The organism is Parabacteroides sp. AM17-47, from assembly GCF_003434625.1.
In the GTDB taxonomy this organism is placed as follows: domain Bacteria; phylum Bacteroidota; class Bacteroidia; order Bacteroidales; family Tannerellaceae; genus Parabacteroides; species Parabacteroides distasonis.
Genome location: NZ_QTLI01000005.1, coordinates 173,015 through 230,685, shown reverse-complemented (window position 1 = coordinate 230,685; position 57,671 = coordinate 173,015). Strand labels below are relative to the sequence as shown.

Here is a 57,671-nt window from a genome sequence, read left to right as displayed (position 1 = left end):
AGACATGCCAGATAATTGCTCCAGATATTTTTGGGTAGCTTCCGTCAATTCCGCCATCTTGGAAATTTGCTCGGCCGCTCCGCTTAATTTCTTGATGCTCTCGGATAAGTTCTTGGTATCTTCTTCCGTCACGTCCAGATTACCTGCGATATTCAAGGAACCACCTCTTTGCGCGTTCGCCTTAGACGCTGCCGAACCGATATTTATTCCCCCGGCTATCTCATCGTCTTCTACATTATCCGTAGAATTGATCATGGTTGAGATCGGCGTACCGGTGAAATCCGGACGATCCATCGGGTTCTTTGATTTCAATACGGGGAAAACATCTTCCCAATGATATTCCTTGTTCGGATGCTCGAACGCCGAGATAAAGAATACGATAGACTCGGTGATCATCGCCACGAACAAGATTTGGTTAGCGTATGGTATATGTAATAACTTAAATAACGCACCGAGGATTACGATGGACGCACCCCAACTATACAGGAAGTTCAATACTCGTTTTCCTCTTTCGCTGGAGAGGAACATCTCCAGTCTGTTTTTATATCTTCTATATTTTCCCATCGTCGTATTATTGTCTTAAATGATTCAAAACTTTAAATTTATAATTCCCGCTTATTTCTTTCCCTTGGAGCGAGAGAATCCTATTTGGGTACGTGCGCAACGGAAACCGATGTAAGAACGGCTCTCGTTCTGGAACTCGAAAGTACGCATGTCCGAACGGATAAATTGTGAGACATCTTTCCAAGAACCTCCTCGCACTACTTTCTTTTTCATGGCGTAGGGATCGTTCTTGGCGGCGTTGTAACGCAGATCCGGGTTCATGTCGCTCATTTGGCTCGGGCCAGACTCGGAGTAAGACGTTGAGGTCCATTCCGCCACGTTTCCTGCCATATCGTATAACCCGAACTCATTCGGGGCGAAAGAGCCTACACGAGACGTAATCAAATGGCCATCCTCCGTATAATTACCTTTACCCGGCTTGAAGTTACCCAAGAAACAACCTTTGCTGTCTTGAAGCTCGTCGGTAGACCAAGGGAACTTATTCTCGTTCTTACCTGTACGGGCGGCATATTCCCATTCTCCTTCGGACGGAAGACGGAATGGCTCTACCAATTGTCCCGGTGGCAAGCTCAAGGATTCTTTGTATAAATTCGTACGCCATACGCAGAAGGCAGTCGCTTGTTCCCAAGAAACACCGACTACAGGATAATCATCGTAACCCGGATGAGAGAAATACATACGGGTATATGGCTCGTTGTACGCATTCTTGAAATCGTTCACCCAGCAATTCTCGTCCGGGTAGATATTGACGATACGGGTATTCAAGAAATCCCATTCGCTGCTTAACGGGCGGGTGATCGTCTCGTTGATTACACGTCCTTCATCATCGATGTAAGCGGTGTCCTTGGAGATCATGACTACCTCGTTCGGATCTACCTGAATATCCGTATTACGAACCCGGTCCGCCGGGTTCAACTGATTCTTGCGAAGGGCGGCGGCGGTATAGTCGTACCACTCGTATTTATAGATCATTTGTTTAGGGTCCAAACCTTTCTCTCCGGTAACGGGATTCGTGTAATAGACACTTTCTATCGCACGTTGCTCATCCTCGTTCGCCCGTCTCCAAGGAATCGGACGGTTCCAGTCCAAATGCGGAGTGACAGGCTCCCCGTAACGGTCTTCCGTGATCTTGAACAGATCGTTGCCTCCATAAGCCGGGTCCGCCAAGCGTTCACGGATAATAGAGTCTCTCACATAATAAACGAACTGGCGATATTTGGCGTTCGTTACCTCTGTCTGATCCATCCAGAACGCATCGAAAGAGACCCCTTTCGTCTCCGGCATGATTCCCCACAAGGAATCCTTGTCGGCGGGACCCATCTCGAACGAACCTCTTTTAACCAAGACCATTCCATACGGCGCTGGTTCATTGAACGCTACCGATCTGACACCTGTCACCTCACCGCCGGCACTCCGGAGAGATTTACCGCAGGAGGTAAGCAAGGCTACCGTTACAAGTACTAATAATACTTTTTTCATATACTATAATATACGTACACTTTTATGTCTATTTTTCCCTGTCTTCGTCTTGTTCAGCTTTAAGGCATACTTGACACATAGCTCGTGGCTACCGCTACTTGCCCGGCCTAGGGCCGTGGTCGGGAAATCAAAGGCGTAACCCGCATGGAAACGACCTAGCTTTACGCCGAACATGATGCCCACCGATTCATTCACCCGATAGGAAAAACCTCCATTAAACATCTTATTATATTCCAGCCTAGCGGTAATATCCGCATGAAAACTTTGCATGTCTGTCAGCAAGAACACCGAGGGCTGTAATTCTATCAACGGATTCTTTAATTGAATATTGTATCCACCCATTAAATTAAGTGAACGACCTATATAGGTATAGGCGTTCTCGTCCAGTTGAAGCTCCGGTTGGGTGATATGCGTCATGCCAAACCCGGCGTAAAACCGTTTATGGGTATAGTAAATACCGAAGTTCATATCCAACCCCATGCCGCTGACCTGCTCTACAGGAATGGCGGCGTCGGTCTCTTGATGGTATTCGGACTCAACCTTTATCACCTTGGTTCCGTCGAACGACTGGTTGACTAAGCCGATTTGCAGACCTCCGCTCAAGACTCCCCCGAATAATTTATACTTATAGGCGTATTGCGCCCCTACATGCGTATTCTGGAAAAGCCCGATCGCCTCGGTAAATACAACCAATCCGACACCGTGATTCGTCTTGCCTAAAGCGAGTGGCATATCCGCGGTAATGAAGAACGACTTGGGTGCCCCATGTACGCCGATCATTTCCAAGCGGGCGAGAGCCAATATATTCAAGTCCTCCGTAGCTCCGGCCACGGCCGGGTTATAATACGGTTTCGCCATGAAGTATTGACTTAAGCGTGCGTCATATTGCGCCCGTACGATTCCCGCACAAGTACACAAAAGGATCAAGATCGAAAGAAGACGTCTTCTCATTTAAACATTCACTTCACGTTGTAACTACAAACGCAGCAAATCCGGATAAATTGTATTTTCACAAAAAAACAACGAGGCAGGGGAACTCGATCGTCCGCCACCTCGTTCTTCTATTTCTTAATTTTCAATTTTCAATTCTCAATTGAACTAGTATTCTTCCTCGTTGAAGAAGAAGTCTTCTTTACTTGGATAATCCGGCCAGATGTCTTCCATGCATTCGTAAATCTCGCCTTCATCTTCCATTTCCTGCAAATTCTCAATCACTTCTAATGGCGCACCAGAACGTTGTGCATAGTCAATAAGTTCATCCTTAGTCGCAGGCCAGGGTGCGTCTTCCAATTTTGAAGCTAACTCTAATGTCCAATACATAGCTGTCAAGTATTAATAACCGCCGAAGCGATTTGGTTCTCTATTTTTCCGCGAAAATATGATTTTATTTATTATACGCAAGTATAATCCCAAATAATTTCTTTACCGTTATTATTTATGCATTCTTTTCGTGCCAGAACGAAGAAATAATCCGATAAACGGTTCATAAATATCAATACAGGCTCCTCAACGGGGCAATTCTCGGCCAAGCGATAGATTTGTCGCTCGGCACGACGGCAAACGGTGCGGCAAACGTGTGCGAGGGCGGCCGAGCGGCATCCTCCCGGTAGGATGAACGCGTGCATTTTCGGCAGCTCGTTATCCAGACGGTCTATCTCCCGCTCGATACGCTCGATGCTCTCGGGCGTTACCTTGCTCTCGATTTTCAATTCCGTGGTCGCTTGATCCGTGGCTAGGTAAGAACCGATCGTGAATAGCTTATGCTGGATGAATGATAAGAAATCAGTATCTTTCTCATCATTCAAGGCCGTGATTAATAATCCGATAAAGGAGTTCAGCTCATCTACGGTGCCATAGCTCTCGATCCGATCGTGCGCTTTCGACACGCGTTGTCCACCTACCAGTGAAGTGGTTCCTTTATCGCCTGTTCTGGTATAGATAATACTCTTCTTCATATCTGACTTGTTTTGAATCCTAAAAATAAACAATATAATCTCGTTTGTGCAATTTCTTGTTGAATAAGACAATCCCTAGCGAGTAAAGATCTAAGGTGACCGTCACTTCCGGACATGCGCAGATCTCTTCCCAAAGTTCACGCATCTTACGGCTCGCCTTGATTCCCTCAAAAACGAATACCGTATCGTTGTGCGCGTATTTCATACATTCATTAAACAGCCAGAGGTTGTTATGTTGTTCATATAAAGTGTTGAAAAAAACAAAATCTAAGCTATTTATGTCATTTAAGGCTTGGGGAAGCAAGTCCTTATAATTACCGATACGCAAATCGACGGGATTACGTCCCTCTTTAGCGAATGCTTGACGGGCAATCGTGGCGAATTCCGGTACATTTTCCAAGGCGATACATTTCAATCCCGTGGCATAGGAGGTTAGATATAAGGTAGACAGCCCCATCGTGGTTCCTATCTGGAGGATATTCTTGGACTTGAAATAGTTTGTTAAACGGAATAATAAGGCGCCATGCTTGGGCCGGATGGATTCCCGTTTTACGATCTCGCTGATGGAACGGGTCTTTCGTTTCCCTTTGTTCTGCCGGTCTGGATAGGTGATCTCTCCTTCCCTGAATAATAACTGCTTACGTAAAAGCTCTATATCATAGAAACTATAATAAGAGCATTTTTCCTCGATGACCTTCGTGATGAGGTTAAAAACGAAAGGCGAATGTACTCCGAATCCTTTACGGTAACGGATGCTGCGGTACAAGAGCGATCCTTTTCGTAATGTATTAACCTTTGGTAGTATTTGCATTTCTTTTTGTCATTGGGCAATGAGACCTTGCCATTTACCGCGAACTTACATAAAAAAACGCAATTAGCATAAGCCTCTAGTCATTAAACGGGGTTATAATGACTTGTGTCATGCGGATGGCACAGCCGTGCCATAAAGGTGGCACCAGCGTGCCATCGCAGTGGCACAGTCATGCCATCAGCGTGGCACTAGCTTTATCTTAGAAACTGGCTTTCTCCGGTTCTGGGCGGATATAGGTTAATATCTGCCCGCTTAATTGAAGCAGCGAGATCTCACAGATCTTGGTGGAGTATTCCGCCACGGAAAGACGCTCCTCCGCTTCCAGCAGACTGTTTTGTGCCTCACGCAATTCGATACCAGACAACTCGCCAAGTTTATAGCGGTCGATGGCGATCCGGTAGTTCTCTTGGGCGGCTACGAGGTTCTCTTTCTCTAGGCTCCATAGGTCGAGGTTGTTTTTATAGGCCATCCAGAAGTTGCTCATGTCCGCACGCAGGGCAAGTTCCAGTTCTTGGATGCGCAATTGCTGGTTCTCGATTTGGATGCGGGCGTTGCGTTGCTCACGTTTCCGGTTGAAACCATCGAAGAGGCTCATACCGATGGTCACGCCGTAATTAAGCCCCTGCCGTTGTTGGAGGTCGTAATTGCCCACTTCCGTCCAGTTTGCCGTGTAGCCGTAGCCTGCGTTTAGCTTGACATAGGGATAATAGCGGCTTTTTACCTTTTTATAATCAAGCTCAGACAACGTCTGGTTCTTTTGGGCGATCAGGAGTGAGGCGTTGGCTTCGAGGGTATTCTTCCATAGATCTACCTCGTCGAGGAACGGGTTCGGGTAGATCAAGGAGTCCTTGATCTGGATTTCCTCCTCCACATTATTTAATGCCATCAACTCGTTCAGGCGGATACGGGAGGTATGCACGACCTCCAATTGGTTTAATACCTTGGAGCTATCCGAGTTGAAGTCCACTTGAGCCTGTTGCAAGTCCAGACGGGACATGGAGCCGATATAATACCGTTCTTCCACGATCCGTAAACGCTCCTTGGAAAGATCCAAGGTGGAACGGAGGTTACGCAAACGGATTTTCTGCCGGATCAGGTTGTAGTACTCGCTGGAAAGGTTGGCTACGAAATCCTCGATGGTCATGCGGGTGTTCAGTTCCCCCATTCGCTGTAATTCTTTCAAGCGAGAGTATTCGGCTTGGATACCGAAACCGTCGAAAACCGTCCAGTTAACGTTTAGTCCGACGTTGCCCGTCTCGCTGTTTATACCATTCGCCTTCTCGATCGATCCGTCTTGCAGGCTGTTACGGTTGTTATTGATATTTCCGCTGAATCCGCCGCTCATATCTACGGTAGGCAGATAACCGGCGTTTCCCGGGGTGGCGTTATTGTCGCTGATCTGTTGCTCGTTACGAATGATACGGATGGAGTAGTTCTGCTCTAATCCGGTTTCGATACACCGTTTCAGATCGAATAGTTGCTGCGCTTCCGCCATAAAGAGGGAAGAGAAGGCAAATAATAAGGTATATACATATTTCTTCATAAATCTACAACTTGGTGTTTTGTTTTTTTCGGTTGGTGGATATAAATGAATACATGGCCGGTACGATAAACAGGGTCAAGAAGGTCGATACCAACATTCCGCCTACTACCGCTACACCCATGGCGATACGCCCTTGGGCACCCTCGCCAGTAGCGTATACCAATGGCACCAAACCGAGGATGGTGGATACGCTAGTCATCAAGATCGGGCGCAGACGCTGGGTCGCGGACAAGCGGATCGCTTCCGGCAAACTAAGTCCCGACTCTTGCCGCTGATTGGCGAACTCTACGATCAAGATACCGTTCTTCGCCACCAAACCAATCAACATAATGATACCGATCTGGCTGAATATATTCATCGTGATACCCGAATAACTCATGAACATCAACGCACCGGCGATAGCCAAAGGTACGGTGAACATCACTACCAACGGGTCCTTGAAACTCTCGAACTGGGCGGCCAACACCAAATAAATCATCAACAAGGCCAAGATCATGGCGAACATTAAACTGGAAGAACTCTCACGGAACTCTTTCGACTCGCCGGAAAGAGCGGTACGGAAGCTACCATCCAGCACCTCCGAGGCGATACGGTCCATCTCGTCCAGACCATCGCCGATCGTGTATCCTTTATTCAATCCACTGGAAACCGTCGCCGATACGAAACGGTTATAGCGATACAATTGGGGCGGCGCCACGTTTTCCGTAACCTTAACCAAGTTATCCAGCTGGATCATTTCCCCATTGTTACTACGTACATAGATCGATTTTAAATCGACAGGGGTATTTCGTTGCTGGCGGTTGATCTCGCCCAATATCTGGTATTGCTTACCATTCATATAGAAGTAGCCCATACGCTGTCCGCTCAACGCATATTGCAAGGTCTGGGCGATGTTGCGGGTGCTGACGCCCAATAAGGAAGCCTTATCCCGGTCGATCTCGATACGTGCCTCCGGCTTGGTGAAGCGCAAGTTCACGTCCGCCATCTGGAAGACCGGGCTCTCGTTCACCTTTTGCATAAACGTAGGCAGGAACTCTTGCAGTTTATCCAAGGTCGGGGCCTGCAGTACGTATTGGATAGGCATACCGCCCCGGCGTCCGCCGAAGGTGGATTGCTGTTGTACGAAGGCGCGGGCCAAGGTCTCTTTGCGGACTTCTTTCGACAAGGTCTCGGCGATCTCCATCTGCGAGCGTTCCCGTTCCTTGATATCGCTTAATATGAGGTTTAGCGAACCTCCTCCTTCCCACGAGCGGGTCATGATGGATTGCTTCTCGGGAGCGATGGAGTCGGCTATTTGCTCGATACGGTCCGCGTAGTCGCGGATAAACTCGAAGGTAGCCCCTTCCGGCCCGCGCATATTCACGGAGATCATGGAACGGTCCTCCAAAGGCGATAACTCGGAACGAATGTTCTTCCAGAAGTACCCGATCGATCCGAAAAGAAGGATAACGATAGGGATCGACCATATCTTATGGTTCAAGAACGCGTTCAACGACTTGGCGTAGATCGTGTTCAATCCCTCGAAGAACGGCTCGGTCTTCCGATAGAACCAGTTTTTCTTCTCTCTCCTCTTCAATAGCTTGGTAGCCAACATCGGTGTAAACGTAAGGGCCACGAACGAGGAGATAGCGACCGAACCGGCGATCACGATACTGAACTCCTTGAATAAGCGCCCCGTCATACCTTCCATAAACACGATCGGCAAGAATACGGAGATCAGGGTGATCGTGGTAGATACCACGGCGAAGAAGATCTCTTTCGATCCTTCGATACCCGCCTCTTTCGGTGACATGCCTTGCTCGATACGTACATATATATTCTCCGCCACCACGATCGCGTCGTCTACCACCAGACCGACCGAGAGCACGACCGCCAACATCGTCAATACGTTGACGGAGAATCCGGAGATATACATCACAAAGAAAGCTCCTACCAACGATACGGGGATAACGACGACAGGAACCAGCGTGACCCGCCAGTCGCGGAGGAACAAGAAGATAATCAATACGACCAAGAGGAAAGCCTCGTAAATCGTCTGTTGTACTTCACTGATAGAGGCCCGGATAAAGCGAGTGTTGTCATACATCATCTCGATCGTGACATCTTCCGGCAGGTCTTTTTGTAATTGCTCGATACGCTTGTAGGCTTCGTCGGCGATCTCGATATGGTTGGCTCCCGGTTGGGGGATGATAACGGTCATAACCATTGGCTCGCCGTTCTTCTTCAGTAAGCTCCGCAAGTCCTCGGGAGCTACCTCCGCACGTCCGATATCACTGAAGCGCACGATGTTGTTGTTGTCTTCCTTGATAATTAAATCGTTGAATTCCTTGGCGGTATGCATCAATCCTAAGGTACGTATGGATAAGGAGATCGTATTTCCCTCGATACTACCGGAAGGAAGCTCCACGTTCTCGTTATCGACGGCGTTTTTCACGTCCATCGGGGTCACTCCGTAACCCGCCATCTTGATTGGGTCCAGCCATAGACGCATGGAATACCGTTTTTGTCCCCAGATATCCACGCCACTCACGTTCTCGATGGTCTGCAAGCGCTCTTTCACCGTCAGCTCGGCGATCTCGCTCAACTCCATCAACGAGCGTTTGTTGCTTCGGATGGCGATCTGCATGATCGGGGAGGCATCGGCATCCGCTTTCGATACCGTAGGTGGGTCGCAGTCACGGGGAAGGTAGCGTTGGGCACGAGATACCTTATCACGTACATCGTTCGCCGCCGTCTCCATATCCACGGACAACTCAAACTCTACCGTGATACGGCTGCTGCCTTGGCTACTCACGCTACTCAATGAACGGATACCCGGGATACCGTTGATATTCTGCTCCAACGGCTCGGTGATCTGGTTCATGATCACGTCGGCGTTCGCTCCGGGATAAGATACGTTGACCGAGATAATCGGCTGGTCTACGCTCGGGAACTCCCGGACGCCAAGGAACCGGTAACCGATAAAGCCGAACAGGAGGATGACCAGCATCATCACTGTCGAGAGTACGGGCCGGTTTATACTGGTTTCTGAAATATTTGCCATCGTTCTTCTCCTTATTCAGTCAAGTTGTCAATAGAAACTTTCATGCCGGTACGTAACTGCATCACGCCGGACGTGATCAGCGTATCGCCCACATTCAACCCTTGCAATACCTGTACACGGCTCTCGGTTCGAATACCGATCGTGATCTCTTGAGGCTCGGCCACGCCGTTCTTATATAAGTAAACGATGTCTTTTCCCATCTCGGGGATAACGGCCTCGCTGGGGATGGCTAAAGCGTCCTTGATCTCCCGCTTGCTGATCTCGACGGAGGTATAACGGCCGGGTAAGATATTCTCGCCCGGATTCGGGTAAGTGGCACGTACTTTCAAGGTACGGGTCGCCATATCTACCTTGCTTTCCACGGCGTAAACGGTCGCCTTATAGTTCTGCATCATACCGTCTTTCTCCATGCGGAATAGGATCGGGGTTCCGTCTTGTACCTCGGCTGCGTAGCTCTCGGGGATGGAGAACTCGATTTTCAAAGGGGATATCTTGGTCAACTTGGCGATTACGGAAGAGGAGGAGGTAACGTACGCGCCCTCACTCACGGAGCGAAGTCCGATGATTCCATCGAAAGGAGCCCGAAGCTCTGTCTGGGCGATATTCGCTTTGACTAGCTCGATATCCGCCATTAGCTTCTCGTATTCGGTGGCTACTTGCTCGTAGGCCTCTTGGCTGACGGCGTCTTTCTCCAACAAGGTACGTTGGCGATAGACACGATCCTTGGCTAAAGGAACTTGAGCCTCCAGCTTCTTTAGCTGGGCTTGCAGCGGCTTGTCATTGATTTTGGCCAACAGATCGCCCGCCTTTACGTGGGTACCTTCCGTGAAATAGATTGCTACCACCTTACCGGAGGACTCGAAAGCCAAATCCACCTCTTCGTCCGGAAGGGTACTCCCGGTACTCATGATCTTATCGGTTAATGATTGGTATTTCAATACCTCGGCGTTGATGTTAAGTGTCTGGTTTCGCAGGCTCGTGCCCGATGTGGGTACGACGGAAGCGGCATCTTGGGATGCCTTGAACTTGTTTTTCAATTGAGGGTAAGCGATCATTCCCGCTATCATTAATAAGATAGCCGCCGTAACTCCCCATTTCGCTCTCTTTGTCATCATGTTCTCGTATGGTATTTACTGATAATTTACACTCGTTACTCCAAAATATATAACTAAACGCAAGTTTAGACTCCCCTTTCGTAAAAAGGTTTAATCAAAGATATTATTTTTTTGAGAGATGAATCCCTGATTGGGAAGAACGGGAAAAATAAGGGAATTAAAACGAATCTAGGGAGGAAGTCTGATCTGTGATAGAAAGGGTGTCAATACCACATATTGATATCTACCTGATATAGACGATACAATCCGGTTCAAGTAGATATCAATCGTGCAGCTCTCTTATTTCAGAGCTTCAATTTCTTCAAGGGAAAGGCCGGTGGCCGAGGAAATTTGTTCTATACCGAGTCCCATCCTCTTTAGGTTGAGGGCAATGGATCGTTTACCTTCCTTCAAGCCTTCCGCCCGGCCTTCCTCCATCGCTTTCTTTCGGCCTTTCTCTACGGCGAAGTCCAAGGTGTTGTAATAATCGTTATAGATCTTCCACTCCTCCTCGTACTGCGCCCGTTGCTTGGGAGTGAGGTTTGCCATCGAGCCGATCCGTTCCAGTCGCTCGAAGATGGCCTTGCGTGCCTTGAAAGGCATTCTGTCTAAAGTATCCATATGTTTCAATACATAAATCCAACGTTCAAAATCTGTCTCACATTCTTCCTCCTCTTTCTTGAATCGGGGAAGCTCGATATAGATCTGGCGGAACTTGGGGTTGAATACCTCCCTGGTCTCCCGGTCCGCCAAGACGATGTCTCTTCGGAATTTCCCCTTGTTTCCGGTTCCTTTTCCCTCCTCCAATGTGAAGTTTAAGAAAAAGACCCCGTATACGGCCGCCAATTTATAGTCCCATACCCCTTTGATCCCTTGGTCTACCACCGATCGTGCGAGATAATACAAGGTACGATCCTTGAAATAGGGCTGTTCCCGGTTCTGCATCTCGATGATAATCCGCTCCCCGTTGCTTGTCTCGCAGTGAATGTCAAATATCACTTTTCGCTCCAAAGCCGTCTCCGGCATTTGCTCGTTATTCATGATTCGCAGATCCGTGATGACATGCTCACCGGCTAACAGGTCGTTCAAGAACTCGATTAATATGTCCTTGTCTACTTCCCTCCCGAAGATGTGCTTAAATCCCCAATCGGTAAAGGGGTTGATAAATTTTCCCATAGTGTTTATAGGTTTTAGTGATTAATAATGAATGATTATATATAATGAGACAGGCTATCCTGTCTTCCGGTTGTAAAGATACAATCTTTTTAATACGAAAGGCTTAGTTTTGGCTTTTAAAAAAACACGTACGTGTTTTTGGGGGATATAATGGTGATAGGTGGTGTAAGGCAACGCCAGTAGTGCCGTTAGGTATCGTGAATAATATGGCGACACTGATACTCACACAAGGTGCGCATGAAGAAAGTATCTTAGTTTCATCGCCCCATGCACCTAAGATACTTCGCCAATGAACTTAGGATACTTTCTCAATGAAACAAAGATACCTTGTTTTTGTATTAAAAAATAAGATTGGCTACTGCCCGAAGTTCTTCCTAATTTTGCGTGGCTAACAGATACGCCTATCCCGACTGAGTTTCTACTGCCCCGTTATTCACTAGACAAGCATTGAATTATATGTTTGTGGTATTCGCTATGATTACCATGTGAATGTTTGTATTTTATATTTATTATGCGGTATGGATGGATACCATATATAATGTACATGCGTACATTATATAAAAGGTATAAATGACTAGTTTAAACGATCGATTCTTTTAGTCATTTGCAAAGGTACGCGTTTCTTCGATACCTGCAACCCTTCCGGGCTATTTTTTTATCACTTATCCTCTTTCTTATCAATAGGATAGGTTATCCTTTACGAAACAACCGATTCCTTCAACAAACCTCCTGTTCCGACACTAAAAAAACGCAAGATTTAGACGATCGTTTAGACTAGTCGTTTACTAATGACGATTAGCCATCGAGAAGAAGGTAAGTGCTTAATTAACACTATTATTAATATTAAATTTTAAATTATGAACAAGAAGTTTACTATGCTTTTGGCTAGTGCCATGCTTGCGACTGCTTTCTCGGCAGGGGCAGCTGTAGACGCTAAAAAAGGGGATGCGATCTTGTTGAAGTCTGGCACTGATAATTTGTCAGCTTTAACGGGGACTAACTTTGGGAAATTGGGCCTAACCAGTACTCCTGCCGATCTTAATGATTGGGAATTAAAGGGCTTAAATGGTGCTACTTGGACTGTTTCTGCAAAGAAGAACACTCTAGGTAGAGATATTTATTCTTTTGAGAATAAAGCTACAGGTTTAACGCTTGCTGTTGATCCTACCATAGCTATTGATGCAGATAAGGCTGGTGTCGGTGCGAAAGCTTTGACTTTGGGCGGTACCGCATCAGAGTGGGTGGCTGAAGGTGATAAGTTGGTTTCTTATTTCACGGGAGACTCTGTTGTTTATATCGCAAAGAACGGAGGTGATCTTTATTTGGAAAAAACAACAAAAGCTAAATTAGGCTCATCTAAAGCTATTGATCTGTCCTCTGCTAAGAATTTTCCTGAATCAATGATTTTGGATGCAGCTGACTTGAACACGTTATTGCAATCAGTTCCTACTGCTACTTTCTTTGGTTTGAATATGAACCCTAGTGTCTCTACTGGCAAAGCAAATCGGTTGACAGACACTCCTCTTAAGGCTACGGACGTAAGTGGTGCTGGTAATTGGGTAACTTTACAAGCCAAAGATAAAAAAGTGAAGGTTGATGGTGAGGATCAAGATGCCTATGTTGTCGTTGATACCGCTTATTATGATGGTACTGAGACTAGTAAGTTCTTGCAACTTAATTACGATGCTTTCAAAGCGGACAATCGTGAAGAAGGTTCTTATTACTTTAAGTTTACTTATAACGCAGCTAAAGATGAATTATATATTCAAGTTCAGAAGGTAGCTTATAAGCTTACGAAAAATGCAGGTGAGACTGATGCGGACTTTGCTAAGTATATCAAAGAGAATAACAACAATTCTTACTGGAGCATTCAAGATGAAGAAAACCCTCGTACGTTAGCGACCAAAACTGATAAGTTTATCTACATGGCTAGATTGGCTGGAACGAATGTCTTGACTATCAATACGGATGAGACAGATCTAACTGGTACTTCTGCACCTGTAGCTATGGCTAATGTTCAGAAAACAGTTGTCAAGCTTGGCACGAACTTCTCCGGATTGACGCTTACTACGATCCCTGATGGCGTATATTTGGTACAGTACAAGGCCTCGGCAGGAAATCCGAAAATCAAACAAAATGGTTTATATGCTTTGGCAAACTTAGCAGGAAACTTGGGTTGGGCTAATTTGGCTCGTAACCAAGAGTTCAAGCATATGCCTGCCGCTCAATGGGTAGTGGATAAGAATGGCACTTCTTCTACTGCTATGGTTACGATTGATAATCGTGAGTTCAGTGATGTTTCTAATACAAGTGTTCTTCCGTCTCAAATGACTCAATTCTATGCGGTGGAAGGTAGTGATGATGTATTCTATTTCAATGGTAGTGTAGCTGATACTTTGAGTTTTATCAAAGTTGATGAGGCATTGGTTAAGGATACAAAATTAGGTTATAAGTATGTAACGGCTGAAGAAGCTTCTGTTCAGACATATTTGTTCAACTATTTGCATGGGCTGGCGTTGAATAAATATCTGTATACTCCGGCAGGAAAAGACTCTATTGTTCGTGTAGACGAGAATGGAGAGAAAGCGAACTTCCGTTTGACTTTGATCGCAAAGGATGACAAATATGGTTATAAGGATGGTTTGGTAAGAAACGCTTACTATGTTTCTGACGGAAAAGGTCGTTATATCTCATTCGACGGTGTAGCGAATAAGTATATGATGAAATCAGTTCCGACTCCTTTCTTCTTGAAAGAGAACAATTGCATTGACGGTACTCATTATTATACTTTGGTAGAAGCTAATTTGCGTTCTGAGGTATTGGTTAAAGAAGGTAACAATGATATCGCATTATCTTGGTACCCTGCTTCGGAAAATGGTAAAAAGGTTGCTGATGCTAAGACTTTTGCTGCACTGAATACAAAGGAGGTAACTCGTAGTTATGAGCAACCGGATGGTTCCACCGTCACAGTAAAATATTACGCCGATGCAAATGGTAATATTGCGAGCGCTCCATATTATGATAAGGATGGTAATCGTTTGATTGTGGATGGTAATGAAATTGGTGATGTATATGCTTATAAAGCAAAGGATGGCGTTGTATCATTACAAAAAGCATTCAATTCGATTTCTCGTTCAAATTCTTGGGACTATGCATCTGTAAAAGTATCTGTTGACGACAATACTCTTGATTTGACTGAGGGTACTTTAAATGATAAGTTCTATTCAGAGATCCGTACCTCTGCATTCGCCGTATCAAAAGACGACTCTCCATTGTACCGTCGTTTCAACAACGCTGCGTTAGGCGAGAGTGAAACCGCTGATAGCTTGTTCTTCGTAGAGAAGATCCGTAAGGAATACTTGATGGATGAGTGGAACAAGAACTTGACAGACAAGAATGTCGATTACGCTGGTATCTGGAATAAGGAGAAAGCTGACGGTAAATTAGGATTCATCGTTGATACCGCTTGGGTTAACCGTGGTAATGGCGATATCAAGCCGCAATATTTGATCTCTGTCGCTCGCAATGATCAAGCCGGTACTCCGGGTATTCCTTGTACGTATGAGCATAATCACTTTGATAACGCTGGTAATCCTGTTGACGCAGCGCATTGCTCTCATGCAACTCAAGGCCATTCAGGCTTCGACTACGGTAAGTATTTGGTAAGCTTTGGCGACTCTGCCCTTATTAAGGGCCATGAATTGAAGGTTCCGTATATGGATATCGATGGTGGTTATACTCGCGTAGGTTTTGTTAAGGCAATCCACGCTGGTGACAGCTTGTTCGTCTTGACACAAGGTTTTGAGAACATGGATCCGGCTACATTGGATACAGCTACGATTATCAATGCTTATAAGAAGAGCAAGAGCGAGAACTTTATCGTGAATTTACAGGGTGACAACCACAAGAACGTAACTTGGTCATTCCGCTATGTAAACCCGGATAAGGCTGGTGCTGTAACGGAAGAGGGTGCTGATAACGAATTCTTGTTCGAGTCGAACATCTATAACGAGGCAGGCGTTGCTTCTACAGGTAAGGCTACTAAGGGCTTCGATAAGACCGTTGCCGGTTCAATCGCTCCTTCTTACGCCGCATGGTTGAAGATGCAGAATGGTTGCTTGGTATTAACTCGTGGTGATTCAGAGTTTAGCGCAGCTAAGACTGGCTCTGACGGTGCTTTGATCTTCAACGCATACCAAAAGACTGACGCTGAGGATATGGTAACATCTATCGAAGGCGCTAACGCTGAAGGTGTATCTATCATCACTGGCAACGGTACTGTAACTGTTCAAGGCGCAGCCGGTAAGTCAGTAGTTATCACGAACATCTTAGGTAAGGTAGTCGCAGAGACTGTTCTTACATCTGATAACGCTACAATCGCCGTACCTGCTGGTATCGTAGCTGTGGCTGTTGATGGCGAGGAAGCTGTTAAGGCTATCGTAAAATAAGATTTATAAAGAAATAAAATAAATCGAAAATACATTCCCGTGCGGGTAACCAAGTACTCCGTGATGGATGAACAAGCGGGAATGGATTAATATTAATACTAAAGTAATAAATTAAAGTTCATCCGTCGTTACCTCCGTGAGGAGAGAGGGCGGTAAGAATAAGTCTTGGTTGGCATTGTATATGCCGCCAAGACTTTATTCCATATGTTGTATTGTTAATCTAAAAATTAAAGGATATGCAGTTTAGTTGGTGGTACCTTTTTGTTTCTATCCCTGTGATATGGTCTTTATGGATAGGTTTCCGGGTCTTTAGGGGGATAAATAAACCAAGTGATTTCTTCTGGTATCCGGAAGGAATGTCATCAGAGAAGTTGAGGGATTCTTTGACCGCATCGAATATCAGTGTAGGTTCTGCTATCTTTGCGTTTTTGAGCTTTGGATATTCTTATAAGCTTGCCGCTTTTATCTCTCCTTTGACATGGCTGCTGGGTTTCTTTATCTTGTATAAGGTATTTCCTCGTATAGAAAATTCGGAAAAGAGAACATTGCATGGCTTTTTGGCCAATCGTTATGATAGTCGATTTATCGGTTATTTCGCTTCTTTGTTATCGATCATCGGATTCTTGGGTACCTATGGTATAGAGATCTTGGTTGGGATAAAGATCGCTAATGTCCTTTTCCCTAATGTCTCCTCTATTTATATTATCTTGGGTTTGAGTCTGGTGGTGTGTACGTATACTGCACTAGGAGGTTTTAAGGCTGTTATTGATACGGAAAAGATGCAATTGTGGTTTTCATACGTCGGGATTGCTGCCGTTTTTGGATTCTTAATATCTCATAATGAGAATGTATTGAGTCTTGAGACATTGGCTTCGGACCATTGGGGATTTTCAAACTTATCAGTGTTATTTGTCCTTTCATTAATTGTGGTGAATGTACCTTGGCAGTTGATCGATATGTCCGTTTGGCAACGAGTCTGTTCCATGCGAGATCAAAAGGATATAAAGAAAGGATTGTCACAATCTATTTACTCAATTGGAATCTCTTGGTGTGTGTTGATTTCATTGGGTGTTTTACTGAATTATTTTCCGGACTTTACGGCTCCTTCGAATAATGATTACGGTTCCTTGCTATTGAGTTATCTCCAAGAACCTTGGGCGTTTGCTCTGTTTGCGGCGGGCTGCTTTGCCGCATTAGTGTCTACGGCAGATACATTATTGATTGCTTCTATACAGACTTTTGTTTTTGATATATTGTATCCTTCACATTCATTGAAGACGATAGAAGATACAAATGACCCGGAGAAAATGAAGGGTTTATTGCGCTATGGAAGGAAAATGGTTTATTTATTCGGACTTATCAGCCCTTTGTTCATTTACTTGGTTAGTATTGTGATACCGGGTGTTCTGGATTTGTTTTTTTTAGTTTATAGTGCTCAGATCATATTGCTTATACCGATTTGCGTGGCGATATTCCGTAAGGATTGTGTACGGATGAGAAAGTATGCGATATTCTCTCTTTCTGCTGGTTTCTTGGCTTCTGTATGCATGATGGTGTGGATGCTTTTTCATCCGGTGGAATACGTTTATCTGTCGGCTCCACTTGTTTCGATTCTGGTTTCTGCGATACCTTGGTTTTTTATTAAGAAAGGAGAAGGTTATGATACTGGAGTTAACAAAAGGTGAGATTTTCGAACTAATGGTTTCAGCTTTAGGAGGATTCCTATTGTTATGTAAATGGATGAAATCTACGAATATGCGAAAAGTAAGGGAATACCTTGAAAAACAGCCCTTAGATGGGCTTTCGGATTGCAGTTGTTTGGGGGATTTTATGAAGCGGTCTTCTTGTAAGAAACTGTTTAACTATTATTTTTTATATAGGCTTGTCTCCATTTCTTATTATTTGCTGCCGGTTGTTTTTTTGTTCTTTTTTCTTGTTGATGCATTTTATTTGTATAACTATTTTCTTGTTGATGGATCTGAAGTATTCGAGAAAGCTTGTGTTCCGATGCAGCAAAGTGTATTGATATTTATTTTTGAATCAGTGGTTGTTATGTTCCCTCTTGTTTTAGGAGAGTGGATTAAAAGAAATACTTATGAGCCTCTTGTATGAGCGACGATTGGAGTCTTGCTATATAGAACGAATATATCCGTATTCGGAATCGAATGCTTTTTTAGGAGTGAGTATTTGCTCTCGTTTATTTTCAGAGAAGACTTTGATTGCTCTGTTTGATTGGTGCAAGGTAAATGTCAAATCTGTTTATGTATTAATAGCCGATGAGATACAAATGTACACTTTTATGGCTTCTAAAGGTTTGGAACGAAAAGAGGCTTGTGCGAAAGCTTTGCAAATAGGCGATATAAAGTATCGATTCATAGAAAGGGTTATCAAGAAAGGTGACTATGACAATGTTCGATTGCTTTCTTGGAAAGCGGTAGCCTTAGAGCCTCGATTCAAGACTTTATTGCAAAGACTTAGATTATTATATGGAACTGAAATCCTTTTTCGGCGGGAAGTTATCAAGCAGATTCTAGAACGTAACAGGCGGTTGCCGGAAGGTTTTCGTTTTGCAAGGATCGACTCTTCTGATTATGATCTAGCTTCTCTTTATATACTGAACGAACTGGCGGTTATTTTATATTTCCATTTATATTTTGATCCGGTGTGCCAATATCAAATCTCACCTTTACCTATGACCCCTTTATTGGAAATCTTGTATGACGGTACTTTTTTGAAAGACTTGCTTGTGCCTAAAAAGGATATTGGTTATATAGAAATTATGGAGGAGAAGGATCTCACTGGCAGAATGATTAAGGTTAATACAAAAGGGGCACCCTTATAGATAGAACCGCCCCTCCTTATAGTTGTAGATAACTCCTTTACTTTTTTGTGAGTTCGTTATAGCTTATGTATGACTTTCATTAACTGCTCGCCCAAGCCAATTGTATAGCCTTGAGAGACAAATACGACACGGTTGAACGTATCGGCGATCAAGAAGATCGGCAAGGTATTGGCGTTTTGCAATTTCATCGCTGTAGCCATCTCCTTTTGGATCGCCCCGTCGATATCCAGACCGTATGTGATCGTGCCCGGTAAATCGCCGAACTCTTTCGGATCGAAGTTCTTATAGCCCTTCTCGTCAGGGAAGAGAAGCACGATGCCTCGTCCCCAATCTTCTAGTTCCTTCTTCACGGCGGCGATATCACGCATCGCATGGTTTGTCGGTTCTTGGCGGGAGCCTAGAAGCGCTACGATATAGTAGCCACGTCCGGTAGTAGCTAGCAGGCTGGTCTCCTCACCGTTGTCCGCACGTTTGAACTTATTCTCGGAGTTGAAATTACCGATCACCTGTATCTCGTCCTTGCTTTCACGCATTTCCAATTGGATCGGGGTGGTCTTGTCTGCCTCCACATTGAAAAACTCGATCTCGGCCAATACGCTACCGTTTGCCATACGAGTACCGGTCACTAACATATAATTACCTTCATCCATGGATAACGGTTTCTTCAGTAATCCGCTCCAAGTATCTCCCAAGCCCATATCCACATTACCGCCTCTCTCGAAATTCAAGGTCTGTAAAGTACCGTTCGGCAAAACCTTGGCGATCGTGAAGTGACTGTAATATTTCGGGTCTTGCAGCGCCTTGATTGGTTGGTAAGAAGCGATTACCTTGCCTTGTTTAGCGGTCGTCTGTACGGCAGCCTCGAAATCGACGTCTACCCAAGCGTTGTCCTTGAAGTACTGGATCTTGCGGGCTACCGGCTCGATACGTGCCGGAATACCTAAGCTACGAGCCACGGCCACGAAGAAGATATTACGGGAGCCCTTATCAGCGATACGGGATTTCCATACACCCATCGGCATGATCGGAATACGTTGTGCGTTTAGCGCGTCGTTAATGGAGACGTTATTCTTCACCCAATCCACCAATGCCTGTGGATTCTCTACGGCTTGTTTCGCAAGGGAAGGCTCAATGTTTGCAGCGAAGAAACTCTTATAAGGAGTCAGGAACTCATTGGCCACACGAGGATTCATGATATATTCATTGAACCATTCGCTTTGAACGGCCGGCGTATTGTTTAAATGGTCCGCAAAGACAGACGCAGGTGTATCACGTAGATCCTTAGCGGATACGACATCCAATAAAGCCATCGCTTGCGCACGCTTCTCGGCGGGAGTCTCCCGTAAGAACTTCTCGATCTCCATCCAGTTACCACGGCTACCGATCATGAAATCCTCTGTCTTCATCGGGTCGATACCCAATTCTTTCGCTAAAGCCTCCGCTTTCTCTTCCGTATAGAAAGTGGCTACATATTTATTACGGATAGCGTCTTCCTCCAATAAGCGTTTGGCGTTCGCCTCCTTTTGCTCCGGTGTAACTTCCGCTGGGATAGAGCCGTCCACCGGTGGTATGATATCTAGGGCGATCGTCTCCACATCTCCCGGTTTCTTGTTCAAGGCGATCGTAACCTCTCCGTCTTTGCCGAAAGAGACCTTGCTGTAGCCGAACTTGCCGTCCTTGCTGGCCCATACCAACATATCCCCTTTTCCGGCGGATAATGAGCATTTGCCATCCGCGTCCGTCTTCTTGCGGGCTACGCTGTTGAACTCGGCATAATTATAAATCTTGAATTCTACCAAAGCGTCCTTCACCGGCTTGCCATTGGCATCCGTAACCGTGATAACAGCTTTAGCCGAAGGTGCGTAATTATCGATCACGTTGATCTCGGTATACCCATCGGTACGTTCCATGACATCCTCCGGGCCATTGTATTTACCGAATACTTTCGTATGCATCAACATACCCCGGTAAGCAGGGCCGTTGAACCAACCCAGATTCAATACCGGTTCGGGCTCGCAAGCGCCGAGGAAATACCATTTACCATTCACCCAAGCTTCTACCCATGCGTGGTTATCATCCGTATGCGCCCAGCGAGGCGTATATACCTGACGCGCGGGAATACCCACGGAACGTAAAGCGGCTACCGTGAAGGTAGACTCCTCGCCGCAACGACCGTAAGCGGTCTTTACGGATGCCAAAGGGGAACTTGTGCGCCCATCGGAAGGGGTATAGATAACCTTCTCATGACACCAGTGATTCACTTCCAGTACGGCATCGTACAACGAGAGACCCTTCACCCGGTCTTTCAACTCATCAAAGAAAACCATGCGGCTTTCATCCAGATTCTCATTGTTGATTCGTACCGGCAATACGAAATGGTGGAAGATATCCTCTGGGATGCTATCGCCCCAAGGCATCTCATTCCGTGCTTGGAAAGAGGAACGGATGTTTTTCAAATAGAAATCGCCACTATAGTCCGTGATGTCTCCAATCGGCATATAGGCATACATGAAGGTTAACGCCTCCCTCTCTTCGGGAGTCATTTGATCGTTAAATACTGCGAAAAGGTCTCCGTTAGGCAGGGCGGCCTGTTTCGCTTGGAAATCGTTCTCGACCTCAGCTCGGTAAGCGGCGTCGGTAATAAAATGTTGTTGGTTGTTACAGCTCGTCCATACGAGTAATGTGAACAACAGCGTAAATAGATGTTTTTTGTTCATAAAGCGGATATGTATGTTTGCCAAAAGTAATGATTCTATGCGAGATAGAAAAATTCTCGAACAATTTGTAAGAAAGATTTGTTTTTCTATAGAAAGAATAAATCTGGTCTTCCTGTAAATTTGGGACCGGATTTCTTCTTTTTGTGTGATTATAATTACAAAAAGTTTACGAACTTTGTGACAAAGTATCAAATCACTAATCATAAAACCCGTTTTGCGTATGTTTCAAAATCCTGAGCAAGTGCTATTAATAGCTTCTGTGATCCTGTTTTTAAGTATATTCGCCGGTAAGGCCGGTTATCGTTTCGGCTTACCCGCTTTGTTGTTGTTCCTTGGTGTGGGAATGTTGTTTGGCAGCGATGGTCTGGGCATCCAGTTCAGCGATCCGAATGTGGCCCAGTTTATCGGCATGTTGGCGTTGAGTATCATCTTGTTCTCGGGTGGTATGGATACGAAAGTTGCGGAGGTCAAACCTATCGCCTCGCAAGGTGTGGTATTGGCTACGCTCGGGGTGCTGGCCACGACTTTTATCACGGGCGGGTTTATCTATTGGTTATTTGGTTTATTTGGCAAATATGTTACGTTGACTTTCCCGGAATCTTTATTGCTGGCGGCGGTCATGTCCTCTACGGACTCAGCCTCGGTTTTCTCCATCTTGCGCAGTAAAGGGGTTTATTTGAAAGAGCGTCTGCGTCCTACCTTGGAACTGGAGAGTGGTAGTAATGACCCGATGGCTTATATGCTTACCTTGCTTCTGATCGCTTACATACAAAGCGGAGGTATGAATATTTGGGAGGCCGGGCTATCCTTGGTCATTCAATTATCGGTGGGAGCTATCGCCGGTTTCTTATTGGGGAGACTGGCTGTGTTGATTATCAATAAGATCGATATAGATAACGAGTCTTTGTATCCGATCCTTTTATTGGCTACGGCTTTCTTCACCTTCGCCGCTACGACCTTATGTAAAGGTAATGGCTATTTAGCGGTTTATATCGCTGGTTTGGTGGTTGGTAACGCTAAGATTGTTCACAAGAAAAGTATGGGGACGTTCTTTGACGGTTTCGCTTGGTTGTGGCAGATCGTGATGTTCCTTACGTTAGGCTTGCTAGTGAACCCGCATGAGTTATTACCGGTGACGGGTGTAGGTGTTATGGTGGGAGTCTTTATGATCTTGATCGCCCGTCCGATTAGCGTGTTCCTTTGCTTGATACCTTATAAGAATTTCTCCTTCAAAGGTAAACTGTATATCTCATGGGTGGGATTACGCGGGGCGGTTCCTATTATTTTCGCTACTTACCCGATGATCGCCGGGATCGAGCATGCCGGTATGTTCTTTAATATCGTATTCTTTATCACGATTCTTTCTTTGCTGATTCAAGGAACCACGGTTACTCAAGCCGCAAAATGGCTGGATATGGTGGATGAGCCGGAACGAAAGGATGAGTTTGGCATCGAGCTTCCCGAGGAGATCAAGAGCGCTATGAGCGAGATCGATATTACCCCGGCGGTATTATCCCATGGAAATAAATTGATGCAGCTGACTTTACCTGATCATACCTTGGCGGTAATGGTGAAACGGGAAGGCCGCTATTTCATCCCGAAAGGAAATACGGAATTAAAGGAGAACGACAAGTTGTTAATGATCTCTGATAATGACGAGGCGCTTTTGCAGGCGTATGATTCCTTGGGGGTGAAGGATTATACGATGAAGAAGAATTGAAATAATGTGCCAATGGGGGAATATGCCAATGCAGATACTATTTGTGTAGAATAAGCATTGGCATATTGGCACATTATTCTTACCGTACCGGAAATTCGGTTATACGTAAAGTGGTACAGCCATAAGGGATTAACTCGATCGTCTCTTCATCACCCATCGGTTCGTTGGCTTGCATGAAGAAATTTACGGGGCCGGCGGAACCTTTGAACATTTTCCATGAAGGTAAGATCCGTCCCTTTGTTTTGATCGTGATAGGGGCATTCTCTAGGTTCCATGGGTAAGGGGCTATGTTCTCTGCCTTTCTAACGACGAAATTTTTCTCTAGTTCTTCTTCTTTCAGATATTTGCGAATCAGGGAATAATTCCATGCTGAAGTAGAGGTGACCTCATAATACCATTCTCCTTTATGTGAAGACTCCGGGCGTTGATCAACCTTGCGTTCCCATTTCTCATCCATCTTTAGGGAATACAATAATGGGCCTCGTTCGATGACAACCGCATCGTCATACCAATTGCTTGTGGATATACGCATGGGTAGCTCTAGCTGGATATGATCGCCATCTTTCCATTCCCGGTTGATTCGTACGATTTCGCCAGAGTGAGCTGCGATAGAGACAGCCTCGCCATTTATCGTAATCACGGGATTATTACACCAAGCAGGAATACGCAAGTGAAAAGGGAAAAAGGCTTTCTTGTCTTTCTTGCTAGGGAACGATAAATTGAAATCGATCTTTTCTTCAAAGGGATAATCGGTCTTCTCTGCGATTTTAACCGTGATGTCGTTTCCCACTTGGGCAGTCACTTCCGATGGTGCGTAGATAAGTGAAGCGATGCCATTATCGGCGGTGGCAAACCATAGATGTCGTGTGAATTTAGGCCAGCCTTGATGTAGATTGGAGGTACAACAAGGATAACCGCTCAATTCTCCGAAAATAATGTCTGTGTCTTCGTGTGGTGAGACAAAGTTACGTCCTTCGCAAGTGATCGCTATTTGATTGACTTGCTGATAATATTGTCGTGCGGAAAAGTCATCCTTGATCTGCGTTGGCAGTACATTGTATGCGACTTTCTCTAAATGATCAGCCCACTGGACATCTCCGGTTATCTCTAACATTTTCTCGAGAGAGAACATCATCTCGACAGCGGTACAGAGTTCTGATCCTTGTGTCGGGTTACCGAAACGTAAAAGTTCATCTCCCGCCCATAATCCTGTAGGAAAACCAATCGTATGGCGCATTTTCCGTACAGCTTCCTTAACCGCTTCCAGATTTTGAGGATTATGGCTCTGTTGGTAATAAATGACAGGTTCCTTGAATCCTTGGGCGAGATTTACACAATGCAGGCTGTTTTGCCGGGCTAAATGATCTTGGTTCAAGAACACGTCGGTCCAATTGAAGGTTTGCTTATGGATTAACTCTCCTAACTCCAGAAGGAAAGGATCGCCCGTGATATTATAAAGCCAATATACGACCATCAGATTATCCCCTCCTCGTTGTTCAGCCCAGAAAGTCCATTTTCCCAGAGGACTTTTAGGTAGTTCAGAAAGCTGGTATTTGAAATAATTAGTGAGGAACGAGATAACTCTTTGATCGTTGGTAGCGGAATAATATTGTTGCAGAACTTTGAGCATAACCATTTTGGGCCACCAATCTTGTGCGTTATCCCGTTGTAAGCCGGGTTCATAGTCTCTGTCTGTATCTGGCCCGAAATATCCGTTAGGCTTTTGAGAGGCCAATGTCCATTCAACCCAAGGCTTTACTTTTTGGATCAGGGCCTCATCATTCATGATGTAAGCCAAAGGTAGTAAGCCATCTATCCAGTATGGGCCTCGCTCCCATACGTCTCCATCTCCGCCTAACCAACCATTACGCGGTCCCATTACTTTCGTATAGATAGAATCCAGATGGCCGGTCATTCCCGTACACATTCGTTCCATTTGGATTTTTAGCCAACCCGCAGGTTTAACATCCCCAATAGGCAACTCTATATAAGGCTTAGAGGCTAATGGATAACGATTGTTCGGGTAATTAATGTTGATAGAACCTTCATTTCCCGGCAAAGTGGCAGAAAAGGAGGTAATTGAGATTAGGCTTGATAATGTTATCGTTAATAAATACTTCATTTTGATGCTTTTTTAGTTATTCGTTATAGGGGATCCATACCCTCATTTTTCCTGCTTTACGGTTATCCCACGCATAATAGGGAATGAAGGTAGCAGATTGTGCCCTACCGTTTGTTTTAATTGTTTTTATCCCATTCAATATATCGGAAACGAAGGCTGTCTGGAATGTTGTACTTGGGCTCAACTGGATTTGATCGAAATATTCCGGGTTGTCTATTTCTTCCATGCAGTATACAAGTGGCCCTCGTTGAATCGCCCGTTTGCCGAAATTTTCCTTGACATGCGGATCTGCCGCAACAATTTCCACGGGCATATCCATATCTAGAGCGATTACATCTTGCGATTTCCAATCCTTGATTACCGCATAGCCTTTTTTCTCAGACACGTTTATTCTCTTACCATTGATACTTAAATCATAGGTTTTGCACCAATTCGGAATGCGGAGGCGTATCTCTTTCTCCAAAGGCTGAGACGTAGAAATTGTTAGTTTTACCGATCCATCCCACGGATAGTCCGTTTCTTGTGTTAATAGGATATCAGTCTCTCCTATCCGTATTTGCCCCGTATTTCCGATATATAGATTTACCCATAACGCATCATCGGAGGAGGCGTAGATATAATTTCCGATAGAAGGCAAGAAGCGTGAAAGCTGACTTGGGCAACAAGCGCAACCATACCATTCTTGTCTATGGTGATCACCCTTAGATTCCAGCGGGTTGACATAGAAGAAGCGGTCTCCACCCAAGGAGATACCGGCAAGCGCACCGTTATATAAAGAACGTTCCAGTATGTCGATGTATTTAGAGTCTCCGGTAAGTTGGTTCATACGTTGGTTCCAAAGCACCATTCCGACAGAAGCGCAAGTCTCGCAATAAGCATCTAGGTTCGGTAAATCGTAATCCTCCGTAAACCCTTCGTTATCCCGGGATGAACCGATTCCCCCGGTGATATACATATTGCGGTGTACCACATCATCCCATAGACGATCTATGGCGGCTATATATCCCGTATCATTCTTCAAGGCAGCCACATCGGCCATACCGCAATACAAATACATACATCGTACCGCATGCCCGGAGATATCGGTAAGTCGCCGGACGGGAACGATATCTTGATAGTAAACCGGGTCCCATTTACCTTCATCACCCATAGTGCCGTGACCGTGTCCACGTTCCTCCAGCAGCCAATAAGCGAAATCCAGATATTTCTGCTCTTGGGTGGTTTGATAAAGCTTGACAAGCGCCAGTTCTATTTCCTCGTGTCCCGGTACCCAATGTCTTTTTCCCGGACCGAATTGGCTCATCATATGATCTGTCATGCGTATACATACGTCTAATAACTTGCGCTTTCCGGTAGCTTGATAATACGCTACTCCTGCCTCAATCATATGTCCGGCGCAGTACATCTCATGCTTGTCCATATTGGTCCACCGTTTATCCAATCCGGTGAGTGTATAGAAGGTATTGATGTAGCCATCCGGTTGTTGGGCGGCAGCGAATTTGTCAATCCATTCGTCCGCTTTCTTTTCCAACTCGGGATCCGGATTGTTGATCAGGCTATAAGCCATACCTTCTAACGCTTTATATACATCGGAATCATCAAAGAAAATGCCGGAATGCTCTCCTTCCCCTTTCGCTGCATTCTCGAAATTACGGATACGTCCGGTTTGATTCTCTATTTGATCGATACAGACAGGCAAGGTCGCCGAGACATGTTTGCTGAGTCTGGGTGACCAAAAGTTGTCATTGATTTTCACATGAGAAAAATCGATCTGCTCGATCATCTTCAAAGGCTGTTCCTTTATATCTTCTTTAGAGGTCTGGCACCCTTGCAAAAGAAAGGCAGACGCAGCGAGTAAAAGGTATTGCTTCATATAGCTTTAGAAATTGAGATTAAAGGAGGGTATGTCAATATAGAGACATACCCTCTATGTTATTATTGATAATTCGGATTTTGTTCCAGATTCGGATTGGTATCTACTACTTTTTGAGGTAAGGGAAATACCGTTTTATAATCTCCATTCGGCTCATGAGATAACCATTTAGCTTTTGTGAAATGACCGAAACGTATCATATCTCTCCGGCGATAAGATTCTCCAGCGAATTCCCAACCTAGTTCATCATAGAAACGTCCGAATTTTTCCGGATAAACTTGATTTTGCGAAGTTAATACATAGTTTTCTACCGTACCGTATTTGTAACAGGATTTTTCTTGTAATTGCGCTCCTGAGACAATTGCTTTTTCAGGATGTTCTTTAAAAGCTCTTTTTCTGACCATACTTACAATAGACGCTGCTTGATCTGCTTTCCCAGTACGTAAAAGGCATTCTGCTTTCATCATATGGACTTGCGTAAGTCTGAATAAGACCAAATCATTATTTAGTTCACTTCTGGCTCCCATCTCAACCTCATATTTTAACCAGCGATATCCTTCTGCCTCACCAGTGAAAATTCCGTTGGGCATTTTGTTGACGAAGATAAGCGGTTGTCCCATTAAGTCATAAGAGCCTGTGAGAGGTGTCCGGTCAGATGCGTATTGGGGACCTCCTAGCCAAGTCGCATTTAAACGTTCGTCATCTGGATCATAGGTGTCGATGAATTGAGGTATTCCTTTATAGGCCCCAGCTCCCCAAGGGCTTCCAACTAGATCATACGTTTTTTGGTTTGCTCCGTGTAAGGCGGCTAAATGATAGTTAAATCCAGTGGCAAATATTTCATCATAAGGAATGACTAATATATTTTCTAATGAGTTTTCATTGTGTGCCTTAAATGGATCGCTATAATTAATGTCTAAACTGTATTTTCCTGAATTAATAATATCATCACACTCTTGAATACAAGCATTCCATTGGGGATCACCTGTATATACTTCTGCGTTCAAATATACGTTAGCGAGGAGGGCTTTAGCTCCCCATAATGTGAATCTTCCATAATTAGATTCATTTTTCTCTGTTGGGAGATCGCTGAAAGACTCTTTTAGTTCTTTGACTATAAAATCATAAAGATCCTTCCGGGATGTTTTTACAGGTAATTCTGAGGTGGGTTCCGTTACTAAAGGAGCATCTCCGAAATTATCCATGATGTACCAGTAATAGAAAGCACGTAATGCTCGAGATTCAGCGATCATGGCAGCCTTGTTTTCATTAGCGGCAAAAGGAAAATCATCTTGGTTGATAATGCTGATAGCCCGGTTTGCCAAGATAATTCCGGAATAGCAAACTTCCCATAAACGATTCACTTGTAATTGTTCGGAGTTCCATGAATGTTGATGCATTCTACGAAATACACCTCCATCATCCCAACCGGAACCATTAGCGGGGAACACTGCGGCATCGGTACATATTTCTTGACTCAGCATTGGAGCTTGTCCGGAACCGCAATATCCCCAATCTTGAAGATTGGTATAAGCGGCACCAACCACTTTAGTTGCGTCTCCAGCTTCATATTTATAACTATCTTCAGTAATGTCAGAGAAGATTTCTTCGGTTAGGTCTGTGCAGGAAATAAAGTTCAATGAACAGCAACCTAATAATAAGATATTTATATGTTTTTTAATTGTATTCATGAGTTTATTTATTTTAAAAAGTAAACATTGCGCCTAAAGTAAAGGAACGTGTAGAAGGGTAACGGCCTAATTCATCACATCCGGGATTAAGTCCTTGCGTATTAACCTCAGGGTCTAATCCACTGTATCCTGTAAATGTGAATAGGTTATTACCGGTTGCGTATATACGTATCCTTTTTAAATAATCATTCTTAAGTTTTAAGGTATAACCAATGGTGATATTATCAATTTTCCAAAAGTTTCCTCTTTCGATGAAATAGCTAACATATTGAAGTTCCTGTTGGTCGTTTAGTACAGTCTTTCCGTACTTCGGTTCATAAGCTGTGGCAAGCAAATTTCCCCGGGTCAAGTTTACAGGACATTCATAAAACATGCGGGGGTAGTTGAGGATGTCATAGTCGAATGCACCTCGCATAGTTATACCTAAGTCGAAATTTTTGAAGGTAAAACTGTTATCCCAGCTTAATAGGTGTTTGGGCAGGCCATTTCCAATAATTTTTTTATCTTCTGCTTGTTGCTCTGAGATCGGTTTTGGATTACCGTTTTTATCTTCAATAATCCAACGTCCTTCGCTATCTATATCAATAGTTTTAAAACCGTAGAAATTACCAACCTCACCCCCTTCAAATATTCGATGGGTATATTGTTGGATAGGTTCGCCAGTCCAGCCATCTTCTATATAACCGGATTTTAATTGGAATTCCTCGTTGGATAAGGCAACCAACTTATTTTTGTTAGTCGAATAATTAAAGCTAGTTGTCCATGAGAATTCTTTTGTTTGTACTGGGATTGCACTGAGGTGTATCTCTAGTCCTTTATTTTGCATAGTTCCTGCGTTTGCGAGGATTTCCTGATATAAATAAGGAGGAGTGGCTACTTGATAGTTCCATAGCATATCTTTTGTCGTGCGTTTATAAAGGTCTATAGATCCACTGATACGGTTATCAAGGACACCGAAGTCTACTCCTAAGTTCCACTCTTCTTTTTTTTCCCAACGCAGGTTTGGATTTGCGTTACTTGAAGGTTTTAATGAAGGGAGCCAGCCAGAACCAGTATAGAGATTCTTATCGCTGGTCAAGCGGCTTAATGACATATATGGATCTTCAGGAATGGAACCCGTTACACCAAAACCTAAACGAGCTTTCAAGCTACTGATAAAACGTAAGGAGCTCATGAATTCCTCATTATGTATATTCCAACCTACGGATACGGCCGGAAAATTTCCCCATTTATAATTAGCTCCGAATTGTGTAGCTCCTTCATGACGGATACTGACAGATGCTAAATAACGATCATTGAAACTATAGTTGATACGAGCAAATACACCGATTAACTTAGACTTGTTTTTTTCAGACTTTTCCTCAACTTCTCCTCTTTTTAAGGCAGCTCCAGCCCCCATATTATTATAGCTATATTGATCGGATGGAAAATCCCAGTTTTGCATCCAATAATTTTCATAAGTATTGTCTTGATAAGAATAACCCGCTAAACCAGTAAGATTATGAGCACCAAAATTATTTTTGTATTGGGCTGTGATCTCTAACAGATTATCGATAGAAGCAGTTGTTCCGCGAGAAGCAAACCCGTTTTTGCCATTGCGGACAGTTGATATGTGTTTTTTAGTTTCAGCATATCCGCGGGTTTGATTATAAGAGGTTCTCGACACTAATGCTTTTACGAAAAATTCATCCATGGGAGTCAATGTAACGGTTCCGAATGTACGTAATTGGGTACTTTTATTTTCGCCATTACTTTCATATAGCGCAGCTACCGGATTCATATATCCGTTCATTGTCGGATGTTCAATCCAGTTTCCGTTATCGTCTTTCGGACGTTCAGTTGGAATATTGATTAACGCATTTCGGTAAATTTCCCCATTGAAGCTTTTGCCATCTCCTAAGGCTGTATATTTTTGTTCTTTACCCATGATGTTTAAATTAAACTTTAATAAGTTATCCCACATAGAGTGGTTGATTTCCAATCGTGTGGTTAATACTCTATTGTCTGAGCGTTTGATAATGCCTTGGCCAGACTTATAGTTTATGTTTGCGATATAATTAGAGTTGCGATTACCTCCGCGTAGACTGGCATTAGTTACGTAAGAAATAGGAGTCCTTAATATCTGGTCTAGCCAATCTGTGTCGTAACCATAATCAATAGCGCCGGGTTTCCCTTGTTTTACTAATTGACGGTATTGATCGGCATCCATCATATCTAATCTTTTTTTGATTTGCTGGGTAGTGACATAAGCTTGAATATCAATAGTTACAGGTATCTCTCCTTTCACTTTTTTTGTGGTGATGAAAATAACACCATTATTTCCTCTAGTTCCATAAATAGCGGCGGCTGAGCCGTCTTTTATAACATCTATGCTTTCGATATCTTCTGGTGCAACAGTGCTCATATCACCCGGAACTCCATCGACAATAACTAATGGAACTCGGTCTCCTTTTAGTGAGCCGATACCACGCAATACAATTTGGGATGAAGACGTCGGATCACCATTAGGCATGACAATGCCAAGTCCCGCAACCTTTCCTTGAAGCAACTGGGCTGCGTCTTGTACTGAACCTTGAATGAATGTTTCGCTTTTTATGCTGGAAATAGATGAAGTTAATTCCCCTTTTTTCTGTGTACCGTAGCCAACCACTACCACCTCGTCTAATTGTTGCGTATCTTCTACTAAACGAATATTGATTTGTTGTTTCCCATTTACAGGAACATCTTGTGTCAAATATCCGATATAGGAAATCTGCAAGATGGCAGAAACAGGAACATCTAACGTATAATTACCATCTATATCTGTAATAGTTCCGTTAGTTGTTCCTTTTATAACGACGTTAGCACCGATAATAGGTTCTCCGGATTTATCTGTAATTGTTCCTGAGACCTTATTATTATCCTGTTGTTGTTCTGCTTTTTCATCTTTCTTCATCAACATGATATTACTGCCTTCAATCGCATATCCAATATTCGTGTTTCTGAAAATTTGTGACAAAACATCCATTACCGTTTGGTCTTGAGCGTGTACGGATGCTTTACGGTTTAAGTCGATTTCATTTGTATTATAAATGAATAAATAATCAGTTTGCTGTTCTATCTGTTCTAAAATTGAATGCGTAGATTCATTATTAGCATTGATATTGATGCGCATCGTTTGTGAATGTACGGATGCGAGTAAGCTGAAACTGAATACAAATAATGCAATGAATGTTAATCTCATTATTCGAAATGTTTTGTCTTCTGTGTTAAAAGGGGACATAAAATGCCCGTTACAAATTTTTTTCATACATTTGTAATGTCTTATTTGTTAGTACTAAATGAATTTATTTTCGCAAGTCTGGTACTGACTTACGGAAGGGGGATGTTGCAGCATCTCCCTTTTTGTGTAATTTGTGCTGTTAATTGTTTGTTATGTTTTCATTCTCTATATTCTGTATTTAAAAGGTTAACGACTAAATATTTATTTTATCACGATTAGATTCGTCTCTTCATTTTTTGTATAAGTGAATTTATGTTTTAATTGTAATACTTTCAATACATGGTCAATTCCGTCTTTGATACGGAATTTGCCGGAATAACGGTATTGAAGTAAGGATGGTCGTTGAACATCAATTTTAATATCATAATAAAGCTGTAACTTTTCTATTAAACTTTGGATCGACTCGTCTTCGAAACAGAATAATCCCTCTTTCCATTTAAAGTAGTTGTAGTCAGGAATATGGGATGTATTTAATCCTTCCTGACTTGCGATCGCCATCTCGTTCGGCTTTAGGCGTAATCTTTTCGGCATAGTTAAGGAAGATATTTCTACGCTGCCATTTAATAATGCTGTCTCAAATAAAGGACTGTTGTGATATGCCTTAACATTAAATTCGGTACCCAATACATGAATTGCGTATTTTTCGGTTTGTACGGTAAAAGGACGTTTTTTGTCATGATGTACAGAAAAATACCCTTCTCCGTTAAGTTCTACGTTCCGTTTATTTGTGCCGAATTTATTAGGAAATTTCAATGTCGAGCGAGAGTTGAGCCAAACATGTGTCCCGTCCGCTAAAGTTAACTCAGCTCGCTGACCTGTGGGTACATGGATGGTTTGTATTTGTATATCCTCTACCTTTTTTTGTTCTACGAATTGTTTAGTAACAAAGATTCCAATTAAAAAGATCGCTGCTATTTTTAGTGTTTCGATTGCGATACGTCGAATTGTTGGAATGAATTTTTTATGAAGTGTTTTTTGCTCTGTATCCGTATGCCAAAGTGAAATATCATATAATTTACGTAAAGCCAGAAATTCACGCATGTTATCAGGACTTTCGTCCAGCCATGACACTACTTTCAGTCTCTCTTCTTCGGAAACCTTACCTCTTATGTACCGTTGTAGTAATTGCTCCATGAATGTCTGTTAATTTATTTTCTATTATAAAAACAACGCTGTGCGCTAAATCCCTAGTGGAAAAATGAAAAAAATTAAGAAAAAAGAAAATAAAATAAGGGTAGATAGTCTTTCAAGTTGATACGCAAAGCTTTTAAAGCCTTGGTTATGTGGTATTCTACACCTTTTATGGTGAGGTTTGTCTCATCCGCTATTTCTTTTACGGTTTTATTCTCGAAGCGGCTCATCTCGAATATTCGATGAGTTTGTTCTGGTAAGTTTTTTAAAGTTTTGTGGATGATCCTATTGACCTCATCAGAGAAGATCTCTTTCGGATCGCAAGCCTCGAGTGTGGAAATTCTAATGCTTAGTTCTCTATTTTTTATTTCCTCTAAATTTTCAATAGCGGCATCATGTATGGCTTTATGGCGTAAATAGTTAAGGGCTTTATTTTTCAAAATCGTGAGCAATAAGGCTTCTGTTATCTCGTTTTCTCCAGCAGAGACCAGTCGCCAATATTTTACAAGCGATTCAGCTACGATATCCTCAGCCACCATGTCATCATGTACATATGATTTGGTGAACAGGAATGACCGTCGGTAATTCCGTTCATAAATGATATTAAAATCGTCTCCTTTCATCTTCAATACAGATTTAGCGGTAAAAGTAGGAATTTTTGATAGAAAAATAGTTAAAGTAATCATACTTTCATTTTCCCCGCTTTCCGGTTATCTCAAGTATAATATGGGATGAAAGAAATTGATTGTTATCCATTTATCGCATTGATAGTAAAAGGTTAGAGTGGAAAGAGGTCTTGAATACGGAATTCAGACTAAGTTCTATTTACTCAAAATAGTTGGGGTTATCTGTTTTAATTTTAGATCATTATGAGGCGGTGTCTATATGTGGAGACGGGGCATGCCCCGTCTCTCTCTAAATCCGTTGTTCCTTACCATTCACGATAAATCGCTTGATAGGTTGTTTTACCGGTCTTAATAGGTAACTCCAATCCTTTTCAGTTGTATCTAACGTGATTTCCAATCCATCTTCCAGTTGTTTTACTTTATAATTAATCTTATTATTTCCAACAGGAAGATCTTTCATTTCAATAAAGTCCCAATCTGATGGTAAATTAGGACTTAGGGTCAAGGTCTTTTTATAGGCTTCTGGTTGTATGCCATATATATAACGAATCAAAGGTGTTGCTATACCATAGATGGTCCATGCTTGAACAGGGCAGCCATAATCAGGCATCATCTCATTAATTGATCCCGGAAGTGTACGGCCAAATGTATCGACGATGCGATTGATATACCATAAAGCCTCATCTACACGTCCGTAAGCGCATTCGGCCATCGCTTGTACGCCTGTTGCGATAGTCATCATGCGATCTCTTTCGACTGCGGATAAATAAGGACCATATTCGCCGCAATGCTCTTTTCGTACTTTATCCAATTGCCGAATAGCTCTGTCTTCTGAGGCAATATGAGTTTCTATTGGAGTGCTTATTACCCAATTCTTGTTAGTTAACCATCCTTTCATAATACCAGTTGGATACGCTTCAAATTGTTTATACATATCCTCATACATTGCGATATGCTTTTTCTTGCTATCCTCATATTCCTGTAAGGAAACCTCGGCAACATCCCACCTGTATTCTGTATTACGAACCTGTTCGATAGCACCTTTAGTCGTTTCTAAGGCTTGCTCTCTCGTTCCATAAAAATCACAATAAATTTCTAAATCCTTATCCCAAAATAGGTCGTTTATCCTTTCTTTCAAATCGATTGCTTGCGAGGCGCACTCACTGGCAAATGCTTCTTCTCCCATTATTAAGGCAATCTGCGACATAACTTCCAGTGCTTGCTGGGTATAAACAGAGACATCAATCAATTCCGCATTTAATCCTCTAACTTCCATGATTCCATACCCTTCGGGGAACATATTCTTATTTGTATCCATATCTTTCAAAAGGAAGTTCAGACCTTTTTGCATATAAGGATACATATCTGCAAGGAATTTGTTATCACCAGTCCATTTATAAACATTCCATACAGCGATGACAAAATGAGCAGTCTCTTGAGTATTTCCTTTGTGGCTGACGAATGCGTTGAATGCCATTTCATGCAAAATACGGCCATTCCTATTGGCTTTCTCTGACATCTCTTTGATAACTCTCAATGTCTCTTTTGCTAATTTTTGGTCACCTGTAGCGACAAGGCCTTGTAATGAATAAGAATTATCACAACCGAATAACCATGGATATTCAATTGCGCCCGCTCCCAGAAAGCGTCCTGCACTTTCCATATCTGCCGCAAGCCATTCCGTATTGATTTTGCACCAGTTATAAACCTCTTGTAACTTTTTATCTGGAATGTTAATCCGTCCTCTCTCTAATAGTTGGGTGTAATACATTTTTTTATCTTCCAACATTTCGGAATGGTTCGCTAAGATGTCTTTGTAACTTTTTAGGGCATCCTCCTCACTGTCTTTTGATCCTGCGATGACGAAAGAAAGTTTTTTCTCCTGATTCTTAGGAAGTGTAATCGTATAAGTAGAAGAGGCACTTTTACCCGTTCCTTGCGTATTTATATAAGTAGGAGTATCTAGTTGATAAATACTCGTATGTTGATCCGCTCCCCAAATCACGTTCCAGTTATTACCTAAATCTTTCGCTTTAAAAATGGCATCTTGGGCATCCCAGTTCACGACATCATTTGCGTCTTTTAACCCGATTGTCCCGGATGACCATACAGGCAACAAATCTGTTTTTGCGACAAAATCAAAAAGGACCGTTTGCTCTGAATCCGATACATTTTCGATGGTATAGGTAATAACAACACCATTTTTTCCTTGTGGGCAAAATTGGAAACGATTGACACGGATACTATTATTAAATAAAGGAGCGTACTCAAATTTACTTCCAAAAGGATAATTCGTATATTGTATTGCGTTTTCCAACCAACAAGAATTACCTTTATTATCTGTCATTTTTACCCAAAAGCCATCTAATAGCTTGATCAAATGATTCCAAACTCCTCCCATCTCTCCGGGAGTATGTCCACCAAGATCAGGGAAGTTTCCATCTTGCGTACCTATTATGTAGGTTTTATCTCCTGCTGTCAGATAAGGATTTTTTTCTTGACCCGCTTGATTCGAGATTCCTTCCATGATTGTTTGTATCTCCTCATCTTGAGTGATACTTTCATTTGTTTGACAAGATATAAATCCCCCCAGTAAACAAATGCATAGATAAAGTGACTTTAGATATTGCGTCATATTCAAATCTTTTGTAGATAAAAGTGGAGGGGATATTATGATACCCCCTCACACTTACTATAATTAATATCCCGGATTCTGTGTCAATGTTGGTTTACCATCGACATAGCTTCTATCTATTTCAGTTAGAGGAATAGCGTAATAGCGATGGTTCTTATCAAAAACGGCTCCATTTAAATATTGGATATGTCTTTTTTCTCTTTCGACATATTTATTTAAAAAATCCTCAGCGATATCCCAACGTACCAAATCGAAGAAGAAATGACCTTCTAACGCAAGTTCCAAGCGTTCTTCAAATCGTACACGTTTTCGTAATACATCTTTACTTAGTCCTGCCCATGAATCCTTATAGATATCCACTTTATAATTGGCGGCAGCTGGACCATTGCCAAAAGGTGCTTCATCTCCTAATCTCACGTAAGATCCGTCTTTTGCCCTTTGACGAATCATATTGACATATTCTTTTGCTTTCTCAGGGTTACCAACCTCTACCTCACATTCCGCAGCCCACAATAATACTTGGGCGTATCGAATAATATTGAAATTCATTGCGTTAAATTTTGCTGTATTGTCATAAGCGTATGTAGCAAGTTGGTTTTCTAATATAATCCATTTTTTTTGGTTATAAGGACCTGCGCTGACTTGATCCCTGATCCAAGCTTTTCCCGGGTGCAATCCCCAATCATGATATGGAACGCCTCTACGACCAACGACCCAGTCTAATCTCGGATCTACAGGGGTTTCCATATCCGGTTCCCATGCCTCGCTAGATTCGATATCTTGGTCGTTTTTGAATTCATGGTCAGCGTAAGTGTCAATCATGGGTAGGCCATTTTCGTCTACTTGATAGGCATTTACTAAGTCGAAAGTAGGTTGTTGGAATCCGGCTCCACTTAAGTTTGGTTGATCTGGAGCATTGGGATAAGATAAGTCGAAACCACGTTGGCTACGATCGTAACCAGCTCCCGCTACATTTACCGCTACCTGGTTAGACCATACCACTTCTGCGTTATTGTTTTGCTCCGCATTGAAGTTATCAAAATAATTGTCAAGTAACTTATATTTTCCGCTAGTGATGACTTCGTCTAATAAAACTTTTGCTTCGCTATATTTTTGCTGGAATAAATAAGCCTTGGCCAAGAACGCTTTAGCGGCGTTTTTCGTAGGTCTTCCAGGCTCACTCTGATTATCCGGTAAAATTCCGGTAGCAAAAGAGAAGTCTTCCTCAATATTAGGCCAAATATCTTTGTCATTGGGAACTCTTCTTTGCGGATCTTCCACGTATTCATCAATATAAGGGACCATGTTCCAGATTTTTTTCGCTTCAAAATGATAATATCCTCTTAGGAAACGGGCTTCTGCTCTAATTTCCATTTCACTTTCTTCTGATAAGCCATCAATTTTATTATCATTCAGCATACGAAGTACGTCGTTGCAACGCTCAATAGCTCCATATACCAGTATCCATTTATCCCGGATACGACCATTTTCAGCAGTAGCGACATAACGCTCCATCTGTAGCAGTTCGCCTTGATCGCCGGTAGTACTTCCTTTATGGATATTTCCAGCGCACATATCTCCATAGAAGACATTATCCGGCCCACTTGTTATTCCCCAAACTCCGTTGATAAATCCGTTTAATGGACTATAGCAGGCAATAAGGAGTTTATTCACGGTACTTTCATCTGTTAATACAGACTCATTCAATTTGCCTAATGGTTGTTTATCCAAAAAATCAGAACAACCATTAAACAGGCTAACAGCCATCGTGACGGTTACCCATGTGAACGTTTTTTTCGCTATATGAAATAGATTTTTCATGTTTGTTTAATTTTAAGTATTAGAATGATAAATTGAAACCAATGGAGAATACGCGTGCTAGTGGCATATTATTCATATAATCGACACCCATATTCTTGTCATCGCCGTTCTTAACCTCGGGATCAATGTTGTTATACTTTGTCAATGTCAATAAGTTTTCCGCATTCAAATAAACACGACATTGCTGGAGTCCAATTTTCGAAAGCGTTTGTTTTGGAAGGGTATATCCTAATTCTAATTGTTTCAAACGAATATAAGAACCATCTTCAATTAAGTATGAAGAAACCTTACCTGCCTCATCATTTGGATTCAAGATATTGATCTCCGGCAGTTCCGCATTTCTGTTTTCAGGAGTCCAAGTATTCAATATACGGGTACTTTTATTGAAATAATCTCCCCAGAAATCAAGGCCATCCCTACCGCCTTTCGATGCGAAACAAATATCATTTCCTTGACTGCCTTGGATATAAAGAGACAAATCGAAGTTCTTGTAATAGAAGCGTGAACTCAAAGAGTACTCGAAATCAGGGTGAGGATTACCGATATAGGCCCTATCTTGGCTGTCTATTTTTCCGTCATTATTCACATCTCTATATTTCCAACGGCCGATTGCTTTGTCTGACTGTTCTACATGCGAGTCGACCTCGCCTTGTGTTTGGAAAATACCATCGATCACATAGCCATAGAAAGAGGAAATCGGATGACCTACTTCTGTTCTTGTATATGTGTTCGATATGAATTGATTTGAAGCTAATTTCTTTACCTCATTACGATATCCGGACAAAATGAGCCCTAATTCGTACCGGAAACCATAGTCTGTCGTATTCTGGAAATTGATATTCAATTCATATCCGTTATTTTGCATTTCACCGATATTCATAAATGGGGCACTTGCCACTCCTCCGGTAGAAGGATAAGTAATTCTTTGCAAGATGTCGGTAGTATATTTATGGTAGAAATCGAATGACAAATTCAGTTTATTATTAAAAAGACCTGCGTCGATACCAATGTTTGTTTGTGTAGTCGTCTCCCATTTAAGATCCGGATTACCAATGCTCTCCTTACTGATACCTTGAGTGACAGAGTTTGGATCTCCCGCTATAGGATAGCTGCTAGTTGAGATATTCGTATAATACATGGACGCAAATGCGTAGTTATCGATATCCTGATTTCCTGTCAAACCGTAACTGGCTCTGATTTTCAAATCACTAAGAATATCTTGCCCTTTCATGAAGTTTTCTTCCGTAAGTCTCCATGCGGCGTTTACCCCTGGGAAGTAGCCATATCTATGATTCGCACCAAAACGTGAGGACCCATCTCGACGAATAATAGCCCCTAAATAATATTTGTCTTTATATTGATAATTGACACGTGCGAACAGAGAGAACAAAGCGTATTCATTTGCGTTGCCTGTATTGTCCTTGTTGGATTCGCCAGCGTCAAGGTATCTATAATCGGGATCCTCGATAATAAAATTACTTCTATAAGCAGAGAGATTCTCTATTTTAGAACTAATGGCTTCTGTACCTAGCAAAACATTCAGATTATGTGTTTCACGAAATTTTTTCGTGAAGGTCAAAGTATTGTTCCAAACCAATTCTGATTTACGGCCTCTTGCTTCCTTTAAAGAATTCACTAGCGTATTTGCGTCTCCTTTGTTCCAATAAGTTTTTGGATTGAACTCTTTGGAGCCGCTATCCTCAACGTTTACGCCGACATTTGTCTTGAATTGGAAGTATTTCAAGAAATTGATATCCAAATACAAATTACCTAACAAGTTGAGGTTGTCATTGTAATTCTCTCTTTGATTATAAAGTTGGGCTACCGGATTCTTGGAATCACCTAAACCATTAGCTTTTGTTCCGGCCCAATTACCTTCTACGTCGTAAACCGGAATAAGCGGAGCCATACGTACGGCCTCATGGTCTGATTTGCTTCCTTTGTATTTAGAGTAAGTTGCGCTTAGGTTTGATCCTAATGTGGCGAAGCTCAAAATCTTAAATTGAGAATTGGCTCGTAAAGAGAAGCGATCATAGCCCGCCCATTTTACAAGAGCTTCTTGTTTATAATAGTTTGCGCTCAAGAAATATTTAGACCCATTGCCACCTCCTTGTGCGCTGATATCAATGTTTGTAGTCGGTGCGGGGCGATAAACTTCATCAGCCCAATTAGTTCCGATCTTATTAGCGCGCATAAATTGATTTTCCGCAGTATTATAAGTGCTGAGATCTACCTGGCCTTCCATGGCTCCTGCCGGTAGAATATAATCAGGAATGACGGGTGTAGCTCCGTTGCCATATTGGTCATGCTGTGGTGTTAACCCGGCGTTTCTCATCGCATTCCACAAGACTTCTCCATATTGTTGGGAGTTTAGCATTTCCGGCAAGTTGGTAGGAAGTTGTACACCTACGTTTACTTTTACGTCAACGGTAGGTTTTCCTTCTTTACCTTGCTTTGTCGTGATTAAGATAACCCCGTTAGCTGCTTGGGAACCATAGATAGAGGCGGAGGAAGCATCCTTCAATACTTGTACAGACTCTATACTTGAAGGATTTATTTGGGATGCGATCTCGCTTTTTGTAGGAAAACCATCAATGACATACAACGGGCTGTTATTATTCAGTGTTCCGACACCTCGAATACGGATAGCAGGAGCATCGCCAGCTACGCCGGAAGTTGTTACGGACACACCGGATAACCTACCTTGAAGAAGGTTCTGTATATTCCCGGATGATTGAATAGATAAATCCTTCGTAGATATGGAAGAGATAGATCCGGCTACGTCTTTCTTGCGTTGCGTACCATAACCGATAACAACGACATCATCCAATGCTTGTGCGTCATCCTTCATGGTAATTTGGATGTTCGTCTGCCCTTTGGTCGGGATTTCTTGTGTCTGATATCCGATATAGGAAATTTGCAAGATGGCGTTCTCGGAGACCATAAGGCTGAAATTTCCGTTAATGTCGGTGATTATACCGTTTGTGGTTCCCTTCTCCACGATATTTGCTCCAATGATAGGTTCACCAATTGCGTCTTTCACAACACCGGTAATTCTCCGGTTACTCTGTTGTGTAACAGAAGTGTTTTTTCGCATTAACATGATGTTATTACCCTCCATCGCATATGAGATGTCTGTTTGGGTAAAGACAGATGATAACACATCTGCTACGGTTTTATTTTGCGCCTCTACGGAAACCTTACGATTTAGATCTATTTCTTTGGTGTCGTACACAAAGAGATAGTCTGTTTGTTTTTCGATTTCGTTTAAGACAATTTGAGTGTTTGCATTGTTCACATGGATATTGACCCGTGTATTTTGCGAATTAACAGATGCAAACATTCCTGTGGTTGATAGAAATAGTGTTATAAAAGTTAACTTCATAACTCTTTTTGTTTGATTTTTCATACATTTGTAACTCTTGAATTTGATACTGATGATTTAAGTGCATGTGGTATTGATTCTTTCCGGGGAGTGTTGCCGCATTTCCCGGTTTTTATATACCGTTTCTTTTTTGATATTTTTTATCTCATAGGCATACATGATTTATAAGGTTAACATTCTGTTCTTACTTTATGATTATTAGATTCTTATCGTCATCTTTGATGTATGTGAATTTATGTTTTAACTGAAGTACTTTTAATACATGCTCTATTCCATCTTGAATACGAAATTTGCCGGAATAGTGATGTTTCAACAATGAGGGACGTTGGATCTCAATCGTAGTATCATAATAAAGTTCTAGTTTCTTTATTAGATCTTGGATTGATTCATTCTCAAAACAGAACAGGCCTTCTTTCCATTTAAAATAGTCGCTATTATTAATTGTAGATTTCTTGAGCATCCTATTCTCTATACTAACGATTTCATTAGGCTTGAGTTGTAATCCATTTCTTAAATTAGGGGAACTGATTTTTACACTACCCTTTAAAAGGGCGGTTTCGAACAAGGATGTGTTATGGTAAGCTTTTACATTGAACTCTGTACCTAATACTTGAACATCATGATTTTGGGTATGTACGGTAAATGGACTATTTTCATTGTGCTGGACAGAGAAGTAACCTTCGCCGTCTAATTCCACGTTTCGGGTGTTTGCGCTGAATTGTTCAGGAAATTTTAGGGTTGAGCGAGAGTTTAGCCATACATGCGTACCATCGGCTAAGGTGACCTCTGCCCGTTGTCCGGCAGGGACATGAATGGTTTGCATTTGTTTCTTGTTCGATTGTTGTATCTGCAGTTGTTTGCTTCCCCAAAAGCCGATTAGAAAGATGGCTGCGATTTTTAAGATCTCGGCCATTACCTTCCGTATGGAATAATGTACTTTCTTTACGGAATTTGTCTTATCTGTATTGGCTTGCCAGAGTGAAATGTCATATAATTTGCGTAAAACCAGAAATTCACGCATGTTTTCAGGGCTTTCGTCTAACCATGATGCTATTTTCAGTCTTTCTTTCTCTGAAACCTCTCCTTTTATGTATCGTTGTAGTAATTCCTTCATGGTATCTATTAATTTCGCTTTATAAATAATAAACGATGCTGCAAGATAGATCCCTAGTGGAAAAACGAGAAAAGTCAAGAAAAAAGAAAATAGAATAAGGGAAGATAATCTTTTAGATTGATACGTAATATTTTTAAAGTCTTGGTAATGTGGTATTCTACTCCTTTTACGGAGAGGTTGGTTTCTATAGCGATTTCTTTCACTGTTTTGTTTTCGAAACGACTCATCTCGAATATCCTGCGAGTTTGTTCGGGCAATGATTGTAGGGTGCGCTGAAGGATTGTGCGTATCTCTTCCCGGAAAATTTCTTCTGGATCACAAGCCTCTAAAGTGGATATGCGGATACTTAGTTCTCGCTTTTTTATTTCTTCTAGATTTTCGATCGCAGCATCATGTACAGCTTTATGGCGTAAGTAGTCGAGAGCTTTATTTCTCAAGATTGAAAGTAAAAGAGCTTCTGTCGCTTCTCCTTTTTGGGTGGAGATCAGTCTCCAATACTTCACAAGAGAATCGGATACGATATCTTCTGCTATCATATCATCATGTACGTATGATTTAGCGAACATGAACGATCGTTGATAGTTTCGTTCGTAAATAATGTTAAAATTGTCTTTTGCCATTATAAGCTGAGTAATAAAAATAAGATTACATGACTTCTGGAGTAAAACTAAGTTCTTCAAAGTTCCCTAGGAACTATATTCGGTATTTACAAACTACGCTTCTTCCTAATTCACATATTGTATCTACAGAGCGTAAATAGACTAACCGGTGGGACTTTTATGCCCTGAAATCATATAGTTATGTCAATAAAATATAAGACAATATTGATTTAGAATAGAAAAGATTGTGTTTTGCTAAAAGAAATCAATATATTTGCCTTATCTTTTGGAGTTTTAACATAAAAGGCATTTGGCACTAAATAGTCATGAACATAGTTCCTAGGGAACTATTTTCTTCATTCCTACAGAAGACAAAAGTTTCGTGCCGAAGAAACCTTAGTTTCCCTATATAGAAACAAAAGTTTCCTAAGCGGAAAACAAAGGTTTTAGCGGTATAAAACTTTAGTTTTTCATGGATAAAAACTGTATAAGCTTATATGTTAATGTTTTGTCTGTATAAGGAAGAGACCGTATGATGATTGCGGCAAGTGTGGAGAGATCGTTCTGTTTAGAGATAGAAAAGTAGTAAATGATGGTAGATAGGGCCTGATAATTGTAGATGTTTTTTATCTACCACCATAGGCTAAACCGTCTAAAGATAGATGATTACAAGGATAGTTGTAGATGTTGTAGATAAATTGGATATTTTTGAACCTTAGTCAGTAAGAGAGAGTACTGTTCGTGAGTTGATGAAGGAGATCTCCTCATTGGCTATTCGCTTATCTGGATTTGGGAAAATTACGAGATCAAATACGAAACATCCCGTTTCTTTCGTTGTTATATGGAGGATTATCCATATATTTGTAAATAAACTAGGTAAGCTTATGGCAGCGAAGAAAGATAGAGTACTTTGGGCTGATGACGAGATTGATTTGTTGAAACCGCATATCTTGTTCTTGCAGGACAAAGGGTATGAGGTCGTTCCGGTGGTGAGCGGGCAAGACGCTATTGACTGCTGTAAGGAACAATCGTTTGACATTATTTTTCTCGATGAGAATATGCCCGGCTTGACAGGATTGGAGACGCTGTCGCATATCAAGGAGATCGCTCCGAATGTGCCGGTCGTGATGGTGACTAAAAGTGAGGAGGAAAGTATCATGAATCAGGCGATCGGAAATAAGATCGCGGATTATTTGATCAAACCGGTAAATCCCAACCAATTGCTTCTCTCTATCAAGAAGAATGTCCATAAGAACGTGATTATCTCCGAGACGACCACGGTGGGTTATCAGCAGGAATTCGGTCGTATAGGTATGCAAATCAATGATTCCTTGACCACAGACGACTGGATGGAGGTCTATAAGAAACTAGTGTACTGGGAATTGGAACTGGAAAGCAGCCAAGTGGCAATGACAGATATGCTCCGTATGCAGAAGGAAGAGGCCAATAACGCTTTTGCCAAATTCGTGAAGAAGAATTATGTGGACTGGATACAGAATCCGGCCGATCGCCCGTTGATGAGCCCCGACCTGTTTAAGAAGAAGGTTTTCCCAATGTTGGATAATGACGAGAAGGTTTTCTTTATATTGATCGATAATTTCCGGCTGGATCAATGGCGGGTGGTAAAAGAATTGCTTACTGAGTATTTTACGTTTGACGAGAGCTTGTATTATAGCATACTGCCAACCGCCACGCAATATGCCCGCAACTCTATATTCTCGGGCTTGATGCCTTCGCAAATAGAGCAGATGTTTCCGGATTTGTGGGTAGATGAGGAGAGCGAGGAAGGTAAGAATTTGAATGAGGCTCCATTGATTCAAACCCAGATCGATCGGTTCCGTAAGAAATATACCTTCTCATATAATAAAGTACACGATTCCCAATATGGAGAGAAATTGTTGGCTACGATCCCTTCTCTTACTCGTAATCAACTGAATGTGATTGTGCTGAACTTCGTGGATATGCTTTCGCATGCTCGTACGGAGAGTAAGATGATCCGCGAGTTGGCGCAAAGCGAGGCGGCCTATCGCAGTTTGACTAAATCATGGTTCCAGCACTCTTCTACGCTTGAGTTGTTCAAACGAATCGCCGAGCGGGGAGGAAAAGTAATCGTTACGACCGATCATGGAACGATTCGGGTAACGAATCCGATCAAGGTGATAGGTGATAAGAATACGAATACCAATCTACGCTATAAGGTAGGCAAGAACTTGAACTACAATCCAAAAGAGGTATTTGAGATCCGGGACCCGGAAAAAGTAGGGCTTCCCTCCCCGAATCTAAGCAGTAAGTATATTTTCGCCTACGGAGAGAATTTCTTCGCTTATCCGAATAATTATAACTACTACGTATCCTATTATAAAAATACATTCCAGCACGGAGGAATCTCGATGGAGGAGATGTTGGTGCCGTTTATTACGATGGAACCGAAATAAATATCGTTTTTTTGTTCGTGGATGGTAGGTTTTGTTTAATTTTGCGAAAAAAGAAGTATGTTTATCCATAATGAAATACGTAAGAATCTTTCCTTGTTCTCTGATATATGTAAGAATCATGGGATAAAATCGTTGTATGCGTTTGGATCTTCAGTGACAGAGCAATTCAATCCACAGAGGAGTGATATTGACTTGTTGGTAGAGATGGAGGATATGGATCCTTTAGAAAAAGGAGAAAAATTACTTTCTTTATGGGATAAGTTAGAAGATTTCTTTCAAAGAAAAGTAGATCTACTGACTCAGAAAAGTTTAAAAAATCCATTTCTTTTAGAGAATATAGATAAAACAAAAATTCTATTGTATGACAATGAAAGAAAAGAAGTATTTGTCTGACATGATGAGGGCGATAAGCTTGATCGAATCGTTTACCGCAAATACTAGATCTTATATGGAGTATACAGTGGATCTAAAGACGCAAAGTGCGGTGGAAAGGCAATTGGCCATTATAGGTGAGGCTCTAAATCAATATGACAAACAACCGGAACGTATATCGCTAAACAATACACGGAAAATAGTTGGTTTTCGTAATCGGATTATACATGCTTATGACAGCTTGGATGACACATTGGTTTGGGCGATAGTCGTTAATCATCTGCCGGCCTTAAAAAGTGAAGTGAAAACATTATTGGAAAATTGTTAAGTTAGATAAGATGAGCACACTGAAAATAGAAAGTTTGGATAAGATCCATGAGGCGGCTAAGGAGTTTATCGCCGGGATGGATGATCGTACGGTCTTTGCCTTCTATGGTCCGATGGGGGCCGGTAAGACTACCTTTATCAAGGCGATCTGTGAGGAATTGGGTGTGGAGGATGTGATCAACAGTCCCACATTCGCTATTATCAATGAGTACCGTAGCGATACGACGGGAGAATTGATTTATCATTTTGATTTTTACCGGATCAATAAATTGAGTGAGGCGGAGGATATCGGAACAGAAGACTATTTCTATAGCGGAGCTTTATGTTTTATTGAATGGCCGGAGAAAATAGATGAGTTGTTACCCGGAGATGTGGTAAATGTCACGATCTCGGAGAATCCGGACGGTTCACGTACTGTAGAGGTTAAGTAAGTCTATGGATCCTTCCGAATACTTTATCTTATCCTTGTTTATCGCTTTGGGATTGTTCTCAATCGTAGCGGCGATCTGTAATTTTGATTGGTACTTTAAAACCAGCGGGGCGATGACTTTCGTGAACTGGTTCGGTCGTGGCGGCGCACGTATCTTCTATGCGTTGTTGGGAATCGGGCTGATCGCTTGTGGGGCGCTGGGACTTATGTATTGGTGATAAAAAGTAAATTATACTTACTTGTCCTAGTAAGTATAATCAAAATGCCTAAGTAAGTATAACTTCGTTGTCTGATGAAGTTATACTTACTTTGAAAAAGGCCTTATTCCGCTAATTGGAAATCGAGTTGCTTACGTTCCAGATTCGCTTGCGCTACTTTGATAGTGATAGGGTCTCCCAAACGATATTGACGTTTCTTGCGACGGCCCAATAAACAATAATTCTTCTCATCAAACTCATAGTAATCGTCATCCAGATCACGGATAGGTACGAGTCCCTCGCATTTATTCTCGTTCAGTTCTACGTAAAGTCCCCATTCGGTGACACCGGAGATAACGCCGTCGAATACCATGCCGAGCTTATCCTGCATGAATTCTACTTGCTTATATTTGATGGATGCACGCTCTGCGTTGGCGGCGACTTGCTCCATGTTGGAACAATGATCGCATAAATCCTCATACTTCTTTTGTATAACGCTACGGCCACCAGCTAGATAACGTTCCAGCAATCGGTGTACCATCATATCCGGATAACGGCGGATAGGAGAGGTGAAATGTGTATAGTATTCGAAAGCCAAGCCATAGTGGCCGATATTCTCCGTGGAGTAACGGGCCTTTTGCATGGCACGGATCGCCACTGTCTCGATCAAGTTCTCTTCCGGCTTTCCTTGTACATTGTCCAATAAGGAGTTGATTCCTTTGGAGACATCCGTCTTCGTGCCGTCTGTTTTCAACTTATAGCCGAAGCGACGGATAAAAGAGGCGAAATTCTCCATTTTATCTGGGTCCGGAAGCTCATGGATACGATAAACAAATGTCTTCTTAGTCTTTCCTTTAGGAGGACGGCCCACGAACTCTGCTACGGTACGGTTTGCCAATAGCATGAACTCCTCGATTAACTTATTAGCGTCTTTTGAGACCTTGAAATAAACACGGACTGGTTTCCCTTGTTCGTCGATCTCGAATTTAACCTCATAGCGGTCGAAGTTGATAGCGCCACTCTTGAAACGACGTTCCCGCAATTTCTTGGCAAGGTCGTTCAAGGCTAGAATCTCCTCTTTATAATCTCCCTCGCCGGTTTCGATCACCTCTTGTGCTTCCTCATAGGTAAAGCGGCGGTCGCTCTTGATGATCGTGCGGCAGATCCGGGAGTTTTGTACCACGGCATCGCTATTTAGTTCGAAGACAGCGGAGAAGCATAATTTTTCCTCGTCGGGACGTAAAGAGCATATTTGGTTACAAAGTCGCTCAGGAAGCATCGGTATCGTACGGTCTACCAGATAAACGGAAGTCGCACGGCTTTGCGCCTCTTTATCGATGACACCATCCGTTTTCACATAATGTGTTACGTCGGCGATATGTACGCCAACCTCCCAGTTCCCGTTATCCAAACGGCGTGCGGAAAGGGCGTCGTCGAAGTCTTTCGCGTCCTTCGGGTCGATCGTGAAGGTTGTTATCCCCCGGAAATCCTCCCGGTTCTCAATTTCCTCCGGAGAGATCGCTTCCGGGATCTTATCCGCCGCTTTTTCTACCGAGGAAGGATATTTGTAAGGCAATCCGAATTCGGCAAGGATCGCGTGCATCTCGGCGGTATTCTGTCCGGCGATACCTAATATATCGATGACCTCACCCAGTGGATTCTTGGCTTCATCCGGCCATTCCACGATACGTACGATCGCTTTGTCGCCGTTCTTGCCCCCTTTCAGTTTATCCTTAGGGATGAAAATATCGTTAGCCAACGTCTTGTTTTCCGTAATCAAGAAGGCAAAGCCTTTAGCTACTTGAAGTTTACCTACGAAAGTACGCTCCTTGCTCTCAAGGATTTCCACGACCTCACCTTCCGGCTCGGCACCTTTACGTTTGGCGAAAAGCTGTACTTTCACTTTGTCTCCATCCATGGCATGCCCGGAATTACGTTCAGCGATAAATACCGGCGTACCTCCGTCTTCAGGGATGAAAGAATTCTTTCCATTGCTGCGGCGTGCGAAAGTTCCTACGGCTAGGGTTCCCAATCCGTTGAGACGGTAACGGCCACGGTCGATCTCGGTGATGATATCCTCGGCGGACAAGTCATACAGGATGTCTACCACCTGCAATTTCTGCACTTGGTTCTCGACTCCGATGATCTTGCTGATTTGTTTATAGTTGAAAGGTTCCTTGGGAGAGGATTGGAATACGGAAATGATGGCTTGGATCATCGCTTCTTTTTTCATACGTTTACCAACACCCTTTTCCTTTTTTCCTTTTTTCTCCTTATTGTTATCTTTTTTTGCTGGTCTATTCTTTGCCATTCTGTATAATTATTTGCATTTGTTTTTGTGGAGACGGGGCACGCCTCGTCTTTTGCACGCCATGTCTACAAAGGAAACAATTTAAATTGATATTTGGTTGACAATTGTGTTAATTAGATTTATTAAGCTCGCGGATTCTTAATGGAAACAATTCGCCGGCACCCCTTTCGCTCCGGGCTTGCAACAGAATACGCTACCGCTTAGTGGATATTCCTCAAGCTGTTCCTCACTCAATCCGGCACGGGCAGTCGTTATATAAAGCGTGTCGAGCTTATCCCCTCCAAAAGCGCATGACGCTACGTGGGGGGCCGGTACGACAATTTTTGTCAACAGGTCGCCGGTATAGGGATTGTAACAATAAACACCGCCACCTCCCCATTGAGCCACCCAAAGGTTGTCGTTGCAATCTATCGTCATTCCATCCGGGGAGCCGGTGCCCTCGGGTATATTTACGGCTACGCCATCGTACAATATGTCACCGGAGCTATCGTCATACCGGAAACGTATGATCTTACGGGTAGGTGTGTCGTTGTAATACATGTATTTCTTGTTGGCGGACCATACGATCCCATTGGAGATCGTGACTTTTGTCAACTTTGTTTCGACGGTTCCGTCTGCCCATACACAATAAAGGCTGGCAGCCCCTTTAGGCGCGCCAAATCCCATGGTGCCGATCCATAAGCGTCCGGACGGGTCGCATTTCCCATCGTTGCAACGAATCTTCCCGTTATTGTCCGGGATTGGGGCGATAGATGCCGTGTTCCCATCCGTTAGGTTTACACGTATGATCTCGTTTTGTAAAGCGACGACTACCGTACTGTCCGTTTCCGGTACGACGGTAGAGACCATGCGGTCGAACTGCCATGAACGGCAGTTTTGCAAGTCCGGTATATACTCATATAACGTCTTTCCTTCAATATCTACCCAGAAAAGTGTATTGCGATCGGGATGCCAAATCGATCCCTCCCCTGTAGTAGCTTCCGCCCGAAACGCCAGATCGGGGCTGATTATAATAGGATCGTTTATACAAGAGGTTCCTTCAAACATGATAAATGCCAATATTAATTTAATAACTATTTTTTTCATGGTATGCTATGAATCTGAGTTTACAAAGGTATAAATTTGTTTTATAATGCCATGATAAAAGATTATTTATGTAACTTTGCCGCTTAAATAAAATTACCGATGAGCGTAGAGATAAGAGAAGTTACCAGTAAGAAGGAGCTTAAGAAATTTGTCAAGTTCAATATCGAATTATACAAGGGTAATCCCTATCACGTACCGGGTTTAATAGAGGAAGAGATGATGACGCTGGATAAGAAGAAAAATCCGGCGTTCGAGGTGTGCGACGCTATTTACTTCCTTGCCTATAAGGACGGGAAGGTGGTAGGCCGTATCGCTGGTATGGTGAATCGCCCGAGTAACGAGGCTTGGGGACAGAAACGTGCCCGCTTTGGTTTCGTTGATTTTATTGATGATGACGAGGTGGTTGATGCCCTTTTCGGTGCTGTCGAGAAATGGGCCCGCGAACAAGGCATGGAGGAGATCCACGGTCCGATGGGCTTTACCGATATGGATCACGAGGGTATGTTGATCGAGGGTTTCGATCAGATCGGTACGATGGCTACAATTTATAATTATCCCTATTACCCCAAGCAAGTGGAGCGTATCGGATACGGAAAGGATCAAGATTGGCATGAATTTAAGATCTATATACCGGATGGCGTTCCCGAGAAGCATTTGCGTATCGGCGAGATCGTGAAGAAGAAATACGGATTGAAGGTGCTGAAGTTCAAGAACGCTAAGGAGATTATGCCTTACGCCCGTCCGGTATTCCATACATTGAACGCGGCTTTCGCTCCCTTGTATGGTTTCGCGCAATTGACCGAGAAGCAGATCGATTATTATATCAATATGTATATCCCTATGCTGCGTTATGATTTGGTAACGCTGATCGTAAGGGAAGAGGATAATGCGGTGGTTGGCTTTGGCATCTCCCTGCCCAACCTATCGAGAGCCTTACAAAAGGCTCGTGGGCATATGTTACCCTTCGGGTGGATTCATTTGCTGAAAGCGTTGAAGAGCAAACCGAAAGTAATCGACCTGTATTTGACAGGAGTCTTGCCGGAATATCAAAGTAAAGGCGTGAACGCTTTATTATTTAATGACTTGATTCCTGTCTATAAGCGTATCGGTGCCGTTTACGCCGAGAGTAACCCGGAGCTGGAGACGAATAGCGCCGTACAAGCGCAATGGGATTATTTTAAGCGAGAGCATCATAAATCAAGAAGAGCATATATTAAAAAGTTATAAGAGATATGGATGAGCTGAATTCAACGATACAACAACCTACGGAATATAACGATGATGACATCAAGACACTGGACTGGATGGAGCATATCCGCCGGCGTCCCGGTATGTATATCGGAAAACTGGGGGACGGTAGCTATGCCGATGATGGTATCTATGTGTTGTTGAAGGAGGTGCTGGATAACTCTATCGACGAGTACATGATGGGGTATGGCAAAAGTATCGAGGTGACTATCGAGGAAGGTACGGTAGCCGTACGGGATTATGGCCGTGGTGTCCCTCTGGGTAAAGTCGTGGATGTGTCTAGCAAGATGAATACCGGCGCTAAATACGATAGCAAGGCGTTTAAGAAATCCGTGGGTTTGAATGGTGTGGGTATCAAGGCTGTGAATGCCTTGAGTAGTTATTTCTTGATAACCAGCTACCGTGACGGAGAGTGTAAGCGGGTGGAATATAGTAAAGCGATCGTCACGGAGGAATCGGATATCCAACCGACCGGGGAGGCGAACGGTACGCAGGTGTTTTTTGTCCCGGATCGGGAGATCTTTAAGGATTATCATTATAAGGACGAGTTTATCGAGGGGCTATTAAAGAACTATGTCTTCTTGAACTCGGGACTTTCCATTATTTACAACGGCAAGCGTTTCTATTCCCGCAACGGTCTGGTGGATTTGTTGAACGAGAATATGACCACCGAGCCTCTTTACCCGATCATCCACCTGAAAGGGGAGGATATAGAGGTGGTTATCACGCATAGCAACCAATATGGAGAGGAATATTATTCGTTCGTGAACGGCCAGCATACCACCCAAGGCGGTACGCACCTTTCCGCTTTCAAGGAGTCTGTAGGTCGTGTCATCAAGGAATATTACAATAAGAATTTCGAGTATTCGGATATTCGTGCGGGTATCGTGGCCGCTATCAGCATAAAAGTGGAGGAGCCTGTATTCGAGAGCCAGACAAAGACCAAGCTCGGCTCGAAAGATATAGGACCGGACGGCCCTACGGTAGCGAAGTTTATCGGTGATTTCATCAAGAATGACCTGGATAACTATTTGCATAAGAATATGGAGACTTCGGAGCTTTTGCTGAAGAAGATCTTGGAGTCCGAGAAAGAGCGCAAGGCGATCGCCGGTGTTACGAAGCTGGCCCGCGAGCGTGCGAAGAAAGCGAATTTACATAATAAGAAACTAAGGGATTGCCGGATTCACCTGACCGATTCGAAAGGGGATTTGCTAGAGGAAAGCAGTATCTTTATCACGGAGGGTGACTCGGCTAGCGGTTCTATCACGAAGAGCCGTAACCCGAATTACCAAGCTGTATTTAGTTTGAGGGGTAAGCCTTTGAATAGTTATGGCTTGACAAAGAAGATCGTTTACGAGAACGAGGAGTTTAACTTGCTTCAAGCGGCCTTGAATATTGAGGATGGCTTGGAAGGTTTGCGGTATAATAAGGTGATTATCGCGACAGATGCCGACGTGGACGGGATGCATATCCGTTTATTGTTGATTACCTTCTTCTTGCAATTCTTCCCCGATTTGATTAAGCGTAATCATGTTTATATCTTGCAAACCCCATTATTCCGAGTACGTAACCGGCAGAAGACGTGGTATTGTTATTCAGAGGAGGAACGCTTGGCTGCCATAGCCGCTGCCGGGAAGAATCCGGAGATCACCCGATTCAAAGGTCTGGGAGAGATCTCTCCCGATGAGTTCAAGCATTTTATCGGCAAGGATATACGCCTTGATCCGGTGACAATGAAGAAAGAGGACCTCGTGAAAGATATGCTCGAGTTCTATATGGGGAAGAATACCATGGAGCGACAGAACTTTATTATCGATAACTTAGTGGTTGAAGAAGATGTCATCAATTGAAAATAAACGTATTGCGCTTTTTCCCGGTACCTTCGATCCTTTTACGATCGGGCATCAATCCTTGGTAAGGCGTGGGTTGGAACTGGTGGACGAGATCGTGATCTCGATCGGTATCAACGATAAGAAGCTTACCTATTTCTCCTTGGAGAAGCGGATGGAAGCGATCTGGAATCTATACAAGGATAATCCAAGGGTGAAAGTCATGTCATATAATCAATTGACGGTGGATTTCGCTAAAGAGGTCGGAGCCGGCTTTATCTTAAGAGGAATCCGTACGGTCAATGATTTCGAATATGAGAAGACGATCGCGGACGTGAATCGTAAGTTGACGGGTATCGAGACTTTTATCTTGTTTACGGAACCGGAGCATACGCATATTAGCTCAAGTATTGTCCGTGAGTTGTTACGCTACGGCAAAGACATTTCCCAATTCGTCCCTAAAGAGACGAGATTGTATTGAAAATTATGAAACGAATATATCTGATGAAAAGAATCGTCTTATCCCTGCTGATCGTTCTAGGTGTGTTTACCGGAGCGACAGCGCAAAAAGCGAATATGGATGCCCGGAAGCTCCAATTGGCTTTATTCGCTATATCTAATCTATATGTCGACTCTACTAGCGAGACGAAGTTGGTGGAAGACGCTATAGTCGGCATGTTGGATAAGCTAGACCCTCATTCCAATTATATGGACCCGGAGGAGACGAAAGAGATGACCGAGCCTTTACAAGGCAATTTCGATGGTATCGGCATACAGTTCAATATGTTGACGGATACGCTTTACGTGATTCAGGTAATCCCCGGAGGTCCCTCTGAGAAGGTGGGGTTGATGGCGGGCGACCGTATTATCCAAGTAGACGATACCTTGATCGCCGGCGTGAAGATGAAGACTACCGATATCATGAAGAAACTACGCGGACCGAAAGGTACCGAGGTGCGTGTGAAAGTAAAGCGAGGCAAGTCGCCGGAATTGATGGATTTCAAGATCGTTCGCGGTAAGATTCCCGTGTATAGTCTGGATGCCGCTTATATGGCGGATAAGAATACCGGTTATATTAAGTTGAACCGTTTCGCCGCTTCTTCCGCCGATGAATTCAGGGAGGCGTTGGAGAAGCTCCGGAAACAGGGCATGAAGAACTTGATTCTGGATTTGCAGGGAAATGGCGGGGGATATTTGAATATCGCCATAGAGTTAGCGGATGAGTTCTTGGATAAAAACCGGTTGATCGTTTATACGAAAGGGAGTAAGCAACCTCGTGAGGAGGCGAACTCTACCGCTCGTGGACAATTCCAAGAGGGACGTTTGGTCGTTCTGGTGGACGAGTCCTCGGCTTCGGCCAGCGAGATCGTCTCCGGCGCTATTCAAGATTGGGACCGTGGAGTGATCGTAGGTCGCCGTACCTTTGGTAAAGGTTTGGTACAGAAACCGATTCCCCTGCCGGATGGTTCCATGATTCGTTTGACGGTTTCCCGTTACTATACACCCACCGGACGTTGTATACAAAAGCCTTACGAGAACGGGAAGATGGAGGAGTACCACCATGATCTGATCGACCGTTATAACCGGGGGGAGTTGATGAGTGCCGATAGCATTCATTTCCCGGATTCAATGAAGTATAACACCTTGGTTACCGAGCGTACCGTATATGGAGGTGGAGGTATTATGCCGGACGTGTTCATCCCGGTAGATACGACTCGCTATACGGATTATCACCGGAAACTGGTAGCTTCCGGTTTAGTCAATCGGGTGTCCATGAATTATCCGGATCGTAATCGGAACCAGATGATGGCTAAATATCCGAAGTTCCAGCAGTATAAGCAAGATTTCGTGGTCGGAGAGGATATCATGGAGGAGCTTCTGAAGATGGCCGGCGATGAGAAGATTGAGTTTGAGGAAGAGCAATATAATTGTTCGAAGCCGTTGATCATGCTTCAGATCAAGGCGCTTATCGCACGGGATCTCTATGATATGGCGCAGTACTTCCAGATTATCAATGATGATAATCCGAGTTACCAGAAAGCGCTTCAGATTATTAATAATAAAGAAACTTACAATAGGCTTTTAGGACGTTAGCCAACGTAAACAGATAAGGGTATGTATTGGACGCTTTTTCTGACATTCGTGAAAATCGGTATGTTTACCATCGGAGGTGGATACGCCATGTTGCCGCTTATCCAGCGGGATGTGGTGGACCGGGGATGGATGACGAAAGAGGACTTTATCGACGTTTTCTCCGTGGCCCAATCGTTGCCGGGTATTTTCGCCGTGAATATAGCGATCTTCGTGGGTTATAAACTGAAGAAGACATGGGGCGGTTTTGTTTGTGCCTTGGGTACGATTCTCCCTTCTTTTGTAATCATGCTCTTGATCGCGTTATTCTTTACGCAGGTAAAGGATAATGTATGGGTGGAGAAGGCGTTTATGGGATTGCGTCCGGCGGTGGTCGCCTTGATCGCCGTGCCTTGTCTGACAACCGCACGCTCTATCAAGTTGAGTTACGTGCAAATGATCATACCTGTCGGGGCGGCATTGCTGATCTGGATGGGTGGGGTGTCTCCCGCTTGGATTATCTTGGCGGCTATAGCCGGAGGTTTGGTGTATGGTTTAAATAAGAAGGGCTGATATGATTTGGTTGCAATTATTATATGTATATCTGAAGATCGGTATATTGGGCTTTGGTGGCGGGTATGCGATGTTATCCTTGATACAAGCCGACGTGGTGGACCGCTATGGTTGGATTTCCTTGCAGGAGTTTACCGATATTGTCGCTATCTCTCAAATGACACCCGGGCCGATCGGTATCAATAGCGCCACCTATATAGGGTATACGGCGGTGCATAATGCGGGGTATTCGGAGACGATGAGTATCCTAGGGTCTTGCCTGACGACATTTGCGGTATGTCTGCCCTCTTTCATATTGGTTCTCTTGATCTCTTATTTCTTCGCTAAGTTCCGGAATAATAAATATGTAGAGGCGGCTTTCCTTGGATTGCGCCCGGCTACGGTCGGTTTGATCGCCGCCGCTGCCTTGCTATTAATGAATAAAGAGAACTTCATCGACTACAAGAGCTTCTTGATCTTTGGTGCCGCCTTTATCTTGACTTGGAAATTCAAGATACATCCTATCTTGATGATTATTTTGGCAGGTATCGCCGGGGTTATTTTGTATTATTGAGGATCAAATCGGCTCAATTTGAGCTGATTCTTTAAGAAGAATGACTACTTTTGAGCCGATAAAAGATAGGTGGAATGGCGTTTATCCTTACTTCTTGCTCGATATAACGCAAATCCGCTGACACACCTTTTGTGCGGAGGTAGCGAGATCGTGGGAAAGAAGTGGTGATAAGCGTGCTTTTTCGTTAAAAAGAGGCCGATTTGGGACATAATAGGTGACGAGACAGCTTGCGAGAGGACGCATTCCTTGATGCGTATACTTGCGTTAGACGTTGTGAGTGGCTGTGCATTGGGTTGTGAGTACCCGTGAATGGGCATTCGTAGCCTGTTACAACCTTATCGTAACACTGTTTCACCCTTTTTCTTGTCTAAATAGATGAATTAGGATGAATTCATTTCACTGGAATAAAAGACTGTTTTTGGGTATTCGTCTATTAGCGAGATGATTGCCGTTTTTTTCTTTCGTATTTGGGAGTGAGCCGTACCTTTGCCCGGAATAATCGATTCTCCGGGACTTCGGTTATCATTTTGTCAAATTGTCAAATCGATGGCCTTATAAATATATATCCGCACGCTTTCCTGTCGATGCA

The 57,671-nt window shown here is 43.1% G+C and carries 40 protein-coding genes (1 of these 40 cut by a window edge); 16 read left to right on the top strand and 24 right to left on the bottom strand.

Annotation, left to right across the window (positions count from 1 at the left end; genetic code table 11):
• The 10 genes from gldL to DW205_RS05495 form a co-directional block, all read right to left on the bottom strand.
• Positions 1–564, bottom strand: partial view of a gliding motility protein GldL gene (gene gldL, locus DW205_RS05540; protein WP_008777735.1) — the 5' portion only. Its footprint begins 528 nt before the window's first position; only the first 564 of its 1,092 coding nucleotides appear in the window; its start codon is at positions 562–564; its stop codon lies beyond the left edge, outside the window.
• A 51-nt stretch (positions 565–615) separates the two neighbouring features.
• Positions 616–2,043 carry an SUMF1/EgtB/PvdO family nonheme iron enzyme gene (locus DW205_RS05535; protein ID WP_005863265.1) on the bottom strand — a complete coding sequence of 476 codons (1,428 nt, stop codon included), beginning with the start codon at positions 2,041–2,043 and terminating at the stop codon, positions 616–618.
• Positions 2,044–2,046: 3 nt separating this feature from the next.
• On the bottom strand, positions 2,047–2,994 hold the full coding sequence (locus tag DW205_RS05530) for a type IX secretion system membrane protein PorP/SprF (RefSeq protein WP_008777736.1): 948 nt from the start codon (positions 2,992–2,994) through the stop codon (positions 2,047–2,049).
• Positions 2,995–3,141: 147 nt separating this feature from the next.
• Entirely contained in the window at positions 3,142–3,363 is a 222-nt protein-coding gene (locus DW205_RS05525; RefSeq protein WP_005633363.1) for a DUF2795 domain-containing protein, read from the bottom strand.
• Between the two features lie 71 nt (positions 3,364–3,434).
• Positions 3,435–3,998: a cob(I)yrinic acid a,c-diamide adenosyltransferase gene (locus DW205_RS05520; RefSeq protein WP_005859850.1), complete on the bottom strand. Its 564-nt coding sequence runs from the start codon at positions 3,996–3,998 to the stop codon at positions 3,435–3,437.
• Between the two features lie 19 nt (positions 3,999–4,017).
• The gene (locus tag DW205_RS05515) at positions 4,018–4,809 is read right to left on the bottom strand and encodes an O-methyltransferase (RefSeq protein ID WP_005863261.1); all 792 of its coding nucleotides are present in this window, start codon (positions 4,807–4,809) and stop codon (positions 4,018–4,020) included.
• A gap of 199 nt (positions 4,810–5,008) precedes the next feature.
• Positions 5,009–6,352, bottom strand: coding sequence for a TolC family protein (locus tag DW205_RS05510; RefSeq protein ID WP_005863260.1), 1,344 nt, complete (start codon positions 6,350–6,352; stop codon positions 5,009–5,011).
• Between the two features lie 4 nt (positions 6,353–6,356).
• Positions 6,357–9,395, bottom strand: coding sequence for an efflux RND transporter permease subunit (locus tag DW205_RS05505; RefSeq protein ID WP_005863258.1), 3,039 nt, complete (start codon positions 9,393–9,395; stop codon positions 6,357–6,359).
• Positions 9,396–9,406: 11 nt separating this feature from the next.
• Complete coding sequence (locus DW205_RS05500; RefSeq protein ID WP_034530110.1) at positions 9,407–10,507, bottom strand: efflux RND transporter periplasmic adaptor subunit; 1,101 nt, start codon at positions 10,505–10,507, stop codon at positions 9,407–9,409.
• A gap of 282 nt (positions 10,508–10,789) precedes the next feature.
• Positions 10,790–11,665 (bottom strand): Rpn family recombination-promoting nuclease/putative transposase, encoded by an 876-nt coding sequence (locus DW205_RS05495; RefSeq protein ID WP_005863254.1) that lies wholly within the window; start codon positions 11,663–11,665, stop codon positions 10,790–10,792.
• Positions 11,666–12,522: 857 nt separating this feature from the next.
• On the opposite strand from DW205_RS05495, the gene DW205_RS05490 reads away from it, so the two are divergent.
• The 4 genes from DW205_RS05490 (at position 12,523) to DW205_RS05475 (ending at position 18,955) form a co-directional block, all read left to right on the top strand.
• A complete protein-coding gene (locus DW205_RS05490) occupies positions 12,523–16,113 on the top strand; it encodes a DUF6383 domain-containing protein (RefSeq protein WP_005863252.1) in 3,591 nt (1,196 codons plus the stop codon).
• Positions 16,114–16,349: 236 nt separating this feature from the next.
• Complete coding sequence (locus DW205_RS05485; RefSeq protein WP_005863249.1) at positions 16,350–17,798, top strand: sodium:solute symporter; 1,449 nt, start codon at positions 16,350–16,352, stop codon at positions 17,796–17,798.
• Positions 17,773–18,225: a hypothetical protein gene (locus DW205_RS05480; RefSeq protein WP_005863247.1), complete on the top strand. Its 453-nt coding sequence runs from the start codon at positions 17,773–17,775 to the stop codon at positions 18,223–18,225. The genes DW205_RS05485 and DW205_RS05480 overlap by 26 nt, the downstream gene beginning before the upstream one ends.
• Positions 18,209–18,955 carry a tRNA-dependent cyclodipeptide synthase gene (locus DW205_RS05475; protein ID WP_005863245.1) on the top strand — a complete coding sequence of 249 codons (747 nt, stop codon included), beginning with the start codon at positions 18,209–18,211 and terminating at the stop codon, positions 18,953–18,955. The genes DW205_RS05480 and DW205_RS05475 overlap by 17 nt, the downstream gene beginning before the upstream one ends.
• Before the next feature lie 56 nt (positions 18,956–19,011).
• Here the strand turns inward: DW205_RS05475 and DW205_RS05470 are convergent, their stop codons facing one another.
• The gene (locus tag DW205_RS05470; RefSeq protein ID WP_227793814.1) at positions 19,012–21,672 is read right to left on the bottom strand and encodes a transglutaminase domain-containing protein; all 2,661 of its coding nucleotides are present in this window, start codon (positions 21,670–21,672) and stop codon (positions 19,012–19,014) included.
• A gap of 220 nt (positions 21,673–21,892) precedes the next feature.
• On the opposite strand from DW205_RS05470, the gene DW205_RS05465 reads away from it, so the two are divergent.
• On the top strand, positions 21,893–23,392 hold the full coding sequence (locus DW205_RS05465; protein ID WP_005863241.1) for a potassium/proton antiporter: 1,500 nt from the start codon (positions 21,893–21,895) through the stop codon (positions 23,390–23,392).
• Positions 23,393–23,471: 79 nt separating this feature from the next.
• On the opposite strand, the gene DW205_RS05460 is transcribed toward DW205_RS05465, so the two are convergent.
• From DW205_RS05460 to DW205_RS05410, 11 genes are all read right to left on the bottom strand, one after another.
• Positions 23,472–25,514 (bottom strand): beta-L-arabinofuranosidase domain-containing protein, encoded by a 2,043-nt coding sequence (locus tag DW205_RS05460; protein ID WP_005863239.1) that lies wholly within the window; start codon positions 25,512–25,514, stop codon positions 23,472–23,474.
• Between the two features lie 16 nt (positions 25,515–25,530).
• Positions 25,531–27,387: a glycoside hydrolase family 127 protein gene (locus DW205_RS05455; RefSeq protein ID WP_005863237.1), complete on the bottom strand. Its 1,857-nt coding sequence runs from the start codon at positions 27,385–27,387 to the stop codon at positions 25,531–25,533.
• 62 nt (positions 27,388–27,449) lie between these two features.
• Positions 27,450–29,078, bottom strand: a complete 1,629-nt coding sequence (locus DW205_RS05450) for a RagB/SusD family nutrient uptake outer membrane protein (protein ID WP_005863235.1) — start codon at positions 29,076–29,078, stop codon at positions 27,450–27,452.
• A 13-nt stretch (positions 29,079–29,091) separates the two neighbouring features.
• Positions 29,092–32,301 (bottom strand): TonB-dependent receptor, encoded by a 3,210-nt coding sequence (locus DW205_RS05445; protein ID WP_034530112.1) that lies wholly within the window; start codon positions 32,299–32,301, stop codon positions 29,092–29,094.
• Between the two features lie 240 nt (positions 32,302–32,541).
• Entirely contained in the window at positions 32,542–33,474 is a 933-nt protein-coding gene (locus DW205_RS05440; RefSeq protein ID WP_005867294.1) for a FecR family protein, read from the bottom strand.
• Positions 33,475–33,548: 74 nt separating this feature from the next.
• A complete protein-coding gene (locus DW205_RS05435; protein WP_005867296.1) occupies positions 33,549–34,094 on the bottom strand; it encodes an RNA polymerase sigma-70 factor in 546 nt (181 codons plus the stop codon).
• Between the two features lie 292 nt (positions 34,095–34,386).
• Positions 34,387–36,732 carry a hypothetical protein gene (locus DW205_RS05430; RefSeq protein ID WP_005867298.1) on the bottom strand — a complete coding sequence of 782 codons (2,346 nt, stop codon included), beginning with the start codon at positions 36,730–36,732 and terminating at the stop codon, positions 34,387–34,389.
• A gap of 63 nt (positions 36,733–36,795) precedes the next feature.
• On the bottom strand, positions 36,796–38,553 hold the full coding sequence (locus DW205_RS05425; RefSeq protein WP_005867300.1) for a RagB/SusD family nutrient uptake outer membrane protein: 1,758 nt from the start codon (positions 38,551–38,553) through the stop codon (positions 36,796–36,798).
• 19 nt (positions 38,554–38,572) lie between these two features.
• Positions 38,573–41,788: a TonB-dependent receptor gene (locus DW205_RS05420; protein WP_232299930.1), complete on the bottom strand. Its 3,216-nt coding sequence runs from the start codon at positions 41,786–41,788 to the stop codon at positions 38,573–38,575.
• 334 nt (positions 41,789–42,122) lie between these two features.
• Positions 42,123–43,052, bottom strand: coding sequence for a FecR family protein (locus DW205_RS05415; RefSeq protein WP_005867307.1), 930 nt, complete (start codon positions 43,050–43,052; stop codon positions 42,123–42,125).
• A 74-nt stretch (positions 43,053–43,126) separates the two neighbouring features.
• Entirely contained in the window at positions 43,127–43,672 is a 546-nt protein-coding gene (locus tag DW205_RS05410; RefSeq protein ID WP_005867309.1) for an RNA polymerase sigma-70 factor, read from the bottom strand.
• Between the two features lie 863 nt (positions 43,673–44,535).
• Here DW205_RS05410 and DW205_RS05405 point away from each other — a divergent pair.
• The 5 genes from DW205_RS05405 to DW205_RS05385 are packed head-to-tail and all read left to right on the top strand — an operon-like array spanning position 44,536 to position 47,433.
• Positions 44,536–46,086, top strand: a complete 1,551-nt coding sequence (locus DW205_RS05405) for a PglZ domain-containing protein (RefSeq protein WP_005867323.1) — start codon at positions 44,536–44,538, stop codon at positions 46,084–46,086.
• A 57-nt stretch (positions 46,087–46,143) separates the two neighbouring features.
• Positions 46,144–46,479: a nucleotidyltransferase family protein gene (locus DW205_RS05400; protein WP_005867324.1), complete on the top strand. Its 336-nt coding sequence runs from the start codon at positions 46,144–46,146 to the stop codon at positions 46,477–46,479.
• Positions 46,448–46,786 (top strand): DUF86 domain-containing protein, encoded by a 339-nt coding sequence (locus DW205_RS05395; RefSeq protein ID WP_005867325.1) that lies wholly within the window; start codon positions 46,448–46,450, stop codon positions 46,784–46,786. The genes DW205_RS05400 and DW205_RS05395 overlap by 32 nt, the downstream gene beginning before the upstream one ends.
• Before the next feature lie 10 nt (positions 46,787–46,796).
• Positions 46,797–47,216, top strand: a complete 420-nt coding sequence (gene tsaE / locus DW205_RS05390) for a tRNA (adenosine(37)-N6)-threonylcarbamoyltransferase complex ATPase subunit type 1 TsaE (RefSeq protein ID WP_005867326.1) — start codon at positions 46,797–46,799, stop codon at positions 47,214–47,216.
• Between the two features lie 4 nt (positions 47,217–47,220).
• Positions 47,221–47,433 carry an immunity 17 family protein gene (locus DW205_RS05385; protein WP_005859813.1) on the top strand — a complete coding sequence of 71 codons (213 nt, stop codon included), beginning with the start codon at positions 47,221–47,223 and terminating at the stop codon, positions 47,431–47,433.
• Positions 47,434–47,536: 103 nt separating this feature from the next.
• Here the strand turns inward: DW205_RS05385 and rnr are convergent, their stop codons facing one another.
• Together rnr and DW205_RS05375 are read right to left on the bottom strand one after the other, a co-directional pair.
• Positions 47,537–49,723: a ribonuclease R gene (gene rnr, locus DW205_RS05380; RefSeq protein WP_005867327.1), complete on the bottom strand. Its 2,187-nt coding sequence runs from the start codon at positions 49,721–49,723 to the stop codon at positions 47,537–47,539.
• Positions 49,724–49,861: 138 nt separating this feature from the next.
• Positions 49,862–50,770 (bottom strand): SMP-30/gluconolactonase/LRE family protein, encoded by a 909-nt coding sequence (locus DW205_RS05375; RefSeq protein WP_005867329.1) that lies wholly within the window; start codon positions 50,768–50,770, stop codon positions 49,862–49,864.
• A 138-nt stretch (positions 50,771–50,908) separates the two neighbouring features.
• On the opposite strand from DW205_RS05375, the gene DW205_RS05370 reads away from it, so the two are divergent.
• Genes DW205_RS05370 through DW205_RS05345 form a run of 6 tightly spaced genes read left to right on the top strand, consistent with a single transcriptional unit; the run spans position 50,909 to position 57,082 of the window.
• On the top strand, positions 50,909–52,036 hold the full coding sequence (locus DW205_RS05370) for a hypothetical protein (protein ID WP_005859806.1): 1,128 nt from the start codon (positions 50,909–50,911) through the stop codon (positions 52,034–52,036).
• A gap of 5 nt (positions 52,037–52,041) precedes the next feature.
• On the top strand, positions 52,042–53,907 hold the full coding sequence (locus tag DW205_RS05365) for a DNA topoisomerase IV subunit B (RefSeq protein WP_005867331.1): 1,866 nt from the start codon (positions 52,042–52,044) through the stop codon (positions 53,905–53,907).
• A complete protein-coding gene (gene coaD / locus DW205_RS05360) occupies positions 53,894–54,367 on the top strand; it encodes a pantetheine-phosphate adenylyltransferase (protein ID WP_005859804.1) in 474 nt (157 codons plus the stop codon). Before DW205_RS05365 ends, coaD begins: the two co-directional genes overlap by 14 nt.
• A 23-nt stretch (positions 54,368–54,390) precedes the next feature.
• On the top strand, positions 54,391–55,980 hold the full coding sequence (locus DW205_RS05355; protein WP_121963065.1) for a S41 family peptidase: 1,590 nt from the start codon (positions 54,391–54,393) through the stop codon (positions 55,978–55,980).
• 21 nt (positions 55,981–56,001) lie between these two features.
• A complete protein-coding gene (locus DW205_RS05350; protein WP_005859800.1) occupies positions 56,002–56,529 on the top strand; it encodes a chromate transporter in 528 nt (175 codons plus the stop codon).
• Position 56,530: 1 nt separating this feature from the next.
• Entirely contained in the window at positions 56,531–57,082 is a 552-nt protein-coding gene (locus DW205_RS05345) for a chromate transporter (RefSeq protein ID WP_005867334.1), read from the top strand.
• Positions 57,083–57,671: the final 589 nt, after the last annotated feature.

What these genes read in the sequence shown, in the direction of transcription:
- DW205_RS05535 (WP_005863265.1), bottom strand. Translation starts at nt 2,043, where the DNA reads ATGAAAAAAGTATTATTAGTACTTGTAACGGTAGCCTTGCTTACCTCC.
- DW205_RS05530 (WP_008777736.1), bottom strand. Translation starts at nt 2,994, where the DNA reads ATGAGAAGACGTCTTCTTTCGATCTTGATCCTTTTGTGTACTTGTGCG.
- DW205_RS05525 (WP_005633363.1), bottom strand. Translation starts at nt 3,363, where the DNA reads ATGTATTGGACATTAGAGTTAGCTTCAAAATTGGAAGACGCACCCTGG.
- DW205_RS05520 (WP_005859850.1), bottom strand. Translation starts at nt 3,998, where the DNA reads ATGAAGAAGAGTATTATCTATACCAGAACAGGCGATAAAGGAACCACT.
- DW205_RS05515 (WP_005863261.1), bottom strand. Translation starts at nt 4,809, where the DNA reads ATGCAAATACTACCAAAGGTTAATACATTACGAAAAGGATCGCTCTTG.
- DW205_RS05510 (WP_005863260.1), bottom strand. Translation starts at nt 6,352, where the DNA reads ATGAAGAAATATGTATATACCTTATTATTTGCCTTCTCTTCCCTCTTT.
- DW205_RS05505 (WP_005863258.1), bottom strand. Translation starts at nt 9,395, where the DNA reads ATGGCAAATATTTCAGAAACCAGTATAAACCGGCCCGTACTCTCGACA.
- DW205_RS05500 (WP_034530110.1), bottom strand. Translation starts at nt 10,507, where the DNA reads ATGACAAAGAGAGCGAAATGGGGAGTTACGGCGGCTATCTTATTAATG.
- DW205_RS05495 (WP_005863254.1), bottom strand. Translation starts at nt 11,665, where the DNA reads ATGGGAAAATTTATCAACCCCTTTACCGATTGGGGATTTAAGCACATC.
- DW205_RS05490 (WP_005863252.1), top strand. Translation starts at nt 12,523, where the DNA reads ATGAACAAGAAGTTTACTATGCTTTTGGCTAGTGCCATGCTTGCGACT.
- DW205_RS05485 (WP_005863249.1), top strand. Translation starts at nt 16,350, where the DNA reads ATGCAGTTTAGTTGGTGGTACCTTTTTGTTTCTATCCCTGTGATATGG.
- DW205_RS05480 (WP_005863247.1), top strand. Translation starts at nt 17,773, where the DNA reads ATGATACTGGAGTTAACAAAAGGTGAGATTTTCGAACTAATGGTTTCA.
- DW205_RS05475 (WP_005863245.1), top strand. Translation starts at nt 18,209, where the DNA reads ATGAGCCTCTTGTATGAGCGACGATTGGAGTCTTGCTATATAGAACGA.
- DW205_RS05470 (WP_227793814.1), bottom strand. Translation starts at nt 21,672, where the DNA reads ATGAACAAAAAACATCTATTTACGCTGTTGTTCACATTACTCGTATGG.
- DW205_RS05465 (WP_005863241.1), top strand. Translation starts at nt 21,893, where the DNA reads ATGTTTCAAAATCCTGAGCAAGTGCTATTAATAGCTTCTGTGATCCTG.
- DW205_RS05460 (WP_005863239.1), bottom strand. Translation starts at nt 25,514, where the DNA reads ATGAAGTATTTATTAACGATAACATTATCAAGCCTAATCTCAATTACC.
- DW205_RS05455 (WP_005863237.1), bottom strand. Translation starts at nt 27,387, where the DNA reads ATGAAGCAATACCTTTTACTCGCTGCGTCTGCCTTTCTTTTGCAAGGG.
- DW205_RS05450 (WP_005863235.1), bottom strand. Translation starts at nt 29,078, where the DNA reads ATGAATACAATTAAAAAACATATAAATATCTTATTATTAGGTTGCTGT.
- DW205_RS05445 (WP_034530112.1), bottom strand. Translation starts at nt 32,301, where the DNA reads ATGAGATTAACATTCATTGCATTATTTGTATTCAGTTTCAGCTTACTC.
- DW205_RS05440 (WP_005867294.1), bottom strand. Translation starts at nt 33,474, where the DNA reads ATGGAGCAATTACTACAACGGTACATAAGAGGTAAGGTTTCCGAAGAA.
- DW205_RS05435 (WP_005867296.1), bottom strand. Translation starts at nt 34,094, where the DNA reads ATGAAAGGAGACGATTTTAATATCATTTATGAACGGAATTACCGACGG.
- DW205_RS05430 (WP_005867298.1), bottom strand. Translation starts at nt 36,732, where the DNA reads ATGACGCAATATCTAAAGTCACTTTATCTATGCATTTGTTTACTGGGG.
- DW205_RS05425 (WP_005867300.1), bottom strand. Translation starts at nt 38,553, where the DNA reads ATGAAAAATCTATTTCATATAGCGAAAAAAACGTTCACATGGGTAACC.
- DW205_RS05415 (WP_005867307.1), bottom strand. Translation starts at nt 43,052, where the DNA reads ATGAAGGAATTACTACAACGATACATAAAAGGAGAGGTTTCAGAGAAA.
- DW205_RS05410 (WP_005867309.1), bottom strand. Translation starts at nt 43,672, where the DNA reads ATGGCAAAAGACAATTTTAACATTATTTACGAACGAAACTATCAACGA.
- DW205_RS05405 (WP_005867323.1), top strand. Translation starts at nt 44,536, where the DNA reads ATGGCAGCGAAGAAAGATAGAGTACTTTGGGCTGATGACGAGATTGAT.
- DW205_RS05400 (WP_005867324.1), top strand. Translation starts at nt 46,144, where the DNA reads ATGTTTATCCATAATGAAATACGTAAGAATCTTTCCTTGTTCTCTGAT.
- DW205_RS05395 (WP_005867325.1), top strand. Translation starts at nt 46,448, where the DNA reads ATGACAATGAAAGAAAAGAAGTATTTGTCTGACATGATGAGGGCGATA.
- tsaE (WP_005867326.1), top strand. Translation starts at nt 46,797, where the DNA reads ATGAGCACACTGAAAATAGAAAGTTTGGATAAGATCCATGAGGCGGCT.
- DW205_RS05385 (WP_005859813.1), top strand. Translation starts at nt 47,221, where the DNA reads ATGGATCCTTCCGAATACTTTATCTTATCCTTGTTTATCGCTTTGGGA.
- rnr (WP_005867327.1), bottom strand. Translation starts at nt 49,723, where the DNA reads ATGGCAAAGAATAGACCAGCAAAAAAAGATAACAATAAGGAGAAAAAA.
- DW205_RS05375 (WP_005867329.1), bottom strand. Translation starts at nt 50,770, where the DNA reads ATGTTTGAAGGAACCTCTTGTATAAACGATCCTATTATAATCAGCCCC.
- DW205_RS05370 (WP_005859806.1), top strand. Translation starts at nt 50,909, where the DNA reads ATGAGCGTAGAGATAAGAGAAGTTACCAGTAAGAAGGAGCTTAAGAAA.
- DW205_RS05365 (WP_005867331.1), top strand. Translation starts at nt 52,042, where the DNA reads ATGGATGAGCTGAATTCAACGATACAACAACCTACGGAATATAACGAT.
- coaD (WP_005859804.1), top strand. Translation starts at nt 53,894, where the DNA reads ATGTCATCAATTGAAAATAAACGTATTGCGCTTTTTCCCGGTACCTTC.
- DW205_RS05355 (WP_121963065.1), top strand. Translation starts at nt 54,391, where the DNA reads ATGAAAAGAATCGTCTTATCCCTGCTGATCGTTCTAGGTGTGTTTACC.
- DW205_RS05350 (WP_005859800.1), top strand. Translation starts at nt 56,002, where the DNA reads ATGTATTGGACGCTTTTTCTGACATTCGTGAAAATCGGTATGTTTACC.
- DW205_RS05345 (WP_005867334.1), top strand. Translation starts at nt 56,531, where the DNA reads ATGATTTGGTTGCAATTATTATATGTATATCTGAAGATCGGTATATTG.